General features: G+C 69.4%; 55 protein-coding genes (1 of these 55 running past the window's edge). 33 read left to right on the top strand and 22 right to left on the bottom strand.

What is annotated here, in order from left to right:
• From gyrB to JKL49_RS00255, 3 genes are all read left to right on the top strand, one after another.
• Window positions 1–163, top strand: partial view of a DNA topoisomerase (ATP-hydrolyzing) subunit B gene (gene gyrB / locus JKL49_RS00265; RefSeq protein ID WP_215337337.1) — the 3' end only. The gene continues 2276 nt to the left of window position 1, outside the view; only the last 163 of its 2439 coding nucleotides appear in the window; the start codon falls outside the window, past its left edge; it ends in the stop codon at window positions 161–163.
• A gap of 78 nt (window positions 164–241) precedes the next feature.
• A complete protein-coding gene (locus JKL49_RS00260; protein WP_215337335.1) occupies window positions 242–1111 on the top strand; it encodes a class I SAM-dependent methyltransferase in 870 nt (289 codons plus the stop codon).
• A 169-nt stretch (window positions 1112–1280) separates the two neighbouring features.
• Entirely contained in the window at window positions 1281–2357 is a 1077-nt protein-coding gene (locus JKL49_RS00255) for a methyl-accepting chemotaxis protein (protein ID WP_249777998.1), read from the top strand.
• Here the strand turns inward: JKL49_RS00255 and recQ are convergent.
• The 3 genes from recQ to JKL49_RS00240 are packed head-to-tail and all read right to left on the bottom strand — an operon-like array spanning window position 2354 to window position 6473.
• Complete coding sequence (gene recQ / locus JKL49_RS00250) at window positions 2354–4186, bottom strand: DNA helicase RecQ (RefSeq protein ID WP_215337331.1); 1833 nt, start codon at window positions 4184–4186, stop codon at window positions 2354–2356. The two genes, JKL49_RS00255 and recQ, sit on opposite strands and share 4 nt — an antisense overlap.
• 39 nt (window positions 4187–4225) lie before the next feature.
• Window positions 4226–4690, bottom strand: a complete 465-nt coding sequence (locus JKL49_RS00245) for a BLUF domain-containing protein (protein ID WP_215337329.1) — start codon at window positions 4688–4690, stop codon at window positions 4226–4228.
• A gap of 43 nt (window positions 4691–4733) precedes the next feature.
• Complete coding sequence (locus JKL49_RS00240; protein ID WP_215337328.1) at window positions 4734–6473, bottom strand: N-acyl-D-amino-acid deacylase family protein; 1740 nt, start codon at window positions 6471–6473, stop codon at window positions 4734–4736.
• Between the two features lie 195 nt (window positions 6474–6668).
• On the opposite strand from JKL49_RS00240, the gene JKL49_RS21150 reads away from it, so the two are divergent.
• Window positions 6669–6800, top strand: coding sequence for a hypothetical protein (locus tag JKL49_RS21150; protein ID WP_283816589.1), 132 nt, complete (start codon window positions 6669–6671; stop codon window positions 6798–6800).
• Window positions 6801–6877: 77 nt separating this feature from the next.
• On the opposite strand, the gene JKL49_RS00235 is transcribed toward JKL49_RS21150, so the two are convergent.
• Both JKL49_RS00235 and JKL49_RS00230 read right to left on the bottom strand, forming a co-directional pair.
• Window positions 6878–7093 carry a GIY-YIG nuclease family protein gene (locus tag JKL49_RS00235; protein ID WP_347340332.1) on the bottom strand — a complete coding sequence of 72 codons (216 nt, stop codon included), beginning with the start codon at window positions 7091–7093 and terminating at the stop codon, window positions 6878–6880.
• Window positions 7094–7272: 179 nt separating this feature from the next.
• On the bottom strand, window positions 7273–7728 hold the full coding sequence (locus JKL49_RS00230; RefSeq protein WP_215337327.1) for a COG3650 family protein: 456 nt from the start codon (window positions 7726–7728) through the stop codon (window positions 7273–7275).
• A 47-nt stretch (window positions 7729–7775) separates the two neighbouring features.
• Between JKL49_RS00230 and JKL49_RS00225 the strand changes: the two genes are divergently transcribed.
• The 4 genes from JKL49_RS00225 (at window position 7776) to JKL49_RS00210 (ending at window position 11758) form a co-directional block, all read left to right on the top strand.
• A complete protein-coding gene (locus JKL49_RS00225; protein ID WP_215337326.1) occupies window positions 7776–8912 on the top strand; it encodes a DNA cytosine methyltransferase in 1137 nt (378 codons plus the stop codon).
• 227 nt (window positions 8913–9139) lie between these two features.
• Window positions 9140–10132, top strand: a complete 993-nt coding sequence (gene cysK / locus JKL49_RS00220) for a cysteine synthase A (RefSeq protein ID WP_215337325.1) — start codon at window positions 9140–9142, stop codon at window positions 10130–10132.
• Window positions 10133–10139: 7 nt separating this feature from the next.
• Complete coding sequence (locus JKL49_RS00215) at window positions 10140–11333, top strand: FAD-dependent oxidoreductase (RefSeq protein ID WP_215337324.1); 1194 nt, start codon at window positions 10140–10142, stop codon at window positions 11331–11333.
• Window positions 11330–11758 carry a very short patch repair endonuclease gene (locus JKL49_RS00210; protein WP_215337323.1) on the top strand — a complete coding sequence of 143 codons (429 nt, stop codon included), beginning with the start codon at window positions 11330–11332 and terminating at the stop codon, window positions 11756–11758. Before JKL49_RS00215 ends, JKL49_RS00210 begins: the two co-directional genes overlap by 4 nt.
• On the opposite strand, the gene JKL49_RS00205 is transcribed toward JKL49_RS00210, so the two are convergent.
• The 3 genes from JKL49_RS00205 to JKL49_RS00195 form a co-directional block, all read right to left on the bottom strand.
• Window positions 11755–12213 carry an OsmC family protein gene (locus JKL49_RS00205; protein ID WP_215337322.1) on the bottom strand — a complete coding sequence of 153 codons (459 nt, stop codon included), beginning with the start codon at window positions 12211–12213 and terminating at the stop codon, window positions 11755–11757. The genes JKL49_RS00210 and JKL49_RS00205 overlap by 4 nt on opposite strands.
• Before the next feature lie 2 nt (window positions 12214–12215).
• Window positions 12216–14003, bottom strand: coding sequence for an acyl-CoA dehydrogenase C-terminal domain-containing protein (locus tag JKL49_RS00200; RefSeq protein WP_215337320.1), 1788 nt, complete (start codon window positions 14001–14003; stop codon window positions 12216–12218).
• Window positions 14004–14096: 93 nt separating this feature from the next.
• Window positions 14097–14570: a MerR family transcriptional regulator gene (locus JKL49_RS00195; protein ID WP_215337318.1), complete on the bottom strand. Its 474-nt coding sequence runs from the start codon at window positions 14568–14570 to the stop codon at window positions 14097–14099.
• A gap of 151 nt (window positions 14571–14721) precedes the next feature.
• Between JKL49_RS00195 and JKL49_RS00190 the strand changes: the two genes are divergently transcribed.
• Window positions 14722–17178, top strand: a complete 2457-nt coding sequence (locus tag JKL49_RS00190; RefSeq protein ID WP_215337315.1) for a zinc-dependent metalloprotease — start codon at window positions 14722–14724, stop codon at window positions 17176–17178.
• Here JKL49_RS00190 and JKL49_RS00185 read toward each other — a convergent pair.
• Window positions 17175–18866 carry a lysine--tRNA ligase gene (locus JKL49_RS00185; protein WP_215337313.1) on the bottom strand — a complete coding sequence of 564 codons (1692 nt, stop codon included), beginning with the start codon at window positions 18864–18866 and terminating at the stop codon, window positions 17175–17177. The genes JKL49_RS00190 and JKL49_RS00185 overlap by 4 nt on opposite strands.
• 117 nt (window positions 18867–18983) lie before the next feature.
• Here JKL49_RS00185 and phnD point away from each other — a divergent pair, with 117 nt between their 5' ends.
• Window positions 18984–19985 (top strand): phosphate/phosphite/phosphonate ABC transporter substrate-binding protein, encoded by a 1002-nt coding sequence (phnD, locus tag JKL49_RS00180; protein WP_215337312.1) that lies wholly within the window; start codon window positions 18984–18986, stop codon window positions 19983–19985.
• Between the two features lie 143 nt (window positions 19986–20128).
• On the opposite strand, the gene JKL49_RS00175 is transcribed toward phnD, so the two are convergent.
• Both JKL49_RS00175 and JKL49_RS00170 read right to left on the bottom strand, forming a co-directional pair.
• Window positions 20129–20560, bottom strand: a complete 432-nt coding sequence (locus JKL49_RS00175) for a PaaI family thioesterase (RefSeq protein WP_215337310.1) — start codon at window positions 20558–20560, stop codon at window positions 20129–20131.
• The gene (locus JKL49_RS00170) at window positions 20557–21000 is read right to left on the bottom strand and encodes a PaaI family thioesterase (RefSeq protein WP_215337308.1); all 444 of its coding nucleotides are present in this window, start codon (window positions 20998–21000) and stop codon (window positions 20557–20559) included. The genes JKL49_RS00175 and JKL49_RS00170 overlap by 4 nt, the downstream gene beginning before the upstream one ends.
• A 326-nt stretch (window positions 21001–21326) precedes the next feature.
• Between JKL49_RS00170 and JKL49_RS00165 the strand changes: the two genes are divergently transcribed.
• Together JKL49_RS00165 and JKL49_RS00160 are read left to right on the top strand one after the other, a co-directional pair.
• Complete coding sequence (locus tag JKL49_RS00165) at window positions 21327–22340, top strand: ligase-associated DNA damage response exonuclease (protein WP_215337306.1); 1014 nt, start codon at window positions 21327–21329, stop codon at window positions 22338–22340.
• Window positions 22341–23975 (top strand): cisplatin damage response ATP-dependent DNA ligase, encoded by a 1635-nt coding sequence (locus JKL49_RS00160; protein ID WP_215337304.1) that lies wholly within the window; start codon window positions 22341–22343, stop codon window positions 23973–23975.
• Here JKL49_RS00160 and JKL49_RS00155 read toward each other — a convergent pair.
• The 3 genes from JKL49_RS00155 to JKL49_RS00145 are packed head-to-tail and all read right to left on the bottom strand — an operon-like array spanning window position 23953 to window position 26737.
• Window positions 23953–25305, bottom strand: a complete 1353-nt coding sequence (locus JKL49_RS00155) for a hypothetical protein (protein WP_215337302.1) — start codon at window positions 25303–25305, stop codon at window positions 23953–23955. The genes JKL49_RS00160 and JKL49_RS00155 overlap by 23 nt on opposite strands.
• Window positions 25302–26219: an ABC transporter ATP-binding protein gene (locus JKL49_RS00150; protein WP_215337300.1), complete on the bottom strand. Its 918-nt coding sequence runs from the start codon at window positions 26217–26219 to the stop codon at window positions 25302–25304. The genes JKL49_RS00155 and JKL49_RS00150 overlap by 4 nt, the downstream gene beginning before the upstream one ends.
• Window positions 26216–26737, bottom strand: coding sequence for a D-glycero-alpha-D-manno-heptose-1,7-bisphosphate 7-phosphatase (locus tag JKL49_RS00145; RefSeq protein WP_347340331.1), 522 nt, complete (start codon window positions 26735–26737; stop codon window positions 26216–26218). The genes JKL49_RS00150 and JKL49_RS00145 overlap by 4 nt, the downstream gene beginning before the upstream one ends.
• Window positions 26738–26864: 127 nt before the next feature.
• On the opposite strand from JKL49_RS00145, the gene JKL49_RS00140 reads away from it, so the two are divergent.
• The 5 genes from JKL49_RS00140 (at window position 26865) to JKL49_RS00120 (ending at window position 32794) form a co-directional block, all read left to right on the top strand.
• Entirely contained in the window at window positions 26865–28694 is a 1830-nt protein-coding gene (locus tag JKL49_RS00140; RefSeq protein WP_215337298.1) for an ABC transporter ATP-binding protein, read from the top strand.
• A gap of 10 nt (window positions 28695–28704) precedes the next feature.
• Entirely contained in the window at window positions 28705–29772 is a 1068-nt protein-coding gene (locus JKL49_RS00135) for a mannose-1-phosphate guanylyltransferase (RefSeq protein ID WP_215337296.1), read from the top strand.
• 121 nt (window positions 29773–29893) lie between these two features.
• Window positions 29894–30976, top strand: coding sequence for a GNAT family N-acetyltransferase (locus tag JKL49_RS00130; RefSeq protein WP_215337294.1), 1083 nt, complete (start codon window positions 29894–29896; stop codon window positions 30974–30976).
• A gap of 57 nt (window positions 30977–31033) precedes the next feature.
• Complete coding sequence (locus tag JKL49_RS00125; RefSeq protein ID WP_215337292.1) at window positions 31034–32236, top strand: threonine ammonia-lyase; 1203 nt, start codon at window positions 31034–31036, stop codon at window positions 32234–32236.
• A 66-nt stretch (window positions 32237–32302) separates the two neighbouring features.
• Window positions 32303–32794 carry an FKBP-type peptidyl-prolyl cis-trans isomerase gene (locus JKL49_RS00120; protein ID WP_215337290.1) on the top strand — a complete coding sequence of 164 codons (492 nt, stop codon included), beginning with the start codon at window positions 32303–32305 and terminating at the stop codon, window positions 32792–32794.
• A gap of 12 nt (window positions 32795–32806) precedes the next feature.
• On the opposite strand, the gene JKL49_RS00115 is transcribed toward JKL49_RS00120, so the two are convergent.
• Window positions 32807–33895: a hypothetical protein gene (locus tag JKL49_RS00115; RefSeq protein ID WP_215337288.1), complete on the bottom strand. Its 1089-nt coding sequence runs from the start codon at window positions 33893–33895 to the stop codon at window positions 32807–32809.
• 258 nt (window positions 33896–34153) lie between these two features.
• On the opposite strand from JKL49_RS00115, the gene JKL49_RS00110 reads away from it, so the two are divergent.
• The 3 genes from JKL49_RS00110 to JKL49_RS00100 are packed head-to-tail and all read left to right on the top strand — an operon-like array spanning window position 34154 to window position 36812.
• Entirely contained in the window at window positions 34154–35386 is a 1233-nt protein-coding gene (locus JKL49_RS00110; RefSeq protein WP_215337286.1) for an FAD-dependent oxidoreductase, read from the top strand.
• Window positions 35386–35736 (top strand): nuclear transport factor 2 family protein, encoded by a 351-nt coding sequence (locus JKL49_RS00105; RefSeq protein WP_215337284.1) that lies wholly within the window; start codon window positions 35386–35388, stop codon window positions 35734–35736. Before JKL49_RS00110 ends, JKL49_RS00105 begins: the two co-directional genes overlap by 1 nt.
• Window positions 35733–36812: a phosphotransferase gene (locus JKL49_RS00100; RefSeq protein ID WP_215337282.1), complete on the top strand. Its 1080-nt coding sequence runs from the start codon at window positions 35733–35735 to the stop codon at window positions 36810–36812. The genes JKL49_RS00105 and JKL49_RS00100 overlap by 4 nt, the downstream gene beginning before the upstream one ends.
• A 110-nt stretch (window positions 36813–36922) precedes the next feature.
• Here JKL49_RS00100 and purU read toward each other — a convergent pair whose 3' ends face one another.
• Complete coding sequence (purU, locus tag JKL49_RS00095; protein ID WP_215337280.1) at window positions 36923–37762, bottom strand: formyltetrahydrofolate deformylase; 840 nt, start codon at window positions 37760–37762, stop codon at window positions 36923–36925.
• Between the two features lie 118 nt (window positions 37763–37880).
• Here purU and argE point away from each other — a divergent pair, with 118 nt between their 5' ends.
• A complete protein-coding gene (gene argE, locus JKL49_RS00090) occupies window positions 37881–39050 on the top strand; it encodes an acetylornithine deacetylase (RefSeq protein WP_215337278.1) in 1170 nt (389 codons plus the stop codon).
• A gap of 3 nt (window positions 39051–39053) precedes the next feature.
• Here argE and JKL49_RS00085 read toward each other — a convergent pair whose 3' ends face one another.
• The gene (locus JKL49_RS00085; RefSeq protein WP_347340330.1) at window positions 39054–40040 is read right to left on the bottom strand and encodes a glycosyltransferase family 2 protein; all 987 of its coding nucleotides are present in this window, start codon (window positions 40038–40040) and stop codon (window positions 39054–39056) included.
• Window positions 40041–40101: 61 nt separating this feature from the next.
• Between JKL49_RS00085 and rfbC the strand changes: the two genes are divergently transcribed.
• The 4 genes from rfbC to JKL49_RS21145 are packed head-to-tail and all read left to right on the top strand — an operon-like array spanning window position 40102 to window position 42282.
• Window positions 40102–40656, top strand: a complete 555-nt coding sequence (gene rfbC / locus JKL49_RS00080) for a dTDP-4-dehydrorhamnose 3,5-epimerase (RefSeq protein ID WP_215337274.1) — start codon at window positions 40102–40104, stop codon at window positions 40654–40656.
• A 2-nt stretch (window positions 40657–40658) separates the two neighbouring features.
• Window positions 40659–41495, top strand: a complete 837-nt coding sequence (locus JKL49_RS00075; protein WP_215337272.1) for an acyl-CoA thioesterase — start codon at window positions 40659–40661, stop codon at window positions 41493–41495.
• Between the two features lie 20 nt (window positions 41496–41515).
• Window positions 41516–42100, top strand: coding sequence for a DedA family protein (locus JKL49_RS00070; protein WP_215337270.1), 585 nt, complete (start codon window positions 41516–41518; stop codon window positions 42098–42100).
• 53 nt (window positions 42101–42153) lie between these two features.
• Window positions 42154–42282: a hypothetical protein gene (locus tag JKL49_RS21145; RefSeq protein WP_283816587.1), complete on the top strand. Its 129-nt coding sequence runs from the start codon at window positions 42154–42156 to the stop codon at window positions 42280–42282.
• A 117-nt stretch (window positions 42283–42399) separates the two neighbouring features.
• On the opposite strand, the gene JKL49_RS00065 is transcribed toward JKL49_RS21145, so the two are convergent.
• Window positions 42400–43506, bottom strand: coding sequence for an NADH:flavin oxidoreductase (locus JKL49_RS00065; protein WP_215337268.1), 1107 nt, complete (start codon window positions 43504–43506; stop codon window positions 42400–42402).
• Window positions 43507–43633: 127 nt separating this feature from the next.
• Between JKL49_RS00065 and JKL49_RS00060 the strand changes: the two genes are divergently transcribed.
• The 7 genes from JKL49_RS00060 (at window position 43634) to JKL49_RS00030 (ending at window position 50149) form a co-directional block, all read left to right on the top strand.
• Window positions 43634–44059 (top strand): globin, encoded by a 426-nt coding sequence (locus JKL49_RS00060; RefSeq protein WP_215337267.1) that lies wholly within the window; start codon window positions 43634–43636, stop codon window positions 44057–44059.
• Window positions 44060–44174: 115 nt separating this feature from the next.
• The gene (locus JKL49_RS00055; protein ID WP_215337266.1) at window positions 44175–45593 is read left to right on the top strand and encodes an MFS transporter; all 1419 of its coding nucleotides are present in this window, start codon (window positions 44175–44177) and stop codon (window positions 45591–45593) included.
• Window positions 45594–45756: 163 nt separating this feature from the next.
• Window positions 45757–46875, top strand: coding sequence for a patatin-like phospholipase family protein (locus tag JKL49_RS00050; protein ID WP_215337265.1), 1119 nt, complete (start codon window positions 45757–45759; stop codon window positions 46873–46875).
• The gene (locus tag JKL49_RS00045; RefSeq protein ID WP_215337264.1) at window positions 46872–47657 is read left to right on the top strand and encodes a 3-hydroxybutyrate dehydrogenase; all 786 of its coding nucleotides are present in this window, start codon (window positions 46872–46874) and stop codon (window positions 47655–47657) included. The genes JKL49_RS00050 and JKL49_RS00045 overlap by 4 nt, the downstream gene beginning before the upstream one ends.
• A gap of 92 nt (window positions 47658–47749) precedes the next feature.
• Complete coding sequence (locus tag JKL49_RS00040) at window positions 47750–48667, top strand: glutathione S-transferase family protein (RefSeq protein ID WP_215337263.1); 918 nt, start codon at window positions 47750–47752, stop codon at window positions 48665–48667.
• 11 nt (window positions 48668–48678) lie between these two features.
• Entirely contained in the window at window positions 48679–49497 is an 819-nt protein-coding gene (locus JKL49_RS00035; RefSeq protein WP_215337262.1) for a crotonase/enoyl-CoA hydratase family protein, read from the top strand.
• Window positions 49498–49504: 7 nt separating this feature from the next.
• Entirely contained in the window at window positions 49505–50149 is a 645-nt protein-coding gene (locus JKL49_RS00030) for a glutathione S-transferase family protein (RefSeq protein WP_215337261.1), read from the top strand.
• On the opposite strand, the gene queG is transcribed toward JKL49_RS00030, so the two are convergent.
• The 4 genes from queG to JKL49_RS00010 are packed head-to-tail and all read right to left on the bottom strand — an operon-like array spanning window position 50146 to window position 54010.
• A complete protein-coding gene (queG, locus tag JKL49_RS00025; RefSeq protein WP_215337259.1) occupies window positions 50146–51255 on the bottom strand; it encodes a tRNA epoxyqueuosine(34) reductase QueG in 1110 nt (369 codons plus the stop codon). The two genes, JKL49_RS00030 and queG, sit on opposite strands and share 4 nt — an antisense overlap.
• Window positions 51236–51910 (bottom strand): FtsZ-binding protein FzlA, encoded by a 675-nt coding sequence (fzlA, locus tag JKL49_RS00020; RefSeq protein WP_215337257.1) that lies wholly within the window; start codon window positions 51908–51910, stop codon window positions 51236–51238. The genes queG and fzlA overlap by 20 nt, the downstream gene beginning before the upstream one ends.
• A 40-nt stretch (window positions 51911–51950) precedes the next feature.
• Window positions 51951–52883, bottom strand: a complete 933-nt coding sequence (locus JKL49_RS00015) for a cation diffusion facilitator family transporter (RefSeq protein ID WP_215337255.1) — start codon at window positions 52881–52883, stop codon at window positions 51951–51953.
• A gap of 56 nt (window positions 52884–52939) precedes the next feature.
• Window positions 52940–54010 (bottom strand): citrate synthase/methylcitrate synthase, encoded by a 1071-nt coding sequence (locus JKL49_RS00010; RefSeq protein WP_215337253.1) that lies wholly within the window; start codon window positions 54008–54010, stop codon window positions 52940–52942.
• Between the two features lie 86 nt (window positions 54011–54096).
• Between JKL49_RS00010 and JKL49_RS00005 the strand changes: the two genes are divergently transcribed.
• The gene (locus JKL49_RS00005; protein ID WP_215337250.1) at window positions 54097–55263 is read left to right on the top strand and encodes a citrate synthase; all 1167 of its coding nucleotides are present in this window, start codon (window positions 54097–54099) and stop codon (window positions 55261–55263) included.
• The last annotated feature ends 35 nt before the right edge of the window (window positions 55264–55298 follow it).

Here is a 55298-nt window from a genome sequence, read left to right as displayed (position 1 = left end):
CTGGGAAACCACCCTCGACGTCGACGCCCGCACCCTGCTGCAGGTGCGGGTCAACCACGCCGACGACGCCGACGATATGTTCACCCGCCTGATGGGCGACCTGGTGGAGCCGCGCCGCGAGTTCATCCAGGCCAACGCCCTCGATGCCGAGGTGGACGTCTAGCCTCCTTGCCTTGGCCGCGCGGTTTGGGCAAAGGGGCCCGTCGCGCGGCGCCCTGCCGCCTAGGTTGAGGTTCTCCGCGTGCTGCTGATCGATGAAGCCAGGATCGTGACCGAGGCCGACGGCCTCGCCGCCCGAGGCGCGACCGTGAACGAGGTGCTGGAATTCCTTCGGGGCAAGCTCTCGCTGGACGCCTTCGGGATGCTGCTGTTTGATTTGCCGCGCGAGGACCTGCCGGCGCTCTCGAAGCTGCTGCCGCGCATGGCCAGCGACGAGACCCAGCGCAACTTCACCGGCGACTCAGGGCTTTCCCTGCTCAAGCCGACGGTCAGCTTCATCCGGGCGCTGGCCTATAACTACGCGGCCCTGCGCAACCGCTCGCTCTCGGGCGCCAAGATCCTCGACTATGGCTGCGGCTATGGGCGGATGACCCGGCTGCTCTACTATTTCAGCAATCCCGAGGCGATCTGGGCCGTGGATCCCTGGGACCTGGCGGTGAACCTCTGCCGTGAGGCCAATCTGGCCGGCAATGTCGCCCAGTCGGACTATCTGCCCAAGGGTCTGCCGGCCCCGGAAGCCGCCTTCGACGTGATGTTCGCCTTCTCGGTGTTCACCCACACCTCGCGCAACGCCACCGACGCGGCCCTATCGGCCCTGCGCAAGCACATCGCCCCGAACGGCCTGCTGGCCATCACCATTCGGCCGGCGGAGTACTGGGTCGTGAACCCCGACTACGCGCCCCAGGCGGAAACCTACCAGGCCAAACATGCCGCCGAGGGCTTCGCCTTCGTGCCGCACGGCCGCGACACGGTGGAGGGCGAGGCCACCTATGGCGACACCTCCATGACCCTGGAGTTCCTCGCGGCGAACTACCCCGACTGGCGGATCGAGGCGACGGACTGGGCGCTGGCGGACCCCTATCAGCGCTATGTCTTCCTGAAGCCTGCCTGATTTCTGCGCATGGGCTGCTCAAAAATCAGGATATTTGACGTTTCCGGCGGGAAAATGCATCGGAGGCCTGCAGCGCCACATTCAAATTAGTCGCCGCGACTCACCGATCATGTGCGCATACACCAACGACATCCCGTCAGAATGGTGCGTCGGCGCAAGAGGATGCGGTTTGGCTGAGTCCGACGGTAGTCTGGTCCCGGAACGCATTCTGGAGCTCTCCGAACGCCTGTCGTCCGTCGCGGGCGCGAAGATCGGCGAGATTTCCTCCATCAATCGCGAAGCCAAGATGCTGGCGATCAACGCCCTGATCACGGCGGCGCGCGCCGGTGAGGCGGGGCGCGGCTTCGCCATCGTCTCGGAAGAATTCAAGCGCATCTCGCAGGAGATCGACGAGGTCGCCCAGGCCCTGGAGAGCCAGGTCCGCGCCGACCTGCAGGAACTGTCCCTGGTGGGCGGGGCGATCCTGTCCCATCTGCGCGGCCAGCGCCTGGCCGACCTGGCGCTGAACGCCATCGAGATCATCGACCGCAACCTCTATGAGCGCACCTGCGACGTCCGCTGGTGGGCCACCGATTCCGCCGTGGTGGCCGCCGTCGCCGAGCCGACGCCCGAGGGCGCGCGCCATGCCAGCAGCCGTCTGAAGGTCATCCTGGACGCCTATACCGTCTATCTCGACCTGTGGATCTGCGACGCGGCGGGACACGTGGTGGCCACCGGCCGGCCGCAGGTCTACCCCGCGACCCAGGGCCTCTCGGTGGCCGGCGCCGGTTGGTTCCAGCAGGCCATGAAGACCGCCTCGGGCGACGAGTTCGTGGCCTGGGACATCGAGCGGGCGCCGGCGCTCAACAACGCGCCGGTGGCCACCTACGCCACCGCGATCCGCCAGGACGGCTTGAGCGACGGCAAGGTGATCGGGGTGCTGGGTATCCACTTCGACTGGAAGCCCCAGGCCCAGGCGGTGGTGGACGGGGTGCGGCTGACCGACGAGGAGCGGGCCCGCTCCCGGGTGCTGCTGCTGGATCACGCGGGCCGCGTGCTGGCCTCCTCCGACCAGCGCGGTGAGCTGGACGAGACCTTCCGCCTGCTCGCCAACGCCGTGGGCATGGGCAGCTACGCCACCGAGCAGGTCACCGTCGGCTATGCCCTGACCCCCGGCTACGAGACCTACCGCGGCCTCGGCTGGTACGGCGCCATCACCCAGCGCGAGCCAGACGCCGCCTCGTCGGCCGCGTCCCAGGCCGCCTAGCTCTCGAACCCCTTCACCACCTCGATCACCGCCTCGCCGTAGCGGGCGAGCTTGCTTTCGCCGACGCCCGAGACGGCGGCCAGGCGGGGCAGGGACCCGGGCTTGGTCTGGGCGACCTCGATCAGGGTGCGGTCGGGGAAGATCACATAGGGCGGCACGTGCTGGCGCTTGGCCTCGCCGGCCCGCCAGTAGCGCAGGGCCTCGAAGAGAGCCGCGTCGCCGGGATCGATGTCGGCGGTCTCGCGGCGCTTGCGGGGCTTGCCCGAGCGGGTGGTGGGGTCGTGCTCCTCGGGCGCCTTGCGCAGGCCCACCCGGCGTTCGCCGCGATAGACCGCCTTCACGCCCTCGGGGTCGCCCAGGCCGATCAGCGGGCGGCCGTCATTGGGGTCTTCCTTCAGCAGGCCGTCGAACAGCAGCTGGTCCAGCAGGTCGCGCCAGCCGTTGACGCTGAACTCCTTGCCGATGCCGAAGGTGGTCAGCCCCGCCTCGAAGCTGGAGGGCTCCTTGGTCTTGCCCAGCAGGTGCTCCACCAGTCGTCCGCGCCCGAATCGGCCTCCCAGGCGGTGGACGGCGGACAGCGCCTTCTGGGCGGCCTGGGTGGCGTCGATGCTTTCGGGGGGCGACAGGCACAGGTCGCACTGGCCGCAGGGCTCCACGCCCTCCTCGCCGAAATAGCGGCGCACGGCGGCGGCGCGGCAGTTGGCGCCGTCCATCATGGCGTAGAACTGGCCGACCTTGCGCCGCTGCACGGCCTTGACGGTGTCGTCCATCTCCCGGCCGTCGATGCGGCGGTAGGCCCAGGCCATGTCGGCGGCGCCGTAGAGGGTGATGCCCTCGGCCGGATCGCCGTCGCGGCCCGCCCGGCCGATCTCCTGCCAATAGGCTTCGATGGAGGCCGGCGGATCGGCATGGATCACGAAGCGGACGTCGGGTTTGTCGACCCCCATGCCGAAGGCGATGGTGGCCACCATCACCGCGCTCTCGGCCTCCAGGAAGGTCTCCAGCCGTTCGGCCCGGACGTTCTTGTCGAGGCCGGCGTGGTAGGCCAGCGCGTGGGTCCCGGCGGCGCGCAGGCTCTCGGCCAGCTTGTCGACCCCGTCGCGGGAGCCGGCATAGACCACGCCCGAGCGGTTGGGCCGCGCCTCGATCAGCTCCAGCACCCGCTTGTGGCCGGCCCCGCGCTTGCGCTCGGCCGACAGCGCCAGCTCGGGCCGGGCGAAGCTGGCGACGAATTCCAGGGCGTCCTCCAGCCGCAGTTCGGCGCGGATGTCGTCGCGGGTGCGGGCGTCGGCGGTGGCGGTCACCGCCAGGCGCGGCACATCGGGGAAGATCTCCGCCAGCCGGCCCAGCATCCGGTACTCGGGCCGGAAGTCGTGGCCCCACTGGCTGACGCAGTGGGCCTCGTCGATGGCGATGAGCGCCAGCGGCGTGCGGCGCAGGCGGTCCATCACCGAGGAGGTCATCAGGCCTTCCGGCGAGATGTAGAGCATGTCCAGCTCGCCGGCCTCGATCCGCTCCCAGGTCTGGGCCTTCTCCCAGGGCTCGATATTGGAATCCAGCCGCGCGGCGGCGACGCCAGACTGCACCAGGCCCGCCACCTGGTCGGTCATCAGGGCGATCAGGGGCGAGACCACCAGGCCGAGACCGGGACGCATCAGGCTGGGGATCTGGTAGCAGAGGCTCTTGCCGCCGCCGGTGGGCAGGACGGCCATGGCGCTGCGCCCGGCCAGGACCTCTTCGATCACCTCGGCCTGGCGGCCCCGGAACTCGGCATGGCCGAAGGTGCGGCGCAGGATCTCCCGCGCCTCGTCGAGGGAGGCGGATGGCATGGCGGTCTTATGGCCTGCGTCGGCGGGCCTGCGAAGACCCTAGGCGCTGAGCGCGGTCCGATCTTGGATGCCGCGCACCGCCTTCAGCAGGCGCAGGGCCGCGAGGTCGGTCAGCGTGGTCGGATCGAAGACCTGGCGTTGCGACAGGGTGTCGAGGATGGCGTCGTCGGCGGCGCTGACGCGGCGGGCGCACATGTTCCAGTCGCCGAACTCACGGCCGCTCGCGGGGCCGGCGGAGAGCACTCGGCTCTCGGTGTGGCGCGGGTCGTTGAGGATGCGCTGATAGGTGGTCATTACCGCCCCGGCGGGGCCCTCCAGGGCCTGCAGGAACCAGCCGTCATGGACCAGCAGCAGGCCGGTGAGAGCCGTGGCGCTGTTGTTTCGGATCGAGGCCCGGATCAGGCCGTCGATCTCCTCATTGGGGTTCATCTCCGGCGTAAAGGCTTGCCGGCTGGCATAGATCAGGCGGTGCAGCGTCCGGCTGCTGGAAATTTCCTGCGACATGCCAAACCCTTGGCACGACGAGGATTTATGGACGCCTAACGCGTTACTCCGCCGCCATCGCCACCGGGGCGGCCTGGCTGCCCCGCAGCAGGCGGCCGGGCAGGGCGCCGGTGGGTTCGCCGTCGCGATAGGTGACCTGGCCCGCCACGAGGGTGGCGACATAGCCGTCGGCCCGCTGGATCAGGCGGCGCCCGCCGGCCGGCAGGTCGTAGGCCACCGAGGGCGCCTTCAGGGTCAGGTTTTCATAGTCGATGATGTTGAGATCGGCCCGGTAGCCCGGCGCGATCAGCCCGCGGTCGAACAGCCCCACCGCCTCGGCGGTGTCGCGGGTCTGCATCTTGACCATGGCCGACAGGGACAGCTTGGGCCCCCGGGTGCGGTCCCGGGTCCAGTGGGTGAGGTTGGAGGTGGGGAAGCTGCCGTCGCAGATCATCCCCACATGGGCGCCGCCGTCGGAGAGACCCGGCACGGTGTCGGGATGGATCAGCATCTCGAAGCTGGGGTCGAGGGAGCCGTCGGCATAGTTGAGGAACGGCAGGTACAGCATGCCCCGCCCGCCGTTCGACAGCATGTGATTCAGCGCCAGTTCCTCCGGCGTCACCCCCTGATCGGCGGCGAGCGCGGCGATGGTGCGGTCGGCCGTCTGTTCGTAGTCGGGTTCGTCCCCCATCAGGAACATGATCCCCCAGTTGCGGGTCATGTTGGCGGCGAAGGCGGGATCGGTCGCCGCGCCCTCGGCGAACAGCTGGGCGCGGAAGGCGGGATCGGAGAGCGTGGCGACCCGCTCGGCCAGGGGCGCCTTGGCGATGGCCTGGTAGCTGGGGCGGCTGGTGAAGGGATTGAGGGTCAGCTCGAGGCCAAACAGGATGCCCACTGGGCGCCCGGCCACCTGGGCTTTCATCTGCAGGCCGGCCTCATTGGCTTGGCGCAGTTGGTCCAGCAGGAACGCGTACTGCCGGGGCTGCCGGGGGTTCTGCACCAGGGAGAAGGACAGCGGCCGGCCCGACCGCTCGACGATCCGCCGCAGCATGGCGAATTCCTCGGCGGGATCATTGAAGTCGGAGACGAACTGCAGGGCGCCCTTGCCCGCTGCCGCCAGGCCCAGGGCGATGCCGGTGAGCTCGGCCTCCGACGCCGTCAATGTCGGGGTCGGCTGGCCGTCGCTGGTGCGGTGGTTCAGGGTGCGCGAGGTGGAGAAGCCCAGGGCGCCGGCCTCCATCGCCGCCTTGGCGATGGCCGCCATGGCCGCGATGTCGGCCTCCGTCGCGTCCTCGCGATTGGCGCCCCGCTCGCCCATCACATAGACCCGCAGGGCCGCGTGGGGCAGCTGGCTGCCGATATCGACGTCGAAGCGGCGCCCCGCCAAGGCATCGAGATAGTCGGGATAGCTCTCCCAATTCCAGGGCAGACCCTCGGTGAGCACCGGGAAGGGGATATCCTCCACGCCCTCCATCAGCCGGATCAGCCGGTCGTGGTCGGCGGGCTTGCAAGGGGCGAAGCCGACCCCGCAATTGCCCATCACCACCGTGGTGACGCCATGCCAGGCCGAGGGCTGCATATGCCCGTCCCAGGTGGCCTGGCCGTCATAGTGGGTGTGGATGTCGACGAAGCCGGGGGTCACCAGCTTGCCGCCGGCGTCGATCTCGTCGGCGCCTCGGCCGCGCACCTCGCCGACCTGGGCGATCAGCCCGTCCTTGATGGCGATATCAGCGGCATAGGGCTCACCGCCCGAGCCATCGACCAGCCGGCCGTTGCGGATCACCAAATCCCAGGCGCGCTCCATGGCGGCCTCCCTGTCGTTCTTGTCGTTGCGCGAAGTGGGCTCCCGACAAGGCCGGCTGGTCAAGGGCGCCGCGAGGGCAGGGCGGTTAGTTTCGGTTCAGGGAACCGGCGAAATCGTGGCGTGTTTTCTCGATGCGTTAACCGCCAAGAAGCTAGGCTGTTGCATCAGATCAAAGGGGTTCGGGAGGACCCTGCCATGGCGCTCAAAGCCTTTTTCGCCGCCGCCACCTTCGCCGCCGTCCTCGTCGGCATGGCCCTGCCCAGCGGCCACAAGCCCGACCAGGCCGGTGAACCCCAGATCGCGACCATGTCGCTGGGCCGGGGTTAGACCAAACCCAGTCGTCATCCCGGCCGTAGCGTAGCGGAGAGCCGGGACCCAGGGGTCAAGCCCGAGGCGTTACGAATTCAACGTTTCGTAGAGATCGAGCCACTGCGGGTCTCGATCAGCTCGATCTTCCAGGCGCGCCGCCAACGCTTGATGCGTTTCTCGGCGGCGATCGCCTCATCGACGCTGGGAAAGACGTCATACCAGACCAGACTCTTGACCGGGTAGGTCGCGGTGAAGCCGGGCGTTCGGCCCTCGCGATGCTCGTAGGCGCGACGTGAGAGGTTCGTGGTCACGCCGGTATGCCGGTATAGAGCGTGCCGTTCCGAGCGTTGGCGAGACTGTAGACGTAGGAGTTGCGCTCCACTTGGAGATCTCGCGTGACGTCATCTGCGGGCAGCGATCCCCGGCACTTTGCGCTTGGCCCCTGGGTCCCGGGTCTCCCCTTCGGGTCGCCCGGGATGACGAGATGTATTTACTGCCCTTCCTTCGGCATGGCGTCAGCCTTGCCCGCGCAGCCCTTCAGGGTCTCGGCGCCCAGCTTCACCTCGGCGGCATAGGCGTACTTGAGGTCCGACATGCCGTCGGAGCAGGCCTGCAGCGTCAGGGTCACGGTCAGCCGGTCGGCGCCCGCCTGGGTGTCCCAGACCGCCTTGCCGCCCTCCATCTTCAGGCCCGGGTTGTTCCCCACGGCATTGGGATGGTCGGGGCGCTGCAGGGTGATCTGGGTGTCGCGGATCTGCAGGCCCCAGAAGGGCTCTGTGCCGCGCGCGTCCATGTCGCCGGCGAATTCCTCCGGGATCGGCGTGGCCTTGGGGGTCGCGGGCGCCGGAGCTGGCGCATCGGCCGGCGGCGGGGCGTCGGATCCGTCCGGCGCCTGGGGCGCGCAGGCGGCGAGGAGCAGCAGGGACGCAAGGACGATTGAACGCATGGCGGCGATCCTTTCCCAGGGGCGGAAGCAGGCTAGACTTATCTGCGATGAGTCGGAACGCCCCACGCCGCTTCTATGAGTTCTTCGCCGGCGGCGGCATGGCTCGTCTGGGCCTGGGGGACGGCTGGACCTGCGCCTTCGCCAACGATTTCGACCCGGTGAAGTCGGCCACCTACCGGGCCAATCACGAGGACGCCGAGGGCCACTTCCACCAGGGCGATGTCTGGAAGCTGGAGCCGGCCGACCTGCCGGGCCGCGCCGACCTCGCCTGGGCTTCGTCCCCCTGCCAGGACTTCAGCCTGGCCGGCGCGCGGGCGGGCCTGACCGGCGGTAGGTCCTCGGCCTTCTTCGGGTTCTGGCGGTTGATGGAGGCTCTCGGCGCGCAAGGCCGGGCCCCGCGGACCATCGTAATCGAGAACGTCTGCGGCCTGTTGACCTCCGGCGCCGACTTCACCGCCCTGTGCGCGGCGCTGGGGGCCCAGGGCTACAGCTTCGGCGCCCTGGAGATCGACGCCGCCCGTTTCCTGCCCCAGTCGCGGCCGCGCGTGTTCGTGGTGGCCACCCTCGCGCCTGTCCCCGCCAGCCTCATCGGCGACAGCCCCTTCCACTCGCGCCTGGTGCGCGAGGCCCACGCCCGTCTGCCGGCCGAGCTGGCCGCCCGCTGGATCTGGTGGCGCGGCGCGGCGCCGGCGACCCGCAACAGCGACCTGGCCAGCCTGCTCGAGCCCGACGACGCGGTGACCTGGCACTCAGCCGCCCGCACCCAGGCCCTGATCGCCCTGATGGCGCCCCTGCACCGTGCCCGCCTTGACGCGCTGAGGGCCTCGGGCCACCGGGCGGTGGGCGGTCTTTTCCGCCGCATGCGGGTGGAGAACGGTGTCCGGGTGCAGCGAGCCGAGGCCCGGTTCGACGGCGTCGCCGGCTGCCTGCGCACCCCGCGCGGCGGCTCCTCGCGCCAAACCCTGGTGGTGGTGGAGAGCGGCGAGGTGCGCACCCGCCTGCTCAGCCCCCGGGAGGGCGCCCGCCTGATGGGCCTGCCCGAGACCTATCAGCTCCCCAAGGCGGCCACCTCGGCCCTGCACGTGATTGGCGATGGCGTGGCGGTTCCGGCGGTGCGCTGGCTGGCGGTGACGATCCTCGAGCCTCTGCTGGACGGCACGCCCGCCGTGCTGGCGGCGGAGTAACATCAAGCCCCGCTCATCCCGGCCTTCGCCGGGATGAGCGGGTATGGGATAGCGCGTAGCGCCTCCCTCTCCTCCTTTGGTTTGGGGATTGGGTTCTCGACCCCGCAAGGGGAGAAGGACAGTGATGTCATTAGAAAACCTCCGCCCCCACCGGGCAGAACCTCCCTTCCAAATCCTGTCGGCGGGGTTAGGGTCTGGCGCAAAGAGACCCTCCAGAGACCAGACCCATGGCCGACGCCGCCGACACCTCCGCCTATGACGCCGCCCGCTACAAGCGGGCCGGCCGGGGCAAGATCTATGAGTCCATCATCGACACCATCGGCGACACGCCCCTGGTGGCCCTGCCCAACCTCACCAAGGCGCTGAAGCCCAAGGGCACGGTGCTGGCCAAGCTGGAGTTCTTCAATCCGATCGGCTCGGTGAAGGACCGGATCGGGGTGGCGATGATCGAGAGCCTGGAGGCCCGCGGCATCCTCAAGCCCGGCGGCGCCATCATCGAGCCCACCAGCGGCAACACCGGCATCGCGCTGGCCTTCGTGGCCGCGTCCAAGGGCTACAAGCTGACCCTGGTCATGCCGGAAAGCATGTCCATCGAGCGGCGCAAGATGCTGCTGATCCTGGGCGCCAAGCTGGAGCTGACCCCGGCCGAGCGCGGCATGGCCGGCGCGGTGGCTCGCGCCAAGGAGCTGGTGGACGCAACCCCGGGCGCCGTCATGCCCCAGCAGTTCGACAACGCCGCCAACCCGCTGATCCACCGGGTCTCGACGGCCGAGGAAATCTGGAACGACACCGCCGGCGCCGTGGACGCCGTGGTCTCGGGCGTCGGCACCGGCGGCACCATCACCGGGATCGGCCAGGTGCTGAAGGCCCGCAAGCCCTCCCTGCGGATGATCGCCGTCGAGCCCGAGGCCTCGCCGATCCTGTCGGGCGGCAAGCCCGGCCCGCACAAGATCCAGGGCATCGGGGCGGGCTTCGTGCCCTCGATCCTCGACCGCGGCGTGATCGACGAGATCATCCAGGTTTCCAACGACGACAGCTTCGCCATGGCCCGGCGGGTGGCGCGCGAGGAAGGTATCCCGGTGGGGATTTCCTCGGGCGCGGCCCTGACGGCGGCCTTCGACGTGGCCTGCCGCGACGATTTCGTGGGCAAGACCGTGGTGGCCATAATCCCGAGCTTCGCCGAACGCTACCTCTCCACCGCCCTGTTCGACGGCCTGTAGGGCTCCCATGCGCGCCGCCGTCGTCGGCTGCGGCGTCGCGGGCATGGCGGCGGCCCTGGCCCTGGCGCGCCGGGGCCACGAGGTCACCGTCCTGGAATGCTTCGACACTCCCCGGCCCCTGGGCTCGGGCCTGCTGTTGCAGCCCTCGGGCCTGGCGGCGCTGCGGGTGCTGGGCCTTGATCAGGCCATGCTGGCGGCGGGCGCGCGGATCGACCGGCTGGACGGCCGTGATCTGGCGGGCCGGCGCATCCTCGACATGGCCTATGAGCACTGGCGGCCCGGCGGCTATGGCCTCGGCGTCCACCGCGCCACCCTGTTCCAGCTGCTGCACGACGCCCTGGCGCCCGCCGGGGTAAAGGTGTTGACCGGGGTCGATGTCGTCGGCCTGGAAGACCCAGCCCAGCCTCGCCTGATCGACACCCAGGGCCGCGTCCACGGCCCCTTCGACCTGGCGGCAGTCGCCGACGGCTCGGCCTCGCGGCTGCGCAGGCTCGTGCGGCCCGGGGCCCGCGCGCGGATCTATCCCTGGGGCGCGGTCTGGGCCAACGCCGGTGATCCCGAAGGCCGGTTCTCCGGCGCCCTGCACCAGCGCTATGACGCGGCCTCCACCATGATGGGGGTCCTGCCCATCGGCGCCGGGCCGGACGGAACGCCGGACCAGGTCAGCCTGTTCTGGTCGATGCCGGTGGCGGCCATGGACGCCTTCTTCGCCGGCGATCTCGTCGCCTGGCGGACCCGGGCCCTGGCGGTCTGGCCGGAGGCCGAGCCCTTGCTGGAAAATCTCCGCGCCCCCGCCGACTTTTCCCGCGCCACCTATCGCGACGTTGCGGCGGGGCGCTGGTGCGCGGGGGGCCTGACCTTGATCGGCGACGCGGCCCACGGGACCAGTCCGCAGCTGGGCCAGGGGGCGAACCTGGGCCTGCTCGACGCCGTGGAACTGGCCGAGCGGCTGACGCCGGGGCGTCGCGTGGCGGTGTCGCTGGCCCGCTTCCAGGCGGCGCGGCGGCGGCAGACCGGGGTCTATCAACTGGCCTCACGGGCCCTGACGCCGCTGTTCCAGTCGCGCGGTCGGATCGGGCCCCTGATCCGCGACTGGCTGTTCGCCCCGGTCGCCAGGCTGCCCCTGGTGCGGGGGATTTCTGCCCGGGTGCTCACCGGCCTGTTCCGCCTCGGCCCGACACCGAAGAGCCTGCGCCCGTGACCGACGTCTACGGCCCGGAGAAGCGCTCGGCGGTGATGCGGCAGGTGAAGGGCAAGGACACCAGCCCCGAGATGAAGGTCCGTAAGGCGCTCACCGCGCTCGGCGCCCGCTACCGCCTTCACCGCAAGGACCTGCCCGGCTCGCCCGACATCGTCCTGCCGGGCCGACGGCTGGCGATCTTTGTCCACGGCTGCTTCTGGCACGGCCACGACTGCGCGCGCGGAGCCCGGGTTCCCAAGGCCAACCGCGACTACTGGGTCGCCAAGGTCGGCCGCAACCGGGCGCGCGATGTTGTCTCCCGCGAGGCGCTGGCGGCCCTGGGCTGGCGGGTGGAGACAATCTGGGAATGCGACCTGAAGGACGAGGCGGTGTTGAGGGCGCGGCTGGCGGGGTTGCTGGGGGCCAGCCCGCCTAGTCGCGCCTAGCGCGCATCCACCACCACCTCGGTTTTCACCGAGTTGGCGATGTAGCATTCGTCGTGGGCCTCGTGGTGCAGCTGGTCTAGCTGCTGCGCCGTGGGCTCCGCGCCCTGCCAGGTGATCACCGGCCGCAGCCAGACCTTGGTCAGGGCCATCCGTCCGGGACGCACTTCCTCCATCACCCCCTCGGCGGTGTCATGATACCGGACCGCCAGGAAGCCCGCCAGCCGGGCCCGGTGCAGGAAGGTCAGCATGTGGCAGTTGGAGAGCGCGGCCACCAGCATCTCCTCCGGATCGACCGCGGCCTCCACCGCCCACCTGCCCACCACGTGGGGCGAGGCCGAGGCGGCCAGCGCGACGCCACCGTCGAAGGTGATGGTGTGGCCGCGGCTGTAGCGGCCCTTGCCGAAGTCCTCGCCGTCCTTGAGGGTCCAGAGGACCTCGGCGACGTATTTCGCCATGGTCAGAAGGCCTCCGCCGGCAGGGCCATCATCAGCTCCGAGCCGGTTATCAGCTTGGCCAGGTGGGCGCCGGCGTCGGGCAGGACGCGCTGCATGTAGTAGCGGCCCACGGTCAGCTTGGTGGCGTAGAAGGGGTCGGTGTCGCCGGCGGCGATCTTGGCCTGGGCGGTCTTGGCGATCAGGGCCCACATATAGGCCAGCGCCGTCAGGCCGAAGAGGTGCATGTAGTCGGTGGACGCCGCGCCGGCGTTCTCCGGGTTCATCAGCCCGTTCTGCATCAGCCACATGGTGCCCTCCTGCAGCTTGGCCTTGGCGTCGGCCAGGCCTTCGGTGAAGGGCTTGAGGGCGGCGTCGCCCTCATTGGCCTCCACGAAGGCGTCAACGTCGGCGAAGAAGCTCATCACGGCCCGCCCGCCATCGGCCGCCAGTTTACGGCCCACCAGGTCGAGGGCCTGGACGCCGTTGGTGCCCTCATAGATCAGCGCGATGCGGACATCGCGCATGTACTGGCTGGCCGGGAAGTGCTCGGTGAAGCCCGAGCCGCCGTGGATCTGCAGGGCGTCGGAACAGACCTTCAGCCCCTTGTCGGTGAGGAAGCCCTTCACCACCGGGGTCATCAGCGCCATGTAGTCGCCGGACTTCTGGCGCACCGCCTCGTCGGGGCTGGCGTGGGCCAGGTCCCCCTGCAAAGCCGTCCAGAACAGGAAGGCGCGGCCGGCCTCGATGACGGCGCGGCTATCCATGAGCATGCGGCGCACGTCGGGGTGGACGATGATCGGGTCGGCGGGGCCGTCCGGATTCTTCGGCCCCGTCAGCGAGCGGCCCTGCAGGCGGTCCTTGGCGAAGGCCGCGGCGGCCTGATAGGCGGCCTCGGCCTGGGCGATGCCTTGCAGGCCGACCCCAATGCGGGCCTCGTTCATCATCACGAACATCAGGCGCAGGCCCTGGTTCTCGGTCCCCACCAGCCAGCCGGTGCTCTCGTCATGCTGGATGACGCAGGTGGCGTTGCCGTGGATGCCCATCTTCTCTTCGAGACCGGCGCAGAAGACGCTGTTGCGCACGCCCGGCTTGCCGTCGGCGTCGGGAATGAACTTCGGCACGATGAACAGGCTGATGCCGCGCACACCCCCCGGCGCGCCCTCGATGCGGGCCAGCACCAGGTGGACGATGTTCTCGGCCATGTCGTGCTCGCCGCCCGAGATCCAGATTTTCTGGCCCGAGATCTTGTAGCTGCCGTCACCCTGCGGAACCGCCTTGGTGCGCAGCAAACCCAGGTCCGTGCCGCACTGGGGCTCGGTGAGGTTCATGGTGCCGCCCCATTTCCCGGAGACCAGGTTGGGCAGGTAGAGGCTCTTCTGCTCGTCCGACCCGCCGTTGAGGATCGCCGAATAGGCCCCGTGGGTCAGGCCCGGATACATGGAAAACGCCATGTTGGCCGAGGAGCTCATCTCCGAGAAGGACAGGTTGACCACATGGGGCAGACCCTGGCCGCCATAGGCGGGCTCGGCGCCCAGCGCCGGCCAGCCGCCCTCGACCAGCTGGGCGTAGGCCTCCTTGAAGCCCTTGGGCGTGGTGACCGTATTGTCCGGATGCCAGGTGCAGCCTTGCTTGTCGCCGACGGCGTTCAGGGGCGCGAGGACCTCGGCGGTGAAGCGGCCCGCCTCGTCGATGATCTGCTCCACAACGTCCATCGAGGCGTCGGCGAAGGCCGGCAGGTCAGCGTACTTCTCGATCTGCAGCACGTCGCGCAGCAGGAAGACGTGGTCGCGCACGGGGGGCTGATAGGTCATGTCGGCTCCGGGAAAGGTCAAAGGGCTCCCGACGGGTCGGAAGCCCTTCAAATATATAGCTGAGGTTTGCCGACGGCGCGAAGCGCCGAGGCTCTACTTGGCGTGTTCGAGATCGCCGAGGCGCTCGCGCAGCACCTGGTCGTAGTCGGCCGCGCGGGGCAGCAGGTCGGGCCGGGTGCGCGACAGCTGGCGTTCCAGGCCGTCGCAGCCGGCGCGCAGCTCCTCGATGGCCTTGTCGATGTCCTGGCGCTGGGCCTCCAGGGCGACGATGCGTTCGCGGAATTTGGTCAGCGACTTGACGTTCTGGGCCGTGCCGCCGTCGTTCAGGTCATAGAGGTCTAGGATCTCGCCGATCTCGGCCAGGGCCAGACCGACCCGCTTGCCGTTGAGGATCAGCTGCAGGCGGCCCCGGTCCTTGTAGGAATAGACCCGGTTCATGCCGTCGCGGGCGGGTGCCAACAGGCCCTTGTCCTCGTAGAACCGCAGAGCGCGCGGCGTGCATTTGAACTCAAGGCACAACTGACGGATGGTGAAGGTACGCGCCGGCCGGCGCAGTTCCATAGGCATCTGGATGTCCTCCCTCGACACTTTTGCTTTCCCAACGCGTAAACCTGAGTTCCGTTAACGTCAATATGATCGTTGGTCACTTAGCAGCCGCTCTCAGGCTTGTGATCGGCGCTCGGACCCGTAGGCTGTGCCGCTCAATGGGGGCGGTTCGATGACGCGCGTGGCTTGGCTTTGCTCGGGGGCGGTCGCCCTGGTTCTGATGGCGGGGGCGCCGGCGCTTGCCAGGGACAAGCCCCAAGCCGAGTCCTCAGCGACCGCTGGAGCCCAGCGCCAGGACGGTCTGCTGCCGGTCTATGTGGACAAGGCCAAGGGTCGCATCCTGCTCTCCCTGCCCGCGCCGGACGCCGACGGGGTCAGCGGCCGGTTCCTCTATCTCACCGCCCTGCGCACCGGGATGGGGTCGGCGCCCGTGGGCCTGGACCGCGCCGCCATCCGCGAGACCCAGGTCCTGGTGTTCCGCAGGATCGGCAAGAAGGTCATCGCCGAATACGAGAACCCCCGCTTCCGCGCCGCCGGCGCGCCGGCCCCCGAGCAGACCGCCGCCCGCGAGGCCTTCGCCACATCCACGGTGTGGGCGGGCGAGGTGGCGGGGACGGAAGGCGACGGCCGCATCCTGGTGGACATCGCCAGTTTCCTGACCCGCGATGTCATGGGGGCCGCCGACGCGCTGAAGGGCGCCGACGAGAAGGGCTACCGTCTGGTCCCCGACCTCTCGATGGCCGACCCGTCCTCGGTGAGGGTGTTCCCCGAGAACCTGGAGTTCGAGGCCCGCCAGACCTACCAGTCCGACACGCCGGGGCCCGAGAGCCGCAACATCGCGCCGGACGCCAAGCTGATCACGATCCAGGTGCGCCACAGCCTCGTGAAGCTGCCGGAGCCGGGTTTCGATACGCGGAAGTTCGACCCTCGGGCGGGCGTGTTCGGCGGCGTGGTGCTCGACTACGCCGCCCCGCTCGGCGAGGAGATCGTCGGCCAGATGGCCTACCGGTTCCGGCTGGAGAAGACCGATCCCACGGCGGCGAAGTCGCCGGTGAAGAAGCCCATCGTCTTCTATGTGGACCGCGCCGCCCCTGAGCCGATCCGCACCGCCCTGAAGGAAGGCGCCTCCTGGTGGGCCCAGGCCTTCGAGGCGGCGGGCTATCTGGACGCCTATCGGGTGGAGATCCTGCCCGAGGGGGTCGACCCCCTGGACGTCCGCTACAACGTCATCAACTGGGTGGACCGCGCCACCCGGGGCTGGTCGGTGGGTCAGTCGGTGAAGGACCCGCGCACCGGCGAGATCCTCAAGGGCAGCGTGCTGCTGGGCGCCCTGCGGGTGCGCCAGGACATGCTGATCTTCGAGGGCCTGGTGGGCGCCGACAAGGACGGGACCGGCGGCCCCAACGACCCGGTCCAGGTCTCGCTGTCGCGTCTGCGCCAGCTGGCCGCCCACGAGGTCGGCCACTCCCTGGGCTTTGCGCACAATTTCGCCGGCAGCACGCAGGATCGCGCCTCGGTGATGGACTATCCGGCCCCCCGCGTGACCCTGCTCGCCGGCAAGCCCGACCTGTCGGACGCCTATGGCGTGGGCCTGGGCGCCTGGGACAAATTCATCGTCGACTGGCTGTACGGCCAGGTCCCGGCGGGCAAGGCCGGAGAGGCCGCGCTGGCCGCCAAGGCCAAGGCGGAGGCCGATAGCGGCGCCCGCTATGTCACCGACGGCGACTCGCGGCCGCCCGGCGCGGCCCAACCCTGGGGCGGCCTGTGGGACGATGGGTCTGATCCCACCGCCGAGCTGACCCGGATGATGGCCGTGCGCCGCGTGGCCCTCGACCGCTTTGGGACCGCGGCCCTGAAGACCGGCGAGCCCATGGCCAACCTGCGCCGCAAATACGTGCCCATCTACCTGCTGCACCGCTACCAGCTGGAGGCCGCCGCCAAGCAGGTGGCCGGGGTCGAGTATCCCTATGGCGTGAAGGGCGATGTCCACGACGCCTCGCCTGTCGTGCCGGCGGCCCGGCAGCGGGCGGCGCTGGAGGCGGTGCTGGCGACCCTGAAACCGTCGGAGCTGGATACGCCGGAGGCCCTGATCCCCCTGCTGTCGGCGGGTCAGTCCGGCGACGACGACCGCCAGTTCGAGATCGAGGTGTTCGACGGCGGCCCGGTCTTTGATCCGCTGACCGCCGCCGATGTGGCCGCGGGCCTGACCATCGGGGCGCTGACCACCCCGGACCGGCTGAAACGGCTGGTGGAACAGCACCGTCGCGACCCGGCCCTGCCCGGCGCGGGCGAGGTGCTGGACCGGCTGCTGACCAAGGCCTTCGCCCCGGCCAGCGGCCGCGACACCGAGATCGCGCGGCGGGTGCAGACGCGGGCGGTGCTGGAGATGGCGGGGGTGTCACGGCGGGCCGACACCTCACCGGCGGTGTCGGCGGAGATCGACCAGCGGCTGGCGGATTTGGCGGCACGTCTGAAGGCCTCGCCGGGCGAAGGTTCCGACCGCGCGCACCGCCTGCGGCTCGCGGCCTTGATCGCCGACAGGGACGAGATGGCCCGCGTGCTGGCCGCGCCGAAGGTCAAGCCGACTGTGCCGCCCGGTATGCCGATCGGGGATGACGGGGAGTACTAGGCCTTCGCCGCCGCCACCAGTTCGCCGGCCACCCCGAGCTCGATCAGCGCAATCGTCCGGTCCAGGCCGAAGATCGCCGCGAAGGAGCCGAAGCGGGGGCCCTGGCTCTGGCCCAGCAGCACTTCGTAGAGGGCCGTGAACCAGGCGCGCAGGGGTTCGAAGCCCGCGGCCTTGCCGGCTTCGAACACCTCGTTCTGGATCGCCTCGGCGTCGGCGCTGGCCGGCAGGGCCTTGAGGCGGGCAATGAGGTCTTCCATCGCGGCCCTCTCCTGGTCACTGGCCAGGCGGAAGGTCTTCGAGGGCTTCACGAAGTCCTCGTAATAGTTGATCGCGTAGTCGCTCAGCCGGTCCAGCAGGGGCTGGCTCTCTGGCGTCGCGCCGGGGATGTAGGTCTGGATGAAGCCCCAGAGGATGTCCTTGGTGGAGGCGTCGGCCGCCGAGACCAAGTTCAGCAACAGCGAGAAGCTGACCGGCGAACCCTGCTCTGGGGGCGCGCCGCGGTGGACGTGCCAGGCGGGGTTGTCCAGGGCCACGGCGTTGGCGTCGGTCCGCGCGCGGTTATAGGCGTCCAGCTGCTGCAGGTACTCGTCCGTCGCCTTGGGGATGACGTCGAAATAGAGCCGCTTGGCCGACTTGGGCGACTGGTACATGTAATAGGCTAGGCTCTCGGGCGCGCCGTAGCGCAGCCACTCCTCCATGGTCAGGCCGTTGCCCTTGGACTTGGAGATCTTCTGGTTGTTCTCGTCCATGAACAGCTCGAAGTGGAAGGCCACCGGCGGCACGCCCCCCAGCACCTTGGTGAGCTTGTCGGAGACCCGGACGCTATCGATCAGGTCCTTGCCCGAGGCCTCGAAGTCGACCTCCAACGCCGTCCAGCGCACGGCCCAGTCGGGGCGCCACTGGATCTTCACATGGCCGCCGGTGACCGGCAGCTCGGTGCGGCCGCCGTCGGGGTCGTCGAAGACGATGGTCCCCTTGGCGACATCGCGGCCCAGCGTGGGAACCTGCAGAACCTTGCCGCTGATCGGGCTGATCGGCAGGAAGGGCGAATAGGTGGCGCGACGCTCTTCTCCCAGGGTCGGCAGCATCACCGCCTGGACGGCGTCGAAGCGCTCCAGCATCCGCAGCAGCACCGCGTCGAACTGGCCCGACCGGTAGGTCTCCGTGGACGACTTAAACTCGTAGTCGAAGCCGAAGCCGTCGAGGAAGGCGCGCAGGCGGGCGTTGTTGTGGTGGGCGAAGCTCTCGTACTCGCCGAAGGGGTCACGCACGCTGGAGACAGGCTTGTCGCGGTCCTCCTGCAGCATCTCGCGGTTGGGCACGTTGTCGGGGATTTTCCGCAGGCCATCCATATCGTCGGAGAAGACGATCAGCTTGGTGGGGACCTGGTCCTCGGTGAGCGCGCGGAAGGCGTTGCGCACCATGGTGGGCCGCGCGGCCTCGCCGAAGGTGCCCATGTGCGGCAGGCCCGAGGCGCCGAACCCGCACTGGAACACCACCGGCTTGTTCAGGGCCGGCAAGGTGGCCACGGCCTGCGCGGCCTTGCCCTCGCCGATCAGGCTGGCGGCCAGATCGCGCTCGGCGTCGGTGAGCCGCAGGCGCAGGATGCGCTCCAGCAGCAGGCGGGCCTGTTCGAAGGGCCAGCTCTTGGCCTGGCGGGCTTGGTGGGAAAGACCTTGCAGTGACATGGGCGGGCGTTAGCGCCCAATGTCGCCCGCCTCAAGCTTAGTTTTCGCTGGCCGTTGTCGGACAAGCGTCACAAGAACAGGCGAAACAGAGGGTTGGACGTCTTGTCAGGTGTGTCGATGATCTCTTCGAAACTGGGCGCAGCGTTGCTGGCCACGACCCTTCTCCTCGCCGCCTGCGCCAAGCCGGCGGAGAAACCGGCCGCCACCGACACCCTCAACTTCTCGATTCTCTCCACCGAGAAGGCCACCACGGCGTCGGCCGACTGGGCGCCCGTCCTGGCTGACCTGCAGACGGCGACGGGCCTGACGGTGAAGCCCTTCTTCGGCAGCAACTATTCGGCCTTGATCGAGGCGATGCGCTTCAAGCAGACCGACCTGGGCTGGTTCAGTAACCAGTCGGGCCTGGAGGCGGTGCGACGCTCTAACGCCGAGGTCTTCGCCCGGACCACCAAGCCGGACGGCGGCGCGGACGGCTACCAATCGGTGATCATCGTGGCCAAGGACAGCCCCATCACCCTGGAGCAGCTGCTCAAGTGCGACGGAAAGCTGAACTTCGGCATGGGGGACGTGAAGTCGACCTCCGGCACGCTCGCCCCCATGACCTATCTGTTCGCCCCGCGCGGGATCAGCCCGGAAACCTGTTTCAAGACGGTCCGCTCGGCCAACCACGAATCCAACCTGTTCGCCGTGAGCAATGGTGTGCTGGACGCGGCCACCAACAACACCCAATCCATCGCGCGGCTGCGCCAGAAGGGCGACGCCGCGTCGGCCAGGACGCTGGGCAATCTGAAGGTGATCTGGACCTCGCCCACCATTCCCGAGGATCCGATGGTCTGGCGCAAGGACCTGGATCCGACGGTGAAGGCCAAGATCAGCAACTTCTTCCTGACCTATGGCGTGGGGACGGGCCCGGAGGCCGAGCACCAGCGGGACAACCTGCGGCGTATCCAGACCGGCCCCTTCAAGCAGGCCGACAACACTCACCTGTTGCCGGTACGCGAGATGGAGGCCACCGAACAGCTCCTGGAGGCGAAGGCCAAGGGCGACGCCGCGGCGGTCGCCACGGCCCAGGCGGCGCTGGACGCCGTGCATGCGGAACTGAAGGCGGCCAAGCCCTAGCTGTCCGCTCGTCCCGGCGACCACGAAGGGGCGGCGCGAAGCAGCCAAGGCCGGGATCCAGGTCGTAGGTCACGACCTGCGCCTCGAATCCTGAGTGCGGCGGATGTATCTGGGTCCCGGCCTGCGCCGGGATGAGCGGGTTTCTACTCGTCCGAACTCAGCATGAAGTGACCGCGCAGGGCGGCGACCGGGGTTCCGCGCGCCTCCTGCCAGGCCTCCACCGTCACATTGGCGATGCGGCGGCCGACCTTGCGCAGGTCGGCGCGGGCATAGGTGGTGAGCGCCCGGCCGGGGCGCAGGTACTCGATGGTGACGTCGATGGTCTTGTGGACCTTCGGCGTGTGCTGGACGACCGAGAGTTGGGCCAGCGCCGTCATCTCCAGGAAGGCGCCGATCACCCCGCCGTGCAGGGCCGGCAGCATGGTGTTGCCGATCAGGTGCGGGGCGAAGGGCAGGATGGCGGTCATCTCGTCGCCGGCCAACTCGCAGCGCATGCCGAGGAACCGGATGTAGGGGACAGAGGCCAGGAAACCCTGCAGCCGGTCATTCGCATTCAGTACGGGGGCTTCACTCATCGCGGCGCGCTCGCGCCGTGCAGGATGAAGGCGGCCTGGGCCGTGGCGATGGGGTCGGCGGGATCGACGTCCCAGGCCTCGGCGCGGACGAAGGCGATGGACCGGGTCATCTTGTAGCAGTGGGCCAGGGCCGTGATGGCGGCGCGCGGCGCGGCGGGCCGCATATAGTCGATGCGCAGATCCAGCGTCGCGGTGGGGAAGCGCTCGCCCTTGGACGAGTTGATCGCCAGGCCGCAGCAGTGATCCAGCAGGGAGGTGACGACGCCGCTGGCGATCACGTCGGTGGCCGGGTCCCCCACCAGTTCGGCCCGCCAGGGGACGAGGATGGAGCCGCGGCTATCGCCCACGGAGATCAGCCGGAAGCCAAGCGCTGCGGCCTGCGGCACGGTCTCCACCATGTGGCGGGCCTGGTCGGCGATGGCGTCTTCGGGGGCGTCCATGCCTCCGGTTTGGGCCAGGCCCGCCCCAGGGTCAAGGATGACCCAAGGGAGGTTTAGCCCGCGACGAAACCCGTGGAGACGGCGACGATGGCGATGGCGAGCATCGGCAGGGCGGCCATCAGCAGGCTGGCGAGACCGCTGACGCGGCCGAGGTTCAAAGAGTTGGACATGACGTTTTCTTTCGGTTGGAGCGAAGCGCTACGAGGTGCGTTCGTCTTGAGCGGCGGTGTAGGCGCGGCCTGCCCGAAAGACCCGTTAAGTCTTGGTCATGACGTTGAATTCACAATATTAATGTCCAGTAAGGTTGAGCTTTCCCGGCGGTTCCGATGATCAAGCCCGAAGCCCTGCTTCGCCCGACCCCGGCCGGCCTCTATTGCCCGCCCGGCGACTTCTATATCGACCCCACCCGGCCGGTGGACCGGGCGGTGGTGACCCATGGCCATTCCGACCATGCGCGGTCGGGCCACGGGGCGGTGCTGGCCACGCCCGAGACCCTCGCCATCATGGCCGAGCGCTACGGCGCCGATTTCGCCGGGGCGACCGAGGCCGCGCCCTATGGCCAGACCGTCCGCCGCGATGACGTCGAGGTGACCCTGGTCCCGGCCGGCCATGTCCTGGGCTCGGCCCAGGCGGTGGTGCGGTGGAAGGGCCTGACCATGGTGGTGTCGGGCGACTACAAGCGCCGCCGCGATCCGACCTGCCCGCCCTTCGAGCCCGTGCCCTGCGACGTCTTCATCACCGAGGCCACCTTCGGCCTGCCGGTGTTCCGCCATCCGCCCGATAGCGGCGAGATCGCCCGGCTGCTGCGCTCGGTGGCTCAGTTCCCAGAGCGGTCGCACCTGGTGGGCGCCTATGCGCTGGGCAAGGCGCAGCGGGTGATCTGTCTGCTGCGGGAGGCCGGCTGGGAAAAGCCCATCTTCGTCCATGGGGCGCTGGAGCGGCTGAACAAACTCTACGAGGACCACGGGATCGACCTTGGCCCGCTGGCGCCCGCCACCGTCGCCACCAAGCAGGACTTCGCCGGGGCCATCGTGATCGGCCCGCCCTCGGCCCTGCAGGACCGCTGGTCGCGGCGGTTCCCCGATCCGGTCCAGGCCTTCGCCTCGGGCTGGATGCAGGTCCGCGCCCGGGCCCGCCAGCGGGGGACCGAGCTGCCCCTGGTGATCTCCGACCACGCCGACTGGGACGAACTGACCGCCACGGTGGACGAACTGCGGCCCGGCGAACTGTGGATCACCCACGGCCGCGAGGAGGCGCTGGCGCGCTGGTCGGAACTGCACGGAATCAAGGCCCGTGCCCTGGCCCTGGTGGGCTATGACGACGACGAAGAGGACGGCTAGGTGCGCGCCTTCGCCGAACTGCTGGATCGCCTGTCGCTGACGGCGTCACGCAACGCCAAGCTGACCCTGGTGCGCGACTATCTGCGCGAAACCCCCGATCCGGACCGCGGCTGGGCCCTGGCCTCACTGACCGGGGACCTCACCTTCGACGCCGCCAAGCCGGCCTTCATCCGCAAGGCGGTGGAGGAACGGATGGACCCGCTGCTGTTCCGCTGGTCCTACGACTATGTCGGCGACCTCGCCGAGACCGTCGCCCTGGTCTGGCTGGCCAAGCCCGGCGCCAACCGCGAGCCGGAGCTGTCGGAGGTGATCGACGCCCTGCGCGGCGCGACACGCACCGAGGTGCAGCGGCTGATCGAGGGCTGGCTGGACGTGCTGGAACCGACGGGGCGCTGGGCCCTGCTGAAGCTGATGACCGGCGGCCTGCGGGTCGGGGTCTCCGCGCGGCTGGCCAAGCAGGCGACAGCCGACCTCGGGGGCGTGCCCATCAGCGAGGTGGAGGAGGTGTGGCACGCCCTGCACCCGCCCTATGAGGACCTGTTCGCCTGGCTGGAGGGGCGCTCGGACCGGCCGCGCCCGGACTCGCCGGGCCGTTTCCGCCCCACCATGCTGGCCCAGGCGATCGACGAGGCGGTCGATTTCGGCAAGCTCGACCCCGCCGACTACGCCGCGGAGTGGAAGTGGGACGGCATCCGTGTCCAGGCGGTGAACGAAGAGGGCATCCGTCGGCTCTACACCCGCAACGGCGACGACATTTCAAAGACGTTTCCCGATGTGCTCCAGGTCCTGGACTTCGAAGGCGCCCTGGACGGCGAACTGCTGGTGATGGGCGACGACGGGGTCGCCAGCTTCGGCGACCTGCAGCAGCGGCTGAACCGCAAGACTGTCGATGCGAAGCTGCTGGCGAAGCATCCGGCCGGCATCCGCGCCTATGACCTGCTGGCCGAGGCGGGCGAGGACACCCGGGTCCTGTCCTTCAAGGATCGACGCGTTCGGCTGGAGGCCTTCGTCGGCAAACTGGCCACGGCGCGCATCGACCTCTCGGTGCTGCAGCCCTTCGAGACCTGGGCCGACCTGGCCGCCCTGCGCGCCTCACCCCCGTCCGGAGACCCGCAGATCGCCGAGGGGCTGATGCTGAAGCGGTGGGACTCCATCTACGAGGCCGGCCGGCCGAAGGGTCCGTGGTTCAAGTGGAAGCGCGACCCGTTCCTGATCGACGCGGTGCTGATGTACGCCCAACGCGGGCACGGCAAACGGTCGAGCTTCTATTCCGACTACACCTTCGGGGTCTGGACGGAGGTCGAGGGCAAGCGGGCCCTGACGCCGGTGGGCAAGGCCTATTTCGGCTTCACCGACGAGGAGCTGAAGCGGATCGACAAGTTCGTCCGCGACAACACCCTCTCGCGGTTCGGCCCGGTGCGCTCGGTCAAGGCCGAGCCGCACCATGGCCTGGTGTTCGAGGTGGCCTTCGAGGGCCTGCAACGCTCCACCCGGCACAAGTCCGGGGTGGCCATGCGCTTCCCCCGCATCCACCGCATCCGCTGGGACAAGCCCGCCGGGGAGGCCGACGAGCTGGCGACCCTGGAGGGGATGCTGGCGAAGATGGAGGGGGTCAGCGCACCTCCGGCGCCTTGATGCGCCGCCAGGCCAGCGCCCAGGCGATGGCGGCCTGGGCCAGGCCCGAGGCGAGGCTGGCCCAGGGTGCGGTGGACATCGGCACGAACAGGGCCTGGCCGGTCCCGGGGCTGATCACCGCGCCGACGATGGCGCCCACGCCATAGAGCAGGGCGAGGGCGACGATCGCGCCGAAGTCGCCCCGCTGTGGCCGGGGACCGAAGCGGAACAGGGTGATGACCCCCAGGTCGCGCAGCACGAAGGCCAGCAGGGCGGCGGCCTGGGCCGGATCGGGGCCCTGGCTGAAGGCCGAGCCCGCGCCGCCCACCACGAAGGCGGCGACCACCAGGATCACGGCCAGCAGGAAGGGCGCGATGGCTGAGGGCGTCAGGGGCAGGGCGCGGGCGAGGTCGCCCTTGGCCGCCGAGGCTCCGAACTGGCGCAGGCGCACCCGGTCGGCGGGCTCGGCGAAGGCGCCGGCATAGGCTGCGAGCGCCACGGCGAGCGCGCCCACCAAAAGCGGCGCGGCGACAGCGCCCGGCGAATAGGCGAAGCCGCCCAGGAACACCGCCAGGAAGATCAGGAAGGCCGGCCAGACCACCGGCAGGTTCTTCATCTGCAGCTCCAGCCGCATCAGCCGCCAGGCGCTGGCCAGTCCCCAGCCGGCGAAGGCCAGGGTCGCGACTGTGCGGAAGGCGATGGCGGGGAAGACCTGGCCCCACCAGGTGATGTCGCCGCGCGCATAGAGGAAGGACGACAGGCCCGAGAGTCCGGCGCCGCGCTGGAAGCCCGACGAACCGGCCACGGCCGACAGCAGGAACAGGCCAAGTATGAGGCCCCAGAACACGCCGCCGGCCCGAGCGACGCGGCCTTCGGCGCGGGCCTTGCGCACCCCGATCAGGGCGGCGGCCAGGCAGATGGCCTGTAGGAAGAGGGCGAGCGCGATGAGGAAGGCCAGCATCCAGAGCGCGCCGGGTTGGCCCTCGACCAGCATCAGGCCCGCCATCAGGAAGACGCCGGTGAGCGCGCAGACCCAGGCCAGGGACGAAGCGCCCAGCAGCTTGCCCCAGGTCATCGACCAGGGCGTCAGGGCCGAGAGGCGCTGGAAGTCCCAGGTGCGGTCGGCGATCTCTCCCAGGACCGCGCCGCCGGCGGCGCGCGATCCCCACAACAGGCCGCAGATGACGAAGACGAAGCCGCCGACGCCGGCCATGGCCGGCAGCGGGCCCCCCAGCGACTCGCGGGCCACCAGGGCCGTCGCGCCGTAGATCATCACCAGAACGACGGCGGCCCAGGCGATGCGCCGGGGCGAGGCCTCGAGCCAGAGATTGCGCTGGAATTCCGGGTTCATCGGGCCACCTCCGCCAGATAGGCGTCTTCGAGGGTCTTGCGCGCCGCCTGGAAGGACCGGACCTTCAGGCCCGCCGCGATCAGCTTGCCCAGCAGGGCGGAGTCGTCCTCGCCCTCCGGCAGCAGCAGAGTGGCGGTGTCGCCGGTGGTCTGCTCGACGGTGACGCCCAGTTTCTCCAGGCGTTCGGCGAGATCCAGCGGCGGCTCTGCGAAGGTGACCTCCACCCGCTGACCGTCGCGATGACCGGAGCCTGCCGCCACCACCCCGCCGCCGGCCACGGCGCCGTCGCGGATCATCAGCATCTGGGTGGAGTAGTCCTCCAGCTCGGCCAGGATGTGGGAGGAGACCACGATGGTCATGCCGTCCTTGGAGAGAGACAGGATCAGGTCCGACAGGCTGCGGCGGGCCTCGGGGTCCAGCCCGGCTGCCGGTTCATCCAGTAACAGCACGCGGGGCTGGTGGACGATGGTCTGGGCGATGGCCAGGCGCTGCTTCAGACCGCGCGAGAGTTCGCCGGCCCGGGCTTCGAGCCGGTCGGTGAGCTGCACCCGGGCCGCCGCCATCTCCACGGCCGCCGCGGTCTCGCTGACGGGCACGCCGCGCGAACGGGCGGCGTAGGTCAGGGCCTTGCGGACCGACAGCTCCTCATAGAGGCCGAAGAAGTCGGGCAGGTAGCCGATGGCGGCGTGGACCCCTCGAGGGTCCTCCTCCACGTCCAGGCCCGCCACCCGGATGGTCCCCTCGGTGGGGACGTCGAGCGCCGCGATGCAGCGCATCAGGGTCGACTTGCCGGCCCCATTGGGACCCACCAGGGCCAGCACGGCCCCGGCCTGGACCTCGAAGGACACTCCGTGCAGGGCGCGGACCGCCGGGTAGTCGTAGACCACGCCCTCCACCTCGATCATGCCGCTCATCTCAGCTCCCCTTCCAGGAAGGTCTTCAGGTTGCCGCCGGTGAATTTCAGGCCGCGGACCCCGGCGCGGAGCCCGGCCTCCACGTCGCCGTCCTTGTCGCCCACCATCAACGAGCGGGCCAGGTCCACGGGGAATTCGGCTATCGCCTGCAGCAGCATGCCGGGATTGGGCTTGCGGTTCGGCGGGTTGGGATGGCGGTAAACCTCGTTCGCCGCCTCGGGATGGTGCGGGCAATAGTAGAAGGCGTCGACCCGGGCGCCGGCCTTGGCCAGATCGGCGCCCATCTGGACATGCAGCTTCTGGACGTCGGCCTCGGTGTAGTAGCCGCGGCCGATCCCCGACTGGTTGGTCACCACAAACACCCACCAGCCGGCGGCGTTGAAGGCGGCGATGGCCTCGCGGGCGCCTGGAATCCAGACGAAATCCTCCCAGCGATAGACATAGCCGGGGTCTTCATTGAGCACCCCGTCGCGATCGAGGAACAGGGCGGGGCGGGGGGGCTGGTCTGGCGCGCTCACCAGGGCACTCTAGCGCCAAGCCCGCGCGGCGTCGCGGGGGTCTGGACTTAAGCTTTCGTAACGCGCCATTTGCCGGACACACCGCCCCGGCTATGGTCGCGCGTCCCTTCCAGTTTCCGAGGTCGTCTTGGCCGTTTCATCCGCCGCTCCCGTACTCTCCATCCAGGACCTCAAGGTCGATTTCGCCACCCATGACGGGGTGGTCGCCGCAGTGCGGGGGGTGTCCCTGGACGTGGCCCGGGGCGAGACCCTAGGCGTCGTCGGCGAAAGCGGCTCAGGCAAGAGCCAAACCTTCATGGCGCTGATGGGCCTGTTGGCGCGCAACGGCACGGCCACCGGCTCGGCCAAGTTCCTCGGGACCGAACTGCTGAACCTGAAGCCCGCGGCCCTGAACAAGATCCGCGGCTCGAAGATGACCATGATCTTCCAGGACCCGCTCACGGCCCTGACCCCCCACGTCCGCATCGGTGAACAGATCGCCGAGCCCCTGCGCCTGCATCTGGGCATGTCCGGGGACGCGGCCACCAAGCACGCCAAGGATTGGCTGGACCGGGTGCGCATCCCCGACGCGGCGAGGCGCCTGCGCCAGTATCCCCACGAGCTCTCCGGCGGCATGCGCCAGCGGGTGATGATCGCTGCGGCCATGGCCGGCGGGCCGGCCCTGCTGATCGCCGACGAGCCCACCACGGCGCTGGACGTCACCGTCCAGGCCGAGATTCTCGACCTGATGGACGAGCTGAAGCGTGAAACCGGCACGGCCATGGTGCTGATCACCCACGACATGGGGGTCATCGCCCGCCTCGCCGACCGGGTCTGCGTGATGAAGGACGGCGCCTATGTCGAGGAGGGCGAAGCCGAGGCCATCTTCGCCGCCCCCAAGGACGCCTATACGCGGGCCCTGCTGGACGCCATTCCGCGCCTGGACCGCTCCGACCGCGGCGGCCGCCCGACCCTGAGCCCCGTCGCGGCCAATGCGCCGGTGGTCGTCGAGGGCAAGGACATCAAGGTCTGGTTCCCGATGCACGAGGGCCTGTTCGGCGCCAAGCGGCAGCTGCGCGCCGTGGACGGCGTCTCCTTCCGGGTGCGCGAGGGCGAGACCCTGGGCGTGGTGGGGGAGAGCGGCTGCGGCAAGTCCACCCTGGCGCGCGCCGTCATCAACCTGATCCCGGCCACCGGCGGGGCGGTCACCCTGCTGGGCCGCGACATCACCGGGGCCGACAAGGAGGCGGTCCGCGCCGCCCGCCGCGACCTGCAGATCGTCTTCCAGGACCCCCTGGCCAGCCTCGACCCGCGCATGACCATCGGCGACTCCATCGCCGAGCCCCTGCAGGTGTTCAAGCCCGAGCTGAAGCGGGCCGAACGCGACACCGAGGTAGCGGCCATGATGGCCAAGGTCGGCCTGCTGCCGGCCCTGATCAACCGCTACCCGCACGAACTGTCCGGCGGCCAGAACCAGCGGGTGGGTATCGCGCGGGCCATGATCCTCAAGCCCAAGCTGGTGATCTGCGACGAGGCGGTCTCGGCCCTGGACGTCTCGATCCGCGCCCAGATCATCGACCTGCTGATCCAGCTGCAGAAGGAGATGGGCCTGGCGATGATCTTCATCAGCCACGACCTGGCGGTGGTCCGCGAGATCAGCCACCGGGTGATGGTGCTCTATCTGGGCCGGGTGATGGAGCAGGCCGAGCGCGAGCAGCTCTACGCCCATCCGCACCACCCCTATACCAAGGCCCTGCTGTCGGCGGCCCCGATCCCCGACCCGGTCCGTGAGCGGTCGCGCAAGCGGCTGAAGCTGGTGGGGGAGCCGCCGAGCCCCATGGACCCGCGCAGCGCCCTGCGCTTCCTGCCCTCGCGCCTGTCGGCCGACCCCCTGGGCCAGGTCTATGTGCCCGAGCTGAAGGAGGTCGCCCCCGGCCACCTGGTCTCGGAGTTCGACCCGCCGTCCGAAGCGGCCTAGAGCGGGCTTCATGACGGCCAAGATCACGCCCATCCTGATGTCCGGCGGCGCGGGGACGCGCCTGTGGCCGCTGTCGCGGCAGGCCAAGCCCAAGCAGTTCCACCGGCTGGGGGGCGCGGAGACCCTGATCCAGGCCACCGCCCTGCGGGTGACGGGTCCGATGTTCAATCCGCCCATCGTGGTCTGCGCCGCGGGCCATGCGGACCTGACGCGGGCCCAGCTCGCCGAGGTGGGGATCACGGCGCGCGCCCTGATCGCCGAGCCCGCGCCGCGTAATACGGCCGCCGCCTCGGTGGCCGCCGCCGCCGTGGCCGCCGAGATTGACCCGGACGGGGTCTTCATCCTGCTGCACGCCGACAACCTGGTTTCTGACGTGCCGGCCATGCATCGCGCCATTGAGGCCGGCCGCGCCGCGGCGCAATCGGGCGAGGTGGTGATCTTCAGCCTCAAGCCGACGGGGCCTGAGACCATCTACGGCTATATCCGCGCTGGGGGGCCCGCAGGCCTGGTGCGCAAGGTCGCCCAGTTCGTCGAGAAGCCGGACCTGGAGACGGCCAAGACCTTCGTCGCCGATCCGGACTACGGCTGGAACGCCGGCATGTTCATGTTCAGCGCGGCCGCCTTCCTGGGCGAATGCCGCCGCCTGGCGCCCGCCATCAGCGCCGCCGCCGAGCTGGCCGTGGCCAAGGCGCAGCGGCCGGGCGACGTGATCGCGCTGTCGCCGGACTTCCTCACCGCGCCGTCGGAAGCCATCGACACCGCAATCATGGAGAAGACCGCCTGCGCCAGCGTGGTGGGCGCCGACATCGGCTGGAGCGACGTCGGCAACTGGCACGCCCTGTGGGAGGGGTCGGCCCGCGACGGCGACGGCAACGCCCTGGACGGCGACGCCATCGCGGTGGATGCGCGCGGCAACCTCGCGCGCACCGACGGTCACGTCGTGGTGCTGGCCGGGGTCGAGGACCTGGTGGTGGTGGTGGAAAACGGGGTCGTGCTGGTCACCCGCCGCAACTCGACATCCTCGGTCAAGGCGGCTGTGGACGCCCTGAAGCGCCAGGGTCGCGGCGAACTCCTATAATCTCAGGTTGCGCGCCAGCGCCCCGCAGAAGTTGCATCGCGGCGATTCCGGCAACTTCGCGGAAAGACTTCTTGGTTAAAGTCGTCCTGACTGTCGCGTTTCGCCGCCGGGGATAGCCGCCTTGCAGATCGAAGTCCTTCGTCCGCAGGACATGACGGCGCAGCGCGTGGCCCGCTGGGCGGAGCTGCAGGCCGGCGACATAAGGTCGGACTCGCCGTTTCTATCCCCCGACTGGGCCCGCACCCTCGAGCGCGTGCAGCGCCAGACCTCCCGCCAGATCCGCGTCGCCGTCGCCATCCAGGACGGCCGCGACGTCGCCTTCCTGGCGGTCCGTGTCGGCCACCTCACGGCCATGCCGGTGGGGGCGCCGATGTGCGACTACCAAGGGCTGGTGGCCGAACCGGGCGTGACGATCAACGTGCGCAAGATGGTCCAGGCCCTGGGCGTCCAGCGCTACGACTTCTGCCACATGATCGAGGACCAAGCCGAGTTCGCGCCCTTCGCGCGCGGCCGCCAGCTGTCCCACGTGGTGGATGTCGAGGTGGGCTATGAGGCCTATGAAGCCGCCCGCCGCGAGGCCGGGACCTCGGTGCTGAAGGACAGCGACAAGAAGCGCCGCAAGGTCGAGCGCGAGGTCGGGCCGGCTGCGTTCGCCGCCTTCTCCCGCAGCCAGGCCGATTTCGACCAGCTGGTGGCCTGGAAGCGCGCCCAGCTTGAGGCCACTGGCCAGACCGACATCTTCGACGCCGGCTGGACCCTGCGGCTGATGCAGGACCTGTTCGAGCGCCGAGATCCCGACTTCGGCGCAGGTCTCTTCACCCTGCACTTCGGCGACCGCCTGGCGGCGGTTCACCTGCACCTGCACGGCAAGAAGACCGTGCACGGCTGGCTGATCGCCCACGACCCCGAATTCGAGCGCTATTCGCCAGGCATCCTGCTGTTCCAGGACATCCTGCGGTGGATGGACGCCACCCCCTATTCGCGCCTCGACCTCGGTCCCGGCGACTACCGATTCAAGCGCGAGCTGGCCAATACCGGCGTGTGGGTGACGCACGGCTTCGTCGGCGGCGTCGCCCCCGCCGCCCTGGTGCGCCACGCCGCCTACAGCGTTCGGCGCGCGGCCGAGGCCCTGCCGCTGGGCAAGATGTCGGAGCTTCCCGGCAAGGCGATGCGCCGGGTGGACGTCCTGCGCGGCCTGCGCTGATTGCGATAAAGGTCGGCCCCCGTTAGAGGTGGCGTCCTTTCCACCCCTGGCCTGATCATGACCCTGTCCATCGACGATATCCGCGCGGCTGCCGAGCGGCTGAAGGGGCGCATCGAGCGCACCCCCTGCCGACACTCGAAGACGCTGTCGGAGATTACCGGAGCCGAGGTCTGGGTGAAGTTCGAGAACCTGCAGTTCACCGCGGCCTACAAGGAGCGCGGCGCCCTCAACACCCTGCTGCAGCTCAACGACAACGAGGCCAAGCGCGGTGTGATCGCGGCGTCCGCCGGCAATCACAGCCAGGGCCTGGCCTATCACGCCGCGCGCCTGGGCATCCCCGTGACCATCGTCATGCCCCGCAACACCCCCTTCGTGAAGGTGCAGCAGACCCGCGCCTTCGGGGCCGAGGTGGTGCTGGATGGGGACACCTTCGACGACGCCGCGGCGCTCGCCAAGACCCTGTGCGCGGACCGGGAGCTGGTCTTCGTCCCCCCCTTCAACGACCTGAAGGTGATGGCCGGCCAGGGCACCGTGGCGCTGGAGATGTTCGAGGACGTGCCGGACCTGGAGGTCCTGCCGATCCCCATCGGCGGCGGCGGGCTGATCGCCGGCTGCGCCACCGTGGCCAAGTCACTCAATCCGAAGGTCGAGATCTACGGCGTTGAGCCGGCCATGTACCCCTCCTTCACCGCCCGGATGCGCGGGATCGGCGCGGCGACCGGCGGCGCCACCATCGCCGAGGGCATCGCGGTCAAGTCGGTGGGCGAAGAGTGCTATGCCGTCGCGCGGCCGCTGATCGACGACGTGCTGCTGATCGAGGAGCCCTACTTCGAGCGGGCCATCGCCCTCTACTGCAATGTCGAGAAGACGGTGGTGGAGGGCGCCGGCGCTGCCTCTCTGGCCGCCCTGCTGGCCTATCCGGAGAAATTCCGCGGCAAGAAGGTCGGGCTGATCATCACCGGCGGCAATATCGACACCCGCCTGCTGGCCTCGGTGCTGACCCGTGAACTGGTGCGCGAGCAGCGGCTGGTGTCCCTGCGTATCGTCGGCGACGACCGACCGGGCCTGTTGGGCACCGTCTCGGTGCTGATCGGCAAGATGGGGGCCAATATCGTCGAGGTGGCCCACAACCGCCTGGCCCTGGACGTGCCCGCCAAGGGCGCGGAGTTCGACATCATGATCGAGACCCGCGACGCCCAGCACACCCAGGAAATTATGGACGCCCTGCGCGAGAGCGGCTACCCGCCCCGCGCGGTCTAGGAGCGTGACAGCCGGAAGTGGACACCGGTTCCGGCGCCCGTCACGCGACCAAAAAGGAAGTTTCAGATGAAGCGTCTCGTTCTCGCCCTGGCCCTGGTCCTGCTGGCCGCCTGCGGTCCCACCAAGAAGGCGACGGACAACCTGGTCGCCGCCAAGACCTTCCTGGCTGCGAACGCCAAGGCGGAGGGCGTCGTCACCCTGCCGTCGGGCCTGCAGTACAAGATCGTCCAGTCTGGGCCGGCCACCGGTCTGAAGCCCCACAAGGGCGACGAGGTGAAGGTCCACTACGAAGGCAAGCTGCTGGACGGCAAGGTCTTCGATAGCTCCTACGAGCGCGGCGCCCCGGCCGCCATGCCCATCGACGCCCTGATCCCCGCCTGGATCGAGGCCCTGCAACTGATGCGTCCCGGCGATGTCTGGATGCTCTATGTGCCGCCGGAGCTGGGCTACGGCGAAGAGGGCGCGGGCGGCGGTGAGATCCCCGGCAACAGCGTGCTGATTTTCAAGATCGAACTGATCGGCGTCCTGCCCGGCCCCGGCTCGGTCGGCCAGGGTTGACAGCCAAAACGACTAGCTGAACAGGTGCGTGCGGGTGTCGGGGTTCTCCCGGCGCCACATGACGTTGTCCAGGAAGAAGTGGTGGATGTTGATGAAGATCCACACCGCAAACAGGCAGGCCGTGGTCCCGAACACCGCGTGGTCATAGGGGAGCACCGCGTCCATCAGATTGGGCAGGCCCCAGAAGCCGACGAAGCCCAGGGCCAAGCCTGACGCCACGAACAGCGCAAATCCGCCTTTCCACTTGGGCGATTTGGCGCGTTCCACGCTGCCCTGATAGCGCCAGACCACCGCCAGGTACTGCAGGGAGTGGAAGGCCGGAATCACCAGCAGCCACAGCGGATTGATCCGCATGAAGACCAGCCAGGTGTAGAGGCTGACGCCGTAGGCCACGGCCCCGTTCCAGGGCAGGCTCTTCCAGGCGCGGCCCATGACGACGAGGGTCGCCGCCGTGGTGAGCGCCGCGGCCAGCCCTGCGATCATCAGCACCGGCGCCGGCACGGGCAGGGCGTAGTAGTCCAGGCCCCAGAGGTGGGTCGCCTTCACCTGGTGGTTGGCGTTGAGCCAGGAGAAGACCCAGACCCCATAGGCGTTCACCAGGAACACCTTCTTCTGGATCGCGCTGAAGAAGCTCTTCTTCAGCGCGGCGTCCACCATCAGCATGCCGTAGCCCTGCTTGACGTAGTGCCAGCCCACGAAGAAGGCCATCAGGTTGCCGCCGAAGCCCAGCAGCCGCGAATCCGCGCTCATCAGGGCCGCGCCCAGATAGGCCGCCAGCACGAGCGGCACGACGATCCCGGCGAAGATGTACCGGCCCCGCAGCGCCGGAGCGTGGGTTCCTGACAACGCCTTGGCCCCGAAGCCCCGGTAGAAGATCTGATACGAGTGGGCGAAGTGCGGGTGGTTGAGGATGTTGATCAGCATCCACACCACCCCCGCCAGCGGCGCGGCGACCTTGTCGGCCGACAGCAGCAACAGGACGGGAAAGGCCAGCAGCGACCCGCCCCCCAGCAGCAGGAAGTCGGCGGTCGGGCCCCACAGATAGCGGCGCGGCGTGGCCACGGCGGCCGGGACGGCGGCCTGGTCCATCAGGATGGTCATGGCGTCCTCCGCCCCACGGTTAACGCCAGGATGACGCGCAATGCTTAGGCCCGGGTGAACGGCGCTTGTCGGACGCTAAGGAAGGCTGTTCAGATCGCGCCTAGAGCCCTTTCCCTTTAGACGGAATCGTCCAAAGGGATAAAAAGGGCTCTAATTCAAAAAGTTAGAGCATGTTTCGATCCGATAACCGGTTCCCACTTATCGGAACATGCTCTAGCCGCGCCGCCAGAGCGCCGGCCGAGGGACGGAACGCAAGTTATGGACTACGATCTGATCGTTGTCGGCGGCGGAATCGGTGGCTGCGCCTTGTCGGCCGTGATGGCGCAGGCGGGCGCCAAGGTCCTGCTGCTGGAGGCCTCCGAGGTCTACGAGGACAAGGTGCGCGGCGAGTGGATCGCCCCTTGGGGCGTCACCGAGGTCAAGCGCCTGGGACTCTACGACCTGCTGGTGGGGGCCGGCGGCCACCACATCGAGACCCACATCTCCTACGACGAGAACCGCACGCCCGAGGCGGCGCGATCCACGCCCGCCCCCTTGGGCGTCTTCGCGCCGGGCGTGCCCGGCCCCCTCTGCATCGGCCATCCGCACCACTGCCAGACCCTGTTTGACGAGGCCGTCCGCCGGGGCGTCGACGCCCGGCGTGGGGTGCAGGTGATGTCGGTGGCCGGCGGGGCTGCGCCCACGGTCACCTTCCGCCAGGGCGATCAGGAAACCACCGCCACCGCCCGCCTGCTGGTGGGCGCCGACGGCCGCGCCTCCAGGGTCCGCGAGACCCTGGGGATTCCCCTGCACCAGGACGCGCCGCACCACATGTTCGCTGGCATGCTGGTGGAGGGTGCGCCCGACTGGGACGAGAAGGTCCAGGCCATCGGGGTGGAGGGCGACTTCTCCTTCCTGGCCTTCCCGCAAGGCTCCGGCCGCGTGCGGCTCTATGGCAGCTATGGCCTCGATCAGCGGCGCCGGTTCGCAGGGCCGGACGGCGCGCAGGCCTTCCTGGAGGCCTTCCGCATGGAGTGCTCCCCCGACAATGTCCACCTGGCCGACGCCAGGCCGATCGGTCCGCTGCTGTCCTATTTCAACAACGACGCCTGGACCGACGCGCCCTTCGCGCCGGGCGCGGTGCTGGTGGGGGACGCCGGTGGCTGGAACGACCCGATCATCGGCCTGGGCCTCTCCATCACCTATCGCGACGTCCGCATCGTCACCGACATCCTCAAGGCGGAGGCTGACTGGGCCAAGGCCGACTTCACGCCCTATGGCGAGGAGCGGGCCGAGCGCATGCGCCGGCTGCGGTTCACCGCCGGCCTCGTCTCGACCCTGGAGGCCGAGTTCGGCGAGACAGCCCGGGCGCGGCGCGACAGCCTGCACGACCGCGCGAGCCAGGACGCCTCGCTGCGCGCCCACACCTTCGCGGTCATGGCCGGGCCCGAAGTCCTGCCGCCCGAGATCTTCACCCCCGAGCACCGCGCCCGCGTCCTGGGAGAGGCCTGATGGAAGATTTCAACCGCCGCTGGCTGGCCGCCTGGACCGCCAAGGATGTCGAGGCCCTGCTCACCTTCTACACCCCCGACACCCTCTATTTCGACCAGCGGACCGCCGCCGGCATCCAGGGGCATGACGCCCTGGCCGCCTACCTCAAGGGCCTGTTCGGCATGACCCCGTCGATGCGCTACGAGGCCGAGGCGGTCTGGGAGATCAAGGGCGGCTTCTGCGGCCGCTGGTACTGTACGATCGGCGACGCGGCGACGCCCGCCCTGCGCGGCTTTGACCTGGTGCTGATGGAGGGCGACCGGATCGCCCGCAACGAGGTCTATGTCCACACCCTGGGCGGCCCCGCGTGAGCGACCTGCCCATCGTCACCGACCCCTACGCCGTCGACGCCGCCTGGCTGACCGCCGCCCTCAACCGCGCCGGCGTCGCGGCCAAGGTGGAGGGCTTCACCACCGAGAAGGTCGGCGACGGGATGCTCGGCGAAAGCGTCCGCTTCAACCTGGCCTATGCCAGCCCCGTCGAAGGCGCGCCCACCAGCGTGGTGGGCAAGTTCCCCTCGGCCGACCCGGTCAGCCGCGCCACCGGCGGCGCCATCGGCCTCTATCTGAACGAGGTGCGCTTCTATCAGCAGATCGCCCACACGGTAGATATCCGCACGCCCAAGCCCTTCGTCGCCGAGATCGACACCGAGACCTTCGATTTCACCCTGCTGCTGGAGGACATGGGCCCGGCCCGGGGCGGCAACCAGCTGATCGGCTGCAGTCTCGCCGACGCCGAGACCGCCATGCGGGAGGCCGCCGCCCTGCACGGCCCCCGCTGGGGCGATGCGACCCTGGCCGATGTGGAGTTCCTCAACCGCCCGGCCATCGACGGGGGCGGGATCGCGGCGATGTTCGGCGGCATCATCACCGCCTTCCGCGCCCGCTACGAGGACCGCCTGGAGCCGGAGTACATGGCGATCTGCCAGGACTTCGCCGACCATATCGGGGCCTTCTACGAGGGGCCAGCCGCGCCCAGGACCCTGCAGCACCTGGATTTTCGCCTCGACAACATGTTGTTCGAGCCCCAGGGCGGCCGCTGGCCGCTCGCGGTGCTGGACTGGCAGTCTGTAGCCCTGGGGGCTGGCGTGCTGGACGTGGCCTATTTCATCGGCGCGGGCCTGCCGACCGAGATCCGCCAGCAGCACGAGCAGGACCTGCTGAAACAGTGGCTGGAGGCGCTGCGGAAGTATGGCGTCAGCTATGACTGGAACGAGGCCTGGACCGGCTATCGGCACTACCTCTTGCAGGGCGTGTTCACCGCCATCTTCGCCTCGGTCAGCACCAAGCAGACCGACCGCGGCGACGAGATGTTCCTGACCATGGCGCGCCGCCACTGCGCGCAGGCCGCCGACCTGGAGTCGATGACGCTGTTGCGGCAGGCCTAGACCCTTTCCGGATCAGGTTGATTCAACCTGACCGGACAAAAAGGGTCTATCTCGTTTGAGTTAGAGCATGTCCGGGCGGCGAACCGGTTCCCACTTGCGCCTGACATGCTCTAGTCGGTAAACACCACCGTCTTGCTCCCGTTGAGCAGCACCCGGTCCTCCAGCCGCCAGCGGACGGCGCGGGCCAGGACGCGGCGCTCGATGTCGCGGCCCTTGCGGATCAGGTCCCTGGGGGTGTCGCGGTGGCTGATACGCTCGACGTCCTGTTCGATGATCGGCCCCTCGTCGAGGTCGGCGGTGACGTAGTGGGCCGTGGCGCCGATCACCTTCACCCCGCGCTGGTGGGCCTGGTGATAGGGCCGCGCGCCCTTGAAGCCCGGCAGGAAGGAGTGGTGGATGTTGATGCAGCGGCCCTCCAGCTTGGCGGCCAGGCCGTCCGACAGCACCTGCATGTAGCGGGCGAGCACCACCAGTTCGGTGTCGGTCTCCTGGATCAGTTTCCAGAGGGCGGCCTCCTGCTCCATCTTGGTGTCGCGGGCGACCGGCAGGTGGTGGAAGGGCACGCCGGAGAGGTCCAGGTGCGCATAGGTGTCGGCGGCGTGGTTGGAGACCACGGCGGCCAGCGTCATGGGCAGTTCGCCGCGCCGCCAGCGGTAGAGCAGGTCGGCCAGGCAGTGGTCCTGCTGCGAGGCCAGGATCATCACCCGCTTCTTCACCTTCGAGTCGCGCAGGGTCCAGTCCATGCCGAACTCGCGGGCGTGGGGGGCGAAGGCCTGGCGCAGGACCTCGGCGCTCTCGTCTGCGGCGAACACCACCCGCATGAAGAAGCGGCCGGTCTCCTCGTCGTCGAACTGCTGGGCGTCGAGGATGTTGCCGCCGCGCTCGAACAGGAAGGCCGAGACGCGGGCGACAATGCCGGGGCGGTCGGGACAGGCGAGGGTCAGGATCATGGCCTTGCCTAAGGCTTGATCACGGCGCGGACGTCAAGTTCCGAACAGTTTGGATTGTCACGGTGAGTTGCGCCGCCGGCCGGGTGGAGCCGGCCCGCGCCCAAGGCTAGGGTGCCCCATGACCCTCACCGCCCGCGCCCTCGACATCCTCGCAACCCTGGTGGCCTTCGACACCACGTCGCGGCTTTCCAACCTCGCCCTCATCGAATGGGTGGAGGCCTATCTGGACGGCCACGGCGTGCCGCATCGCCGCGCGCCCAACCATGATGGGAGCAAGTCCAACCTGCTGGCCACCGTGGGACCGATGATCGAAGGCGGGGTGGTGCTGTCAGGCCACACCGACGTGGTCCCGGTGGACGGCCAGCCCTGGGTCACCGATCCCTTCAAGCTCACCCCCAAGGACGACGGCCGCATCTATGGGCGCGGGACCTGTGACATGAAGGGGTTCCTGGCCCTGGCCCTGGCCGCCGTGCCAGACTTGGTGGCGGCCGACCCGAAGAAGCCGGTCCACCTGGCCTTCTCCTATGACGAGGAGATCGGCTGCCTGGGCGCGCCGGACCTGATCGCCCTGATCGGCAAGGAGCTGCCGGCCCCAGCCCTGGTGGTGGTAGGCGAGCCCACCAACATGGAGGCGGTGCGCGGCCACAAGGGCATCATCAACCACCTGGTGACGGTGAACGGCTTCGAGGCCCATTCCAGCCAGACCCAGCTCGGCATCTCGGCCATCATGGAGGCTGTGCCGCTGATGGCGGCCGTTCGCGACCTGGCGGCGAAGCTGGAGCGCGAGGCTGATCCCGCCTCCCTGTTCACGCCCAAGCAGGCCACCATGACCATCGGCCTGGTCCACGGCGGCACGGCGGGCAACATCCTGGCCCGGGAGTGCGCCTTCCAGTTCGATCTGCGCTATGCCGCCGGCCTCGATCCCGACGCCCTGCTGGCGCCGTTCCTGGCCCAGTGCGCCGAGCTGGACGCCGCCCTGAAGGCCCGCTTCCCGGGCGCCGGCGTCAAGGTGGAGCGCAAGTCCTTCACGCCGCCGCTCGCCCCCGAGCCCGACGGCGCCGCCGAGGTCTTCGCGCGCCGCCTCACCGGCGACAACGGCCCGCCTCGGGTGGTGGCCTTCGCCACCGAGGCCGGCCAGTTCCAGCAGGCGGGCTTCTCCACGGTGATCTGCGGCCCCGGCTCCATCGACCAGGCCCACCAGCCCAACGAATATGTCGAGGCCGTCCAGATGGACCGCGGCGGCGCCTTCATGGAAAGGCTGGTGGAGTGGGCGGCGGCGGGGCAATAGCCCCTACCGCCGCTTGATCACCACCCGGCGCAGGAACAGATCAAAGGGGTTCCAGGTCATGGCGCGCGCGATGGCCCATGATCCCACGGTCCGGGTCGCCTGGGCCTCGCGACGGGCGGCGAGCGCGATGTCCAGGCCCTTCAACCCCGCCAGCAGCCCCCGCCAGGGCGCCTTGAACTCATGACGGTCGGCGTGTCGCAGGAACAGCAGGGCGGTGGTGAGGACGTGCAGGGGCAGGGTCAGCCAGAGCAGCAGCGGCGGGGTGTTCTTCACATAGACCCACAGCCGGTTGCGGGTGCCATGGAACACCGCGAAGGCCGACCGGGGTCCGCCTGAGGCCGTGGATCCCACGTGCCGAACGACGGCGGCGGGGACGACGATGGTCGGCTCGCCGATCAGCCGCATCCGGTAGCCGAAGTCGACGTCCTCGCAGTAGCAGAACAGCCGCTCGTCGAACCCCCCCAGTGTCAGGAAGAAGTCCCGTTCCACCAGCATCGCCCCGCCGCAGGCCGAGAACACCTGGCCGGCCGCCACGGGTCCCGGATCGCGGCCCATATAGCCGCCCCGGAAGGGAAACCCCGCCCCGGACATCACGTCCCCCAGGCCGTCCAGCAGGGTCGGGTCCTCCGCCATGAGCTGCCGTGAGGAGAAGCACTTCACATCGGGCCAGGTCCCTGTGGCCGCCATCAAGGTGGCCAGCCAGTCGGGATCGGCGAAGGCGTCGGGATTGATCAGGGCCATCCACCTTCCGGTGGCGAGCTGGGCTGCAAAATTGACCCCGGCGGCGAAGCCGAGGTTCGCGCCGGCCTCCACGAACCGCACGTGCGGATGGGCGGCGGCGGCGGCCTGTGGCGCACCGTCGCTGGAGGCGTTGTCCAGCAGGATGATCTCGTGGTCGGAAAATCCTTGGGCCGCCAGGGCCGCGAGGCAGGTTTCCAGATGGCGGCCGCTCTGATAGGCGACCACCACAATGCTGACGGCGGGCGTCAAAGACTTGTCTTTCGCGCCAACCCGCGCCATCGCAAGCGTCACTCCGTCCAACTGAGGCGCCATGACGACCATTACGCCCCTCGCCCTGCCCGAGGTTCTGCTTATCACGCCCAAGCGCCATGGCGATGCGCGGGGCTGGTTCGCGGAGACCTGGAGCCGGCGCGCGTTCGCCGAGCAGGGGTTGGACATCGACTTCGTGCAGGACAACCACGCCTTCAGCGGGCAGGTCGGCACCGTGCGCGGCCTGCACTTCCAGGCCGCCCCTCACCCCCAGGCCAAGCTGGTGCGGGTGGTGCGCGGCTCGATCCTTGATGTGGCCGTGGACATCCGATCGGGCTCGGCCACCTACGGCAAATGGGTCTCGGCCACCCTGACGGCGGAGGGCGGTGAGCAGCTGCTGGTTCCGCGCGGCTTCGCCCACGGCTACTGCACCCTGACCCCTGACACCGAGCTGGCCTACAAGGTCGACGGCCTCTACGCGCCGGAGACCGAGGGCTCCATTCTGTGGAACGACCCGGACCTGGCCATCGACTGGCCGGCCTTCGCGGGCTCGGTGGTGTCGGAAAAGGACAAGGCCGCCCAGCCCCTGAAGGACCTCAGCCCGGTGAGCTTCTGACCATGGGCGAGGTCAGCGAACTGGTCGCCATCCTGGAGCTCGAGCCCATCGAGCTGGACATGTTCCGCGGCCAGACCCCGGCCGGGGCCGGCAGCCGTATCTATGGCGGCCAGGTGGTGGCCCAGGCCATGGCGGCGGCCTATCTCAGCATCGACGACGGCAGGCTCTGCCACTCCATGCACGGCTATTTCATGCGGCCGGGCGACCCCAAGACCCCGATTCTGTTCCAGGTGGAGCGGGTGCGCGACGGCGGCTCCTTCGCCGTGCGCCGGGTGGTGGCCCTGCAGAACGGCAAGCAGATCTTCAACCTGGCCGCCTCTTTCCAGACCCCGGAGGAGGGGTTCGAGCACCAGTTCGACATGCCCGCCGCGCCCGCGCCCGACGCCCTGCTCAACGAGGAACAGCTGCGCGCCAAGGCCGGGCTCGATCCCAACAGCCGCCGCATCTGGCCCGTCGAGGTCCGCCCGGTCGATCCGTCCCCGCACGGGGTCGCCGAGGTGCGTGAGCCCAATGACATGTGCTGGTTCCGCGCCCGGGTCCCGCTGGGCGACGACGTGGCCCTCAACCAGTGCGCCCTGGCCTACGCCTCGGACATGACCCTGCTGGACGCTTCCCTGCGGCCCCACGCGGTGGACTGGGACTCCGGGCGGCTGCAGGTCGCCAGCCTCGACCACGCCCTGTGGTTCCACAAGGCCAGCGACTTCTCCCAGTGGCACCTCTATGTGCAGGACAGTCCCTCGGCCTCGGGCGGCCGCGGTTTCAATCGCGGATCGATCTATGGGCCGGGTGGCGCGTTGGTGGCGTCAGCCACTCAGGAAGCCCTGATCCGTTTCCGTTAGACCCGAAAGTTTCCCCGCCCATGGGCGACCTGCACAGCGCCCTCGTCGCCTACGGTCCGATCGCGGTCTTTCTGGGCGCGGCCTTCGAGGGGCAGACGGCGGTGATCGCCGGCGGCTTCCTGGCCCACCAGCACCTACTGCCCCTGTGGCTCAGCCTGAGCTGCGCGACGGCGGGGTCGTTCCTGATCGACCAGGGCCTATTCCTGGCCGGCCGCCGGTACCGCGCCGCCCGCTACGTGGTCCGCGCCGCCCAGACCCCGGCCTTCGCCAAGGCCCTGGAATTCATCGAGCGCTTCCCGATCAGCTACATCTTCGCCTTCCGCTACCTGTTCGGCCTGCGGATGGTCAGCCCCATCGCCATCGGGGTGTCGAAGATCGGGGCTCTGCGCTTCACCCTCCTGAACCTCGCCTCGGCTGCGCTATGGGCCGCCATCTTCACCCTGATGGGCTACTGGTTCGGCCAGACCATCGAGGCCACCTTCGGGCGCTATAAGGGGTTCGAGCACCACCTCACCGTGGCGGCCGTGGTGCTGGTGGGGGTCTTTGTCGTTTTCCACATCGGCAAGTGTGCCTGGCCGCACCTGAGGGCGCGCTTCTCCCGCTAGCCTCGGCGCGGCGGGGTCGATAGCTTCACCGCAAAGCTTTTGCGGGAGTTCCCATGCGTATCGGTTGGTTGGCGAGTGCTGCGGTTGCGGCGCTGGCCGACGTCACCACCCTGGAGAAGGTCGCCTTCGTGATGAAGGGCGGGACCGTCTACAAGGCCGACGGCAAGCCGGTGGCTCCATAAACCCGCTCATCCCGGCGAAGGCCGGGACCCAGATCGTAAGTCACGACCTGAGTCCGGAATCCTGAATTCGGTGGATGTACCTGGGCCCCGGCCTTCGCCGGGGTGAGCGGATGTGGGTTAGGCCACCACCGCCTCCGGCTCGGTCACAAAGCCCTTCCAGGTCGCCATGTAGTCGACGAAGGCCGGGCCCAGGCCCTCATGGCGCAGGTGCTCGCGGGTCACCGGCAGGCTTATGGGGGCGAAGTCCGGGTCGATCTCCACCCGGTGGACCCAATCGTGGTGCAGGATCGCGGCGCGGCCCAGCAGGACGAAGTCGGCGCCGGCCTCGAGCATGGCGCGCGCATCGGCGGCGCTCATGATCTTGCCGGCCACGCCGAGGCGCACATCGCCCCGGTCGAGCTCGGTGAAATAGCTCATCAGGGTGCGGCCCTTATAGGCCTCGTCCGCCGGCTCCTTGAAGGCGTCCCACAGGGACATGTCGAGGAAGTCGATCATCTTCTCGGCCATGACGTGCTGGGCGAAGTCGGCGATCTCGCGCAGGTCCAGGTCGAAGCGCTCGGGCGACAGCCGCAGGCCCAGCAGGAAGTCCGGTCCGCAGCGTTCGCGGACGCCCTTGAGGATCTCCACGATGATCCGGCCCCGATTCTCCGCCGAGCCGCCGTACGGGTCAGTGCGGCGGTTGAGGCCGGCGCTGAGGAATTGGCAGAGGATGTAGGAGTGGGCGCCGTGCACCTCGACCCCGTCGAAGCCGGCGGTCTTGGCCCGCACCGCCGCGACGATGAAGTCCTCCACCACCTGTTCGACCTCGGCGGTGGAAAGCCCGCGCGAGCCTGAGGCCTCGTCGTCCGACGGCCCCACCGGCTGGGTCCCGATCAGCGCCGCGGGCGAGCGGTAGCCGGCGTGGTGCAGCTGCACCACCGCCACGCTGTCGGCGGCCTTGATGGCGGTGGCCAGGCGGGTCAGGCCCGGAATGTGGTTATCCGACCAGATGCCCATCTGGCCGGGAAAGCCCTGGCCGATACGCTGCACGTGGGCCGCGCAGGTCATGGTCAGGCCAAAGCCGCCCTGGGCCCGCAGGGTCAGCCAGTGGAACTCGTCCTCCGACATGGTCCCGTCCACATGGCTCTGCAGGTTGGTGAGCGGGGCCAGCATCAGGCGGTTCTTCATGGCGGGGCCATGGGGGAAGGTCATCGGAGCGAGCAGGTTGGCGGGCAAGGCGGTCATCCGGTCTGGAGGCAGGGTCGCCGCAGTTGAAAGGTCCGCCGGCTCCGGCGCAAGCCCCACCGCGCCTAAGTGATTGCTGATAAGCTGAGCTCGCGCGATGATCCCCGCCTCACGCAGGAGCAAGACCATGAACGCGGATCTGATCGAGCAGAGCCTGGAACTGGCCGCCGAGCGCTGCGAAGACCTCACGCCTCTGGTCTATGCCCGGCTGTTCGCCGACCATCCCGAGATGGAGGCCCTGTTCTGGGACGACAAGAACTGGGCGATCCGTGGCGAGATGCTGGCCCAGGTGTTCTCCGCCATCCTCGATTTCATCGGCGAGCGGCTCTACGCCTCGACCCTGATCCAGACCGAGGTGATCACCCACGCCGGCTACGACGTGCCGCCGGACGTGTTCGCGATCTTCTTCAGCACGGTGGCCGCGACCCTCAAGGATGTGGTCGGCGGCGACTGGACGCCGGCCATCGACCAAGCCTGGACCAAGCTGCTGGCCGACCTCGACTACTACGTCACCCATCCGAACCAGGCCGAGACGGTCGGTGTGACGGTCTAGGCCCGATGTATTTGTTGTCATTCTTCGTTGCGCCTATTGCCCTAGGCTCGGGAAATCGCTTCCTGTGCGCGCGCAGAGCGCCACAGTTGAGCGGCGCCGGTCGGGAGCAGTCTTCGTGAACCCAGGCGCGTCAGGCTCCAGCAGGCTCAGCCTGCCCACCATTCTCGGCTTTTCGCTCTCCAACCTGCCGCTGGGGGCGCTCGCCGTCGCCGTGTCGGTCTATCTACCGCCCTATTTCGCAAGCCACCTCGGGGTGAGCCTGGCGGTGGTGGGCAGCACCTGGATGATCGTGCGGCTGCTGGATATCGGAGTGGACCCGGTCCTGGGCCTGGTGATGGACCGCACCCGCACGCGGATTGGCCGCTACCGGTTCTGGATGATCGTCGGCGCCCCGATCCTGATGCTGGCGGTCTACGCGCTCTTCCAGGCTCCGGCCGGCATAGGGACGGGTTACCTGATCAGCTGGCTGTTGATCTACTATCTCGGCACCTCGATCCTGGGCCTGGGGCATTCGGCCTGGGGCGCCAACCTGTCGACCACCTATCATGAGCGCTCTCGCCTGTTCGGCGTGGTGGCGGCGCTCGGCGTCATCGGGGCGGTGGTGGTGCTGCTGATCCCCATCGGCGCCAACGCCATGCACCGCAGCTTCGCCCAGACCGTGCCCGACATGGGCTGGTTCATCTTCTGGCTGGTGCCCCTCTCCATGGTCTGGATGGTGTTCCGCACCCCCGAGCGCATCGCGCCCGAGACGGACCACCCGCAGTTCCGTCTGCGCGACTACTGGTCGCTGCTGGTCAAGCCCGATCTGCTGCGGCTGTTCCTGGCCCAGATGTCCCTGACCCTGGGCCCCGGCTGGATGAGCGCCCTCTACATATTCTTCTTCACCGACAGCCGCGGCTATACCGGCACCGAGGCCTCGTCCCTGCTTCTGGTCTACGTCCTGGCGGGCATCCTCGGCGCGCCGCTGACCGCGCGCCTGGCCCAGAAGTTCTCCAAGCACCGCACCCTGATGGTCACCACCACGGCCTATTCCCTGGGCCTGTGCATGGTGATGGTGATCCCCAAGGGCAACGTCGTGGCCGCCATCCCGGTGATGTTCTGGTGCGGCTTCATGGCCGCCGGTTTTGACCTGATGATCCGCGCCATGCTGGCCGATGTCGGCGACGAAGTGCGGTTGGAGCAGGGCCAGGAGCGGATCAGTCTGATCTACGCCCTGAACAGCCTGGCCGGGAAGATCGCCTCGGCCTTCGCCATCGGGGTGACCTTCCCGCTGCTGGGCAAGCTCGGCTACAAGGCGGCCGAAGGCGCGGTCAACACCCCGGCCGCCATCCGCGCCCTCGAGTGGGCCTATATCGCCGGTCCCATCATCTTCGTCATGCTGGGGGGAGCCTGCATCTTCGGCTGGCGTCTGGACGCCGACCGCCACGCTCAAATCCGCCGCGACCTCGATGAGCGCGACGCCCTGTTCGCCGAAGCCCCCATCCTCGAGAGCCTCTCCGGCGAACCGGCGATCGCGGTGGTGGGGAAGGACTAAACCGCGGTGTCATCCCGGTTTCCGCGCCACGCGGAAGACCGGGACCCATACGCACCGATCTAGCCCGCACGTCCGCGCACGACAAAACTCTTTGCGCCTTTTGTGCGCCGCAATATGAGCGTGGATAGCCGAACCTCCTTCGGCTCCTTACCGACCGGTCTCCATGCCGACCTCCGCCGCCAACGCCCCCCGCCACGTCCTGGTCCTGCAGGGTGGCGGCGCGCTGGGCTCCTACCAGGCGGGCGTCTACGAGGCTCTGCACGAGGCCGGCGCCCAGCCCGACTGGCTGGCGGGCATCTCCATCGGCGCGATCAACTCCGCCATCATCGCCGGCAATCCGCGCGAGCGCAGGGTCGAGCGCCTCCGCGAATTCTGGATGCAGGTCACCTCCGGCTGGGAGATGCCCACCGGCTTCGGCGACCACGGCCGCGCGGCGGCCAGCGACGCCAGCGCGGCCTGGACCGCGACCGCCGGAGCCCCCGGATTCTTCACCCCCCGCTTCCCGACGCCCTTCTTCCAGCCGTCCGGCTCCCCCGCCGCGCTCAGCGTCTACGACACCGCGCCGCTGAAGGAGACCCTCGAGCGCCTCGTGGACTTCGACCGCGTCAATGCGCGGGAGACCCGGCTCTCGGTCGGGGCGGTCAATATCCGCACCGGCAACTTCGCCTATTTCGATAACGCCCATCAGAAGCTCGGCCCCGAGCACATCATGGCCTCGGGCGCCCTGCCGCCGGGCTTCCCGCCGGTGGAGATCGAAGGCCAGTTCTATTGGGACGGGGGTCTGGTTTCCAACACCCCCCTGGAATACGTGCTGGACGAGGACGAGCAGGACGACCTGCTGATCCATCAGGTGGACCTGTTCAATGCGCGCGGCCCCATGCCCCGCACCCTCGCCGAGGCTGCCGAGCGCGAGAAGGACATCCGCTATTCCAGCCGCACCCGGCTCAATACCGACGCGGCCCTGAAGATCCGCGAGGCCAAGACCGCCCTGCGCGCCCTGATGAAGATCCTGCCCGACGAACTGGCCGGCGATCCCAATGTCCAGTACCTGGCGGGCGTGGCCAAGGAGACCTCCACCCAGATCGTGCAGCTGATCTATCGCCGCAAACCCTATGAGGGCGGCTTCGCCGACTTCGAGTTCTCGCGGGCCACCATGCTCGACCACTGGGCTTCCGGCGTCGCCGACGCCCGCCGGGCGCTCAAGAAACAGACCGCCCCGCCGGCCCCCGGCAAGGCCGTCGCCTCCGACCCCAACAATCCCTCGCCAAGGACGCCGACATGATCCTGCAATCGAAATCCGCCGTGGTCACCGGCTCCACCAGCGGCATCGGCCTGGCCATCGCCCGGGCGCTCGCCGCCGAGGGGGCGAACGTTCTGATCAACGGCTTCGGCAAACCCGAGGACATCGAGAAGGAGCGGGCGGGCATCGAGACCGAGTTCGGGGTCAAGGCGATCTATTCCGCCGCCGACATGACCAAGCCCGCCGAGATCGCCACCATGATCGCCGACGCCGAGAAGGCCTTTGGCGCCGTCGACGTGCTGGTCAACAACGCCGGCATCCAGTTCGTCTCGCCGATCGAGGACTTCCCCATCGACAAGTGGGACCAGATCATCGCCATCAACCTGTCGGCCGCTTTCCACGCCATCCGCGCCGCCGTGCCGGGCATGAAGGCCCGCGGCTGGGGGCGGATCATCTCCACGGCCTCGGCCCACTCCCTGGTGGCCTCGCCCTTCAAGTCGGCCTATGTGGCCGCCAAGCACGGCATCGCGGGCCTCACCAAGACCGCGGCCCTCGAGCTCGCCACCCATGGCGTGACCGTCAACTGCATCAGCCCCGGCTACGTCTGGACCCCGCTGGTGGAGAACCAGATTCCCGCCACCATGGCCTCGCGCGGCCTGACGCGGGATCAGGTGATCAACGACGTCCTGCTGGAGGCCCAGCCCACCAAGGAATTCGTCACGCCTGAGGAGGTCGCCGCCATCGCCGTCTTCCTCTGCTCGCCGGCCGCCAAGCAGATGACCGGCGCCAACCTCTCGGTCGATGGTGGCTGGACGGCGGAGTAGGGGCTCCTGACGCGGCGTCAGAGTTTCCCGGCGCCGAATTCCGTGACAGCGTAATCCCGCGTCGGGCCTTCAGAGCCCGCCAGGGAGACGTCATGACCGGGATCATCCTGCACCACTACGAGGCCTCGCCCTTCTCCCAGAAGGTGCGCTGTTTCCTGGGGCTGAAGGGGCTGGCCTGGTCCTCGGTGATCACGCCGAACATGATGCCCAAGCCGGACCTGACGCCGCTCACCGGCGGCTATCGCCGCGCGCCGGTGATGCAGATCGGCGCCGACGCCTATTGCGACACCCAGGTGATCCTGGCCGAGATCGAGCGCCGCGCGCCCAATCCGCCGGCCGTCACCGGCCCCGACTGGGCGGTGAACTTCTGGGCCGACCGGCTTTTCTTCCAGACCACCGTGCCGGTGATCTTCGGCGAGATCGGCGACGCCGTACCCAAGGCCTTCCTCGACGATCGCGAGAAACTCTCAGGCCGGCCCTTCGACGTCGCCGCCATGAAGGGCGCGGCCGGCGTCATGCGGCCGCAGTGGCGGGCCCACGCCGCCTGGATCGACAAGGGGCTGGCGATCCATCCCTTCCTGTCGGGCGAGCGGCCGGGCCTTTCGGATGTCGCGGCCTATATGAATATCGTCTGGCTCTCGAGCGCCCTGCCGGGGACCGCCAAGACCCTGATGGCCGGCCTCACCCGCATCCCCGACTGGGCCGAGAAGATGATGGCGCTGGGGGAAGGCGCCCGCGAGGAGATGGCCGGCCGCGTAGCCCTGGAGATCGCCCGGGACACCATGCCCAGCCCGGCGCCCGACCATGACCCCGCCGACGCCCTGGGCCTCGATCCCGGAACCCATGTGACGGTGATGGCCGACGACTATGGCCGCGATCCCATCGCCGGCACCCTGGTGGCCGCCACGCCCGACCGGCTGGTGATCGCCCGCGACTCCGCCGAGCTCGGCGCCCTGCACATCCATTTCCCCCGCGCAGGCTACGTGGCCGTGCGCGCCCGACCCCTTTGAAGGAGCCCGTCATGGAAGAGCGTATCAAGGTTGATCTGAAGGACGGCGTCGCCGACGTGCGCCTGGTCCGCGTCGACAAGATGAACGCCCTCGACGACCACATGTTTCAGGCCCTGATCGACACGGGCGAGGAGCTGAAGACGCGGCCGGGCGTCCGCGCCATCGTGCTGTCCGGCGAGGGCAAGGCCTTCTGCGCCGGCCTCGACATGGGCAATTTCGGCAAGATGGCCTCGGGTGAGCGCTCGGGCGGCCAGTCCTCCACCGGCGAGGCCCTGCTGACCCCGAAGCGGACCCCGGGCGGCTCCAACCGCGCCCAGCACGCGGTGATGGTCTGGCGCGAGCAGACCGTGCCGGTGATCGCCGCCATCCACGGCGTGGCCTTCGGCGGCGGCTTCCAGCTGGCGCTGGGCGCCGACCTGCGCTTCGTCACCGCCGACACCCGCATGGCGGTGATGGAGATCAAGTGGGGCCTGGTCCCCGACATGGGCGGCGTGGTCTTGATGAAGCGCCTGGTGCGCGACGACGTGGTCCGGGAGCTGACCTATACCGGCCGCATCTTCAACGGCGAGGAGGCCCTGCAGATGGGCTTCGCCACCCGCGTCTGCGCCGACCCCCGCGCCGAGGCCCTGGCGCTGGCCGCCGAGATCGCCGCGAAGAACCCGGACGCCATCAAGGGCTCCAAGCGCTTGCTGGACATGGCCCACGACGCCGACCAGCACGCCATCCTGCTGGCCGAGAGCCAGGAACAGGGCGCCTTGATCGGCTCGCCCAACCAGGTCGAGGCGGTAATGTCGAACATGCAGAAGCGCGCCGCCGTCTATGCCGACTAGAGCCCGCGTGATCACGCTCTATCACTGCGCCGATGCGCGCTCCTTCCGGGCCCTTTGGGCCCTGGAGGAGCTGCGCCTTGCCTATGAGCTTAAAGTCCTGCCCTTCCCGCCCCGGGTGCTGGCGCCCGACTATCTGGCGGAAAATCCGCTGGGCACCATTCCCCTGCTGGTGGACGGCGCGACCCGGATGACCGAGAGCGCGGCCATCATCCAGTACCTGGCCACCCGCGACGGCCCCTCCGCCCTGTCGGTGGAGCCGGGCGATCCCGCCTATGGCGACTGGCTGAACGGCCTGCACTTCGGCGAGGCGACGCTCACCTTCCCCCAGACCCTGGTGCTCCGCTACACGCGCCTGGAGCCCAAGGACCGCCGTAACCCCCAGGTCGCCGACGACTACGGCCGCTGGTTCAATGCCCGGCTGAAGGGGCTGGAACCGAGGCTCGCCACCAACAGCGGCTGGTACTGCGCGGGGCGGTTCACGGGGGCGGATATCTCGGTGGGCTATGCCCTGCTGCTGGCGGAGACGCTCGGGCTGGACGCGCGGTTCAGTCCGGCCGTGGCGGACTACTGGACGCGGCTGCAGGGGCGCGAGGGGTTCGTGAGGGGGAAGGCGGCGCAGAGCGACGCCCCGGCTCCCAGCTGGCAAACCTAGACGGCCTCCCACTCCATCAGCACCTCGACATCCGCTTCGCTCTGACGGAGGCGCAGCGCCTCGAACGCCACCGCACTCAACAACCGCCTCAGCGCCCACACCGCCGCGCCGCGCACCAGGGCCGACGGATCGCTCAGCAACCCCTCCGCCACCTCCGCCAACCCCACGTCCCCTGAATTCCCCACCGCGTAGAGCACGTTCCTCACGAACCGCTCGCGGCCGATCCGCTTCACCGGGCTCTTTGAGAACAGCGCCCGGAAGCTCGGATCATCCAGTCCCGCCAGTTCCCGCAGGCCCGGCGCCTTCAACGCGTCGCGCGCATGCAGCCGCTGTTCCCGCGCGGTCTGCGCGAACTTGTTCCAGGGGCAGACCGCCAGGCAGTCGTCGCAGCCATAGATGCGGTTGCCCAGGGCCGCGCGGAACTCCCGCGGGATCGGCCCCTTCAGCTCGATGGTCAGGTAGGAGATGCAGCGCCGGGCATCCAGCTGGAACGGCGCCGGGAAGGCCTTCGTCGGGCAGATGTCCAGACAGGCCTGGCAGGAGCCGCAGTGCTCCAACTCCGGGGCGTCGGGCGCGATCTCCAGCTCGGTCAGGATCGAGCCCAGGAACAGCCAGGAGCCGAACTCCCGGCTCACCAGGTTGGTGTGCTTGCCCTGCCAGCCGAGGCCGGCCCGCGCCGCCAGCGGCTTTTCCATCAAGGGCGCGGTGTCGACGAACACCTTCAGCTCGCCGCCGAACTTGGCCGCCAGCCAGGAGGCCAGCTGTTTGAGCCGCCCCTTGATCAGCTCGTGATAGTCGTCGCCCTGGGCATAGGCCGAGATCACGCCCCGATCCTTGTGCGCCAGGGCCTCCAGAGGATTGGCGTCCGGCCCATAATTGACCCCCAACATGATCGCCGAGCGGGCCCCGCCCCACATGGCGTTAGGGTGAGCGCGGCGCTCGGCGGTGGTGGCCATCCAATCCATCTCGCCGTGGCGGCCGTGGTCGATAAAGTCCAGCAACCGGCCGCCCGCCGCCCACGCCTCTTCGACGCGCGCGAAGCGGCAGGCGTCGAAGCCCAGTTCGCAGGCCTTCTCGCGGATCAGGTCAGAAGTCGAGGTCGTCATAATGCGGCGCCGGCGCGAGGCCGGGCCAGCGGTCGGCCAGCAGCGGCCGGAATGCCGGCCTCGATTTCAGCTTCATGTACCAGGTCTTGACGGCTTGGAAGTCCGCCCAGGGCACGTCGCCGAAATAGTCGATCACCGAGAGGTGGGCCGCCGCCGCGAAATCGGCCAAGGACAGCCGCGTGCCGGCCAGCCAGTCGCGGTCGGCCAGCAAGCTGTCGATATAGAGCATGTGGCCGCGCAGCGCCTCGCGCCCCTGGCGCAGGGAGGCCAGGTCGGGCGCGCCCAGGCCCAGCAGCCGCTTCTCCATCTTCTCGTGCAGGATGAAGCCACCGACCTCGTAGTCGAACTTGCGGTCGAACCATTGCAGCAGGCGCCGCGCCTCGGCCCGTTCGGCCGGCTCGCGGCCCAGCAGGGCGGGTTCGGGATAGGTCTCTTCCAGGTGATCCAGGATCGCCCGGCTCTCGCAGAGCACCAGCGGCCCCTCGGTCAGGACAGGCGTCAGGCCCGAGGCGTTGAGGCTCACCAACTCCTTGGGCCGCTCCCAGTAGCGCACCGTCTGCTCGGTGAACGCCAGGCGCTTTTCCCCCAGCGCCAGGCGCACCTGGCGCGAGGCGGGGTCGAGGGGGAAATGGTGCAGGATGCGGTCGGGGGTCATGGAACGCGCTGGTCTACCACGGGTCGCGTTAAGGGCGCGTTTACTGCGCCTGCTCCGCGAACGCCCCGCCGTGCGGCTCCGCCCGGCCGCGGGGGTCGGCATGGATCAGGATATCGGCGTGGGGGAACTGCGCCAGAATGCGTCCCTCGGCCTCGACGATGACCCGATGCGCCGCCTCCAGGGTCAGGTCCGGGTCGAGGTCCACGTGCATCTGCATGTGGACATAGGGTCCCGAGGCCCGCGTGCGCAGCTGGTGCACGTCGGTCAGGCGCGGGTCCTGGGCCACCAGCTCGACAATGCGGACGCGGTCGGCGTCGGGCAGCTCATGGTCCAGCAGCTGGCCCGAGGCCTCGCGGAACACCCCGATGGCGGCCCACAGCAGCAGGGCGGCGACGGCGAGGCCTGCGAAGGCGTCTAGGCTGAGCCAGCCCAGCCAGGCTGCCGCGCCGATACCGGCGAGCGCGATGATGTTGGAGGCCACATCGGTCATGTAGTGGGCGCGGTCGCCGGACACCGCCACCGAGTTGGTCTGTTTCAGCACCCGCCCCTGGGCCACGATCAGCAGGGCGGTGAGCGCCGTGGAGACCGCCATCACCGCGACGGCCCAGCCTTCGTTGGCGACCGGGGTCGGGTGCAGGATGTGGACAATGGCTTCCTGGCCGATCAGGGCGGCCGAGGCGAAGACCAGGCCGGCCTGGGTCAGGCTGGCGAAGGCCTCGGCCTTGCCGTGCCCGAACCGGTGCTCGGCGTCCGGCGGCGCCTGGGCGTAGCGGACGGCGTAGAAGGTCACCAGGCTGGCGATCAGGTCCAGCCCTGAGTCCGCCGCCGAGGCCAGCAGGGCTACGGAGCCGGAGATCAGCCAGACCCCGGCCTTGATCACCACCAGCACCGTGGCCGTGGCCACCGACAGCAGGGTGATGCGCCGGGTCAGGGCGGCAGCGGTCTTGGGGTCGAGGCCGGCGGGGGCTTGCATGGATCCTATCTAGTGCGGCCCTGCACGCGACCCCAGCGCTAACGACTCTCAGGTCATCACGCCGCGGCGCGCGGTGTGGGCCCCACATAGACCGACTGCGGCCGGATCAGGCGGCCGCCGGCCAGCTGCTCGCGGGCGTGGGCGATCCAGCCGGCCGTCCGTCCCATGGCGAAGACGCAGGTGAAGGCCGAGGGCGGAAAGGCCAGGGCCTCCAGCAGGAGCGCGGTGTAGAACTCCACATTGGTGTCCAGCGACCGGTCAGGCTTGTGGGCCTTGAGGATCTCCAGCACCGCCCGCTCGACGGCCTCGGCGAATTCCAGGCGACCGGCCCGGGTGCCCATCCGCCGGATGGCGCCTTTCAGGGCGTCGGCGCGGGGATCGCGGACCCGGTAGACCCGGTGGCCAAAGCCCATCAGCCGGTCGCCGCGGGCGAGCGCCGCCTCGATCCAGGGCCGGGCGTTCTCCGCCCCGCCGATGCCGTCCAGCATGTCGATGATTGGTCCCGGCGCGCCGCCGTGCAGCGGCCCCTTGAGCGCGCTGATCCCGGCCAGCACCGCAGACCCCAGGCCGGCCCGGGTGGAGGCCACGACGCGGGCGGCGAAGGTCGAGGCGTTGAGCCCGTGGTCGCTCACCGTCACCAGATAGGTGTCCAGGGCCTCGGATTCGGCCTGGTTGGGCGCCTTGCCCAGCATGCGCAGAATGTCGGCGGCGTGGCCCAGCGAGGTGTCGGGCGCGATCGGCGCCTCGCCGGCCTGGCCGCGAACCACGGCGGCGGTGAAGACGGCGGGTGCGGCCAGCAGGCGCAGGGCGGTGGCCAGGTCGTCCCCGTCCGACAGCCGGGCGGTGAGCGCCCGCATGGCCTCGATGGGGCTCAGCGCCAGGATCCCGGTGTCCATCGCCGAGACCTCGGCGAACACCTCGGCCCGGGCGGCCGCGAGCGGCCCCGCCAGGTCGGCGGGCAGGTGGTCGAAGAACCCATCCCAGAGCAGGCGGGTGACCTCCTCGAAGGTGGCGCGGCCCGCCAGGTCGTCGAGCGACCGGCCGCGGATGATCAGCCGTCCGGCCGCGCCGTCTACGTCGGACATCACGGTGTGGGCGGCGACGACGTCTTCAAGTCCATCCGACATGGGAGGGCTCCTTTTCCAAACTTGCTAAGGGCGATATTTGCCTCCAAGCTAGGTGCGTCAATCTTGATCAATATAATCAACATAAGATGCCCCAGACCAAGGCCAACGACTGGATCGGCGCCGACGAGGCCCGCGAGCGGCTCGGCGTGAGGCCCCAGACCCTCTACGCCTATGTCAGCCGCGGCCGGGTCCAGACCCGCATCGATCCCGGCGACCCGCGCCGCAGCCTCTACCGCTCGGCGGACATCGCCGCCCTGGTTCAGCGCAAGACCCGCAGCCGAAAGGCCTCGGAGGTGGCGGCCGGCGCCATCGCCTGGGGCGAGCCGGTGCTGGTCTCGGCCATCACCACCATTTCCCAGGGCCGGCTGTTCTACCGGGGTCGCGACGCCATCGAACTGGCCGAGACCGAGACCCTGGAGTCCGTCGCGCGCCTGTTGCGGGGCGGCCACGGCGCGGCCCTGAAGCGCACCGACCGGCCGCAGCCGCCGGAGGGCGCCGGCATGACCGCCCGGGCCTTCCTGGCGCTGGCGGCGCGGGCGGGGGTGGACGCCCCGGCGCTTGGCCGTCACCCCCTGGCCCTGGCCGTCGAGGCCGCCACCCTGCTGGACGTGCTTACCGACGCCATCGCCGGCGAGGTGGGCGGCGGGGCGATCCACAACCGCCTGGCCTTCGCCTGGGGTCTGGGTCCTGGCGGTCCGGGGGCGGACCTGGTGCGCCGGGTGCTGGTGCTGCTGGCCGACCACGAGCTCAACCCCTCGGCCTTCGCCGCCCGGGTGGCCGCGTCGACCGGGGCGTCCCTGGCGGCGGCCTCCCTGGCGGGTCTCGCCACCCTGTCAGGCCCACGCCACGGCGGGGCGCCGGCGGCGATCCGGGGCTTCGCGGCCGAGGCCGCCCAGGGCGGGGCGCGGGCGGTGGTGGCGTCACGCCTGGCGGAGGATCGCCTGCTGCCCGGCTTCGGCCACCAGCTCTATCCTGACAAGGATCCCAGGGCGGCGGCCCTGCTGGACCGTTTCAAGCTGACCTCGGAGATGGCCAGCCTGCGGGCGGCGGTGGAGGACATCACCGGCCTGCCGCCCAATATCGACTTTGCCCTGGTCGCGATGTCCGACGCCCTGAAGCTCCCCCGCGACGCCCCCTTCGCCCTCTTCGCCACCGCCCGCTGCGCCGGCTGGATCGCCCACGCCATCGAGCAGGGCCAGACCGGCGCGCTGATCCGGCCGCGGGCGCGGTATGTTGGGGTTGAGGTGGCGTAAGGCGTCGCCGCCTCCCCTCCTCTCCCCCCTGGGGG

Source organism: Phenylobacterium glaciei (assembly GCF_016772415.1).
Lineage (GTDB): Bacteria > Pseudomonadota > Alphaproteobacteria > Caulobacterales > Caulobacteraceae > Phenylobacterium > Phenylobacterium glaciei.
Note: the sequence above shows the minus strand (reverse complement) of the source record. Positions and strands in the feature narration are given on the sequence as shown.

Excerpts from the sequence above, each read along its gene's own strand:
- JKL49_RS00050 (WP_215337265.1), top strand. The coding sequence starts at position 45,757 with ATGCCGACCTCCGCCGCCAACGCCCCCCGCCACGTCCTGGTCCTGCAG.
- JKL49_RS00245 (WP_215337329.1), bottom strand. The coding sequence starts at position 4,690 with ATGTCGCAGGAAATTTCCAGCAGCCGGACGCTGCACCGCCTGATCTAT.
- JKL49_RS00120 (WP_215337290.1), top strand. The coding sequence starts at position 32,303 with ATGAAGCGTCTCGTTCTCGCCCTGGCCCTGGTCCTGCTGGCCGCCTGC.
- JKL49_RS00075 (WP_215337272.1), top strand. The coding sequence starts at position 40,659 with ATGGGCGAGGTCAGCGAACTGGTCGCCATCCTGGAGCTCGAGCCCATC.
- JKL49_RS00170 (WP_215337308.1), bottom strand. The coding sequence starts at position 21,000 with ATGGACGCCCCCGAAGACGCCATCGCCGACCAGGCCCGCCACATGGTG.
- JKL49_RS21150 (WP_283816589.1), top strand. The coding sequence starts at position 6,669 with ATGGCGCTCAAAGCCTTTTTCGCCGCCGCCACCTTCGCCGCCGTCCTC.
- JKL49_RS00225 (WP_215337326.1), top strand. The coding sequence starts at position 7,776 with ATGAGTCGGAACGCCCCACGCCGCTTCTATGAGTTCTTCGCCGGCGGC.
- fzlA (WP_215337257.1), bottom strand. The coding sequence starts at position 51,910 with ATGACCCCCGACCGCATCCTGCACCATTTCCCCCTCGACCCCGCCTCG.
- JKL49_RS00195 (WP_215337318.1), bottom strand. The coding sequence starts at position 14,570 with ATGCCTATGGAACTGCGCCGGCCGGCGCGTACCTTCACCATCCGTCAG.
- JKL49_RS00165 (WP_215337306.1), top strand. The coding sequence starts at position 21,327 with ATGATCAAGCCCGAAGCCCTGCTTCGCCCGACCCCGGCCGGCCTCTAT.
- JKL49_RS00175 (WP_215337310.1), bottom strand. The coding sequence starts at position 20,560 with ATGAGTGAAGCCCCCGTACTGAATGCGAATGACCGGCTGCAGGGTTTC.
- argE (WP_215337278.1), top strand. The coding sequence starts at position 37,881 with ATGACCCTCACCGCCCGCGCCCTCGACATCCTCGCAACCCTGGTGGCC.
- JKL49_RS00070 (WP_215337270.1), top strand. The coding sequence starts at position 41,516 with ATGGGCGACCTGCACAGCGCCCTCGTCGCCTACGGTCCGATCGCGGTC.
- JKL49_RS00190 (WP_215337315.1), top strand. The coding sequence starts at position 14,722 with ATGACGCGCGTGGCTTGGCTTTGCTCGGGGGCGGTCGCCCTGGTTCTG.
- queG (WP_215337259.1), bottom strand. The coding sequence starts at position 51,255 with ATGACGACCTCGACTTCTGACCTGATCCGCGAGAAGGCCTGCGAACTG.
- JKL49_RS00065 (WP_215337268.1), bottom strand. The coding sequence starts at position 43,506 with ATGACCGCCTTGCCCGCCAACCTGCTCGCTCCGATGACCTTCCCCCAT.
- JKL49_RS00010 (WP_215337253.1), bottom strand. The coding sequence starts at position 54,010 with ATGTCGGATGGACTTGAAGACGTCGTCGCCGCCCACACCGTGATGTCC.
- JKL49_RS00135 (WP_215337296.1), top strand. The coding sequence starts at position 28,705 with ATGACGGCCAAGATCACGCCCATCCTGATGTCCGGCGGCGCGGGGACG.
- JKL49_RS00045 (WP_215337264.1), top strand. The coding sequence starts at position 46,872 with ATGATCCTGCAATCGAAATCCGCCGTGGTCACCGGCTCCACCAGCGGC.
- JKL49_RS00060 (WP_215337267.1), top strand. The coding sequence starts at position 43,634 with ATGAACGCGGATCTGATCGAGCAGAGCCTGGAACTGGCCGCCGAGCGC.
- JKL49_RS00105 (WP_215337284.1), top strand. The coding sequence starts at position 35,386 with ATGGAAGATTTCAACCGCCGCTGGCTGGCCGCCTGGACCGCCAAGGAT.
- recQ (WP_215337331.1), bottom strand. The coding sequence starts at position 4,186 with ATGCCATCCGCCTCCCTCGACGAGGCGCGGGAGATCCTGCGCCGCACC.
- JKL49_RS21145 (WP_283816587.1), top strand. The coding sequence starts at position 42,154 with ATGCGTATCGGTTGGTTGGCGAGTGCTGCGGTTGCGGCGCTGGCCGAC.
- JKL49_RS00040 (WP_215337263.1), top strand. The coding sequence starts at position 47,750 with ATGACCGGGATCATCCTGCACCACTACGAGGCCTCGCCCTTCTCCCAG.
- JKL49_RS00115 (WP_215337288.1), bottom strand. The coding sequence starts at position 33,895 with ATGACCATCCTGATGGACCAGGCCGCCGTCCCGGCCGCCGTGGCCACG.
- JKL49_RS00110 (WP_215337286.1), top strand. The coding sequence starts at position 34,154 with ATGGACTACGATCTGATCGTTGTCGGCGGCGGAATCGGTGGCTGCGCC.
- JKL49_RS00035 (WP_215337262.1), top strand. The coding sequence starts at position 48,679 with ATGGAAGAGCGTATCAAGGTTGATCTGAAGGACGGCGTCGCCGACGTG.
- phnD (WP_215337312.1), top strand. The coding sequence starts at position 18,984 with ATGATCTCTTCGAAACTGGGCGCAGCGTTGCTGGCCACGACCCTTCTC.
- JKL49_RS00215 (WP_215337324.1), top strand. The coding sequence starts at position 10,140 with ATGCGCGCCGCCGTCGTCGGCTGCGGCGTCGCGGGCATGGCGGCGGCC.
- JKL49_RS00125 (WP_215337292.1), top strand. The coding sequence starts at position 31,034 with ATGACCCTGTCCATCGACGATATCCGCGCGGCTGCCGAGCGGCTGAAG.
- rfbC (WP_215337274.1), top strand. The coding sequence starts at position 40,102 with ATGACGACCATTACGCCCCTCGCCCTGCCCGAGGTTCTGCTTATCACG.
- JKL49_RS00015 (WP_215337255.1), bottom strand. The coding sequence starts at position 52,883 with ATGCAAGCCCCCGCCGGCCTCGACCCCAAGACCGCTGCCGCCCTGACC.
- JKL49_RS00155 (WP_215337302.1), bottom strand. The coding sequence starts at position 25,305 with ATGAACCCGGAATTCCAGCGCAATCTCTGGCTCGAGGCCTCGCCCCGG.
- JKL49_RS00150 (WP_215337300.1), bottom strand. The coding sequence starts at position 26,219 with ATGAGCGGCATGATCGAGGTGGAGGGCGTGGTCTACGACTACCCGGCG.
- JKL49_RS00205 (WP_215337322.1), bottom strand. The coding sequence starts at position 12,213 with ATGGCGAAATACGTCGCCGAGGTCCTCTGGACCCTCAAGGACGGCGAG.
- JKL49_RS00230 (WP_215337327.1), bottom strand. The coding sequence starts at position 7,728 with ATGCGTTCAATCGTCCTTGCGTCCCTGCTGCTCCTCGCCGCCTGCGCG.
- JKL49_RS00185 (WP_215337313.1), bottom strand. The coding sequence starts at position 18,866 with ATGTCACTGCAAGGTCTTTCCCACCAAGCCCGCCAGGCCAAGAGCTGG.
- JKL49_RS00005 (WP_215337250.1), top strand. The coding sequence starts at position 54,097 with ATGCCCCAGACCAAGGCCAACGACTGGATCGGCGCCGACGAGGCCCGC.
- JKL49_RS00200 (WP_215337320.1), bottom strand. The coding sequence starts at position 14,003 with ATGACCTATCAGCCCCCCGTGCGCGACCACGTCTTCCTGCTGCGCGAC.
- JKL49_RS00240 (WP_215337328.1), bottom strand. The coding sequence starts at position 6,473 with ATGGAGCGCGCCTGGGATTTGGTGATCCGCAACGGCCGGCTGGTCGAT.
- purU (WP_215337280.1), bottom strand. The coding sequence starts at position 37,762 with ATGATCCTGACCCTCGCCTGTCCCGACCGCCCCGGCATTGTCGCCCGC.
- cysK (WP_215337325.1), top strand. The coding sequence starts at position 9,140 with ATGGCCGACGCCGCCGACACCTCCGCCTATGACGCCGCCCGCTACAAG.